The 57671-nt window shown below is 40.4% G+C and carries 49 protein-coding genes, 1 other RNA gene and 4 pseudogenes (2 of these 54 cut by a window edge); 23 read left to right on the top strand and 31 right to left on the bottom strand.

Going from position 1 to position 57671, the window contains the following annotated elements; all coding sequences use genetic code 11:
• The 4 genes from H6G68_RS11995 to H6G68_RS11980 all read right to left on the bottom strand — a co-directional run.
• On the bottom strand, positions 1-2015 hold the 5' portion of the coding sequence (locus H6G68_RS11995) for an acetate and sugar kinases/Hsc70/actin family protein (protein WP_190906850.1). It extends 1411 nt beyond the left edge of the window; 2015 of the gene's 3426 nt are visible here — the first part of the coding sequence; its start codon is at positions 2013-2015; its stop codon lies beyond the left edge, outside the window.
• A gap of 69 nt (positions 2016-2084) precedes the next feature.
• On the bottom strand, positions 2085-4643 hold the full coding sequence (locus H6G68_RS11990) for a dynamin family protein (RefSeq protein ID WP_190906849.1): 2559 nt from the start codon (positions 4641-4643) through the stop codon (positions 2085-2087).
• Positions 4644-4800: 157 nt separating this feature from the next.
• Positions 4801-10191 (bottom strand): trifunctional serine/threonine-protein kinase/ATP-binding protein/sensor histidine kinase, encoded by a 5391-nt coding sequence (locus tag H6G68_RS11985; RefSeq protein WP_190906848.1) that lies wholly within the window; start codon positions 10189-10191, stop codon positions 4801-4803.
• A 379-nt stretch (positions 10192-10570) separates the two neighbouring features.
• Positions 10571-11539 (bottom strand): putative 2-dehydropantoate 2-reductase, encoded by a 969-nt coding sequence (locus tag H6G68_RS11980; protein ID WP_190906847.1) that lies wholly within the window; start codon positions 11537-11539, stop codon positions 10571-10573.
• 120 nt (positions 11540-11659) lie between these two features.
• Here H6G68_RS11980 and H6G68_RS11975 point away from each other — a divergent pair, with 120 nt between their 5' ends.
• Both H6G68_RS11975 and H6G68_RS11970 read left to right on the top strand, forming a co-directional pair.
• Positions 11660-12061, top strand: coding sequence for a fasciclin domain-containing protein (locus tag H6G68_RS11975; RefSeq protein WP_071187329.1), 402 nt, complete (start codon positions 11660-11662; stop codon positions 12059-12061).
• Positions 12062-12231: 170 nt separating this feature from the next.
• Positions 12232-12561 (top strand): hypothetical protein, encoded by a 330-nt coding sequence (locus H6G68_RS11970; RefSeq protein ID WP_190906846.1) that lies wholly within the window; start codon positions 12232-12234, stop codon positions 12559-12561.
• A gap of 169 nt (positions 12562-12730) precedes the next feature.
• On the opposite strand, the gene H6G68_RS11965 is transcribed toward H6G68_RS11970, so the two are convergent.
• The 5 genes from H6G68_RS11965 to H6G68_RS11945 form a co-directional block, all read right to left on the bottom strand.
• Positions 12731-12937, bottom strand: a complete 207-nt coding sequence (locus H6G68_RS11965; protein ID WP_190906845.1) for a hypothetical protein — start codon at positions 12935-12937, stop codon at positions 12731-12733.
• Positions 12938-13398: 461 nt separating this feature from the next.
• Positions 13399-14076, bottom strand: coding sequence for an HAD family hydrolase (locus tag H6G68_RS11960; RefSeq protein WP_190906844.1), 678 nt, complete (start codon positions 14074-14076; stop codon positions 13399-13401).
• Between the two features lie 82 nt (positions 14077-14158).
• Entirely contained in the window at positions 14159-15244 is a 1086-nt protein-coding gene (hppD, locus tag H6G68_RS11955; RefSeq protein WP_190906843.1) for a 4-hydroxyphenylpyruvate dioxygenase, read from the bottom strand.
• Positions 15245-15336: 92 nt separating this feature from the next.
• Complete coding sequence (locus tag H6G68_RS11950; RefSeq protein ID WP_190906862.1) at positions 15337-16041, bottom strand: SDR family oxidoreductase; 705 nt, start codon at positions 16039-16041, stop codon at positions 15337-15339.
• Between the two features lie 341 nt (positions 16042-16382).
• Complete coding sequence (locus H6G68_RS11945) at positions 16383-18038, bottom strand: NYN domain-containing protein (RefSeq protein ID WP_190906842.1); 1656 nt, start codon at positions 18036-18038, stop codon at positions 16383-16385.
• A gap of 660 nt (positions 18039-18698) precedes the next feature.
• Between H6G68_RS11945 and H6G68_RS11940 the strand changes: the two genes are divergently transcribed.
• The 6 genes and pseudogenes from H6G68_RS11940 to H6G68_RS26890 form a co-directional block, all read left to right on the top strand.
• Positions 18699-19601 (top strand): alpha/beta fold hydrolase, encoded by a 903-nt coding sequence (locus H6G68_RS11940; protein ID WP_190906841.1) that lies wholly within the window; start codon positions 18699-18701, stop codon positions 19599-19601.
• Positions 19601-20002, top strand: coding sequence for a ribosomal maturation YjgA family protein (locus H6G68_RS11935; RefSeq protein WP_190906840.1), 402 nt, complete (start codon positions 19601-19603; stop codon positions 20000-20002). The genes H6G68_RS11940 and H6G68_RS11935 overlap by 1 nt, the downstream gene beginning before the upstream one ends.
• A 387-nt stretch (positions 20003-20389) precedes the next feature.
• Complete coding sequence (locus H6G68_RS11930; protein ID WP_127056617.1) at positions 20390-20605, top strand: DUF2997 domain-containing protein; 216 nt, start codon at positions 20390-20392, stop codon at positions 20603-20605.
• Positions 20606-20644: 39 nt separating this feature from the next.
• Positions 20645-21028 carry a DUF1257 domain-containing protein gene (locus H6G68_RS11925; protein WP_016949366.1) on the top strand — a complete coding sequence of 128 codons (384 nt, stop codon included), beginning with the start codon at positions 20645-20647 and terminating at the stop codon, positions 21026-21028.
• A 2-nt stretch (positions 21029-21030) separates the two neighbouring features.
• Positions 21031-21483 (top strand): ferredoxin, encoded by a 453-nt coding sequence (locus H6G68_RS11920; RefSeq protein WP_190906839.1) that lies wholly within the window; start codon positions 21031-21033, stop codon positions 21481-21483.
• 219 nt (positions 21484-21702) lie between these two features.
• A pseudogene (locus H6G68_RS26890) lies at positions 21703-22080 on the top strand (hypothetical protein); the annotation flags it as partial.
• Between the two features lie 88 nt (positions 22081-22168).
• Here H6G68_RS26890 and H6G68_RS11910 read toward each other — a convergent pair.
• The 4 genes from H6G68_RS11910 to H6G68_RS11895 form a co-directional block, all read right to left on the bottom strand.
• Positions 22169-22453 (bottom strand): YiaA/YiaB family inner membrane protein, encoded by a 285-nt coding sequence (locus H6G68_RS11910; RefSeq protein WP_127056622.1) that lies wholly within the window; start codon positions 22451-22453, stop codon positions 22169-22171.
• Between the two features lie 388 nt (positions 22454-22841).
• Entirely contained in the window at positions 22842-24455 is a 1614-nt protein-coding gene (locus H6G68_RS11905) for a DUF4335 domain-containing protein (RefSeq protein ID WP_190906838.1), read from the bottom strand.
• A 73-nt stretch (positions 24456-24528) separates the two neighbouring features.
• The gene (locus H6G68_RS11900) at positions 24529-25137 is read right to left on the bottom strand and encodes a DUF3038 domain-containing protein (protein ID WP_190906837.1); all 609 of its coding nucleotides are present in this window, start codon (positions 25135-25137) and stop codon (positions 24529-24531) included.
• Positions 25138-25413: 276 nt separating this feature from the next.
• Complete coding sequence (locus H6G68_RS11895; RefSeq protein ID WP_190906836.1) at positions 25414-27888, bottom strand: endonuclease MutS2; 2475 nt, start codon at positions 27886-27888, stop codon at positions 25414-25416.
• A gap of 162 nt (positions 27889-28050) precedes the next feature.
• Between H6G68_RS11895 and H6G68_RS11890 the strand changes: the two genes are divergently transcribed.
• Both H6G68_RS11890 and H6G68_RS11885 read left to right on the top strand, forming a co-directional pair.
• On the top strand, positions 28051-28917 hold the full coding sequence (locus tag H6G68_RS11890) for a MerR family transcriptional regulator (RefSeq protein WP_339327856.1): 867 nt from the start codon (positions 28051-28053) through the stop codon (positions 28915-28917).
• A 66-nt stretch (positions 28918-28983) separates the two neighbouring features.
• Complete coding sequence (locus H6G68_RS11885; protein ID WP_190906834.1) at positions 28984-29706, top strand: DUF4386 family protein; 723 nt, start codon at positions 28984-28986, stop codon at positions 29704-29706.
• 56 nt (positions 29707-29762) lie between these two features.
• Here the strand turns inward: H6G68_RS11885 and H6G68_RS11880 are convergent, their stop codons facing one another.
• Both H6G68_RS11880 and fabG read right to left on the bottom strand, forming a co-directional pair.
• Positions 29763-30059 carry a DUF2288 domain-containing protein gene (locus H6G68_RS11880; RefSeq protein ID WP_190906833.1) on the bottom strand — a complete coding sequence of 99 codons (297 nt, stop codon included), beginning with the start codon at positions 30057-30059 and terminating at the stop codon, positions 29763-29765.
• Between the two features lie 501 nt (positions 30060-30560).
• Positions 30561-31304: a 3-oxoacyl-[acyl-carrier-protein] reductase gene (fabG, locus tag H6G68_RS11875; protein WP_190906832.1), complete on the bottom strand. Its 744-nt coding sequence runs from the start codon at positions 31302-31304 to the stop codon at positions 30561-30563.
• A 295-nt stretch (positions 31305-31599) separates the two neighbouring features.
• On the opposite strand from fabG, the gene trxA reads away from it, so the two are divergent.
• A complete protein-coding gene (trxA, locus tag H6G68_RS11870; protein WP_127056632.1) occupies positions 31600-31917 on the top strand; it encodes a thioredoxin in 318 nt (105 codons plus the stop codon).
• A gap of 52 nt (positions 31918-31969) precedes the next feature.
• On the opposite strand, the gene prmA is transcribed toward trxA, so the two are convergent.
• A complete protein-coding gene (gene prmA / locus H6G68_RS11865; RefSeq protein WP_190906831.1) occupies positions 31970-32890 on the bottom strand; it encodes a 50S ribosomal protein L11 methyltransferase in 921 nt (306 codons plus the stop codon).
• Positions 32891-33038: 148 nt separating this feature from the next.
• Positions 33039-34619 (bottom strand): phosphoglycerate dehydrogenase, encoded by a 1581-nt coding sequence (gene serA / locus H6G68_RS11860; RefSeq protein WP_190715297.1) that lies wholly within the window; start codon positions 34617-34619, stop codon positions 33039-33041.
• 327 nt (positions 34620-34946) lie between these two features.
• Here serA and H6G68_RS11855 point away from each other — a divergent pair, with 327 nt between their 5' ends.
• Entirely contained in the window at positions 34947-35624 is a 678-nt protein-coding gene (locus H6G68_RS11855; RefSeq protein WP_190906830.1) for a Uma2 family endonuclease, read from the top strand.
• A 194-nt stretch (positions 35625-35818) separates the two neighbouring features.
• Here the strand turns inward: H6G68_RS11855 and panB are convergent, their stop codons facing one another.
• The 6 genes and pseudogenes from panB to H6G68_RS27900 form a co-directional block, all read right to left on the bottom strand.
• Entirely contained in the window at positions 35819-36589 is a 771-nt protein-coding gene (gene panB, locus H6G68_RS11850; protein WP_190906829.1) for a 3-methyl-2-oxobutanoate hydroxymethyltransferase, read from the bottom strand.
• Positions 36590-36739: 150 nt separating this feature from the next.
• Positions 36740-37813, bottom strand: coding sequence for a ligand-binding sensor domain-containing protein (locus H6G68_RS11845; protein ID WP_199332575.1), 1074 nt, complete (start codon positions 37811-37813; stop codon positions 36740-36742).
• A 347-nt stretch (positions 37814-38160) separates the two neighbouring features.
• On the bottom strand, positions 38161-39216 hold the full coding sequence (locus tag H6G68_RS11840; RefSeq protein WP_190906827.1) for an ATP-binding protein: 1056 nt from the start codon (positions 39214-39216) through the stop codon (positions 38161-38163).
• 3 nt (positions 39217-39219) lie between these two features.
• Entirely contained in the window at positions 39220-41322 is a 2103-nt protein-coding gene (locus H6G68_RS11835; RefSeq protein WP_190906826.1) for a beta-propeller domain-containing protein, read from the bottom strand.
• 173 nt (positions 41323-41495) lie between these two features.
• Positions 41496-41873: a hypothetical protein gene (locus H6G68_RS27165; RefSeq protein ID WP_242045238.1), complete on the bottom strand. Its 378-nt coding sequence runs from the start codon at positions 41871-41873 to the stop codon at positions 41496-41498.
• A 15-nt stretch (positions 41874-41888) separates the two neighbouring features.
• Positions 41889-42119 (bottom strand): annotated as a pseudogene (locus H6G68_RS27900) (hypothetical protein).
• A gap of 985 nt (positions 42120-43104) precedes the next feature.
• Here H6G68_RS27900 and H6G68_RS11825 point away from each other — a divergent pair.
• From H6G68_RS11825 to H6G68_RS11810, 4 genes and pseudogenes are all read left to right on the top strand, one after another.
• Positions 43105-44535, top strand: coding sequence for a form I ribulose bisphosphate carboxylase large subunit (locus H6G68_RS11825; protein ID WP_190906825.1), 1431 nt, complete (start codon positions 43105-43107; stop codon positions 44533-44535).
• Between the two features lie 84 nt (positions 44536-44619).
• Positions 44620-45049, top strand: a pseudogene (rcbX, locus tag H6G68_RS11820) (RuBisCO chaperone RbcX).
• Between the two features lie 45 nt (positions 45050-45094).
• Positions 45095-45424 carry a ribulose bisphosphate carboxylase small subunit gene (locus H6G68_RS11815; protein WP_127056638.1) on the top strand — a complete coding sequence of 110 codons (330 nt, stop codon included), beginning with the start codon at positions 45095-45097 and terminating at the stop codon, positions 45422-45424.
• 175 nt (positions 45425-45599) lie between these two features.
• Positions 45600-46220, top strand: coding sequence for a GDSL-type esterase/lipase family protein (locus H6G68_RS11810; protein WP_190906824.1), 621 nt, complete (start codon positions 45600-45602; stop codon positions 46218-46220).
• Between the two features lie 69 nt (positions 46221-46289).
• Here H6G68_RS11810 and H6G68_RS11805 read toward each other — a convergent pair whose 3' ends face one another.
• A complete protein-coding gene (locus H6G68_RS11805) occupies positions 46290-46628 on the bottom strand; it encodes a hypothetical protein (protein WP_190906823.1) in 339 nt (112 codons plus the stop codon).
• A 70-nt stretch (positions 46629-46698) separates the two neighbouring features.
• A complete protein-coding gene (locus H6G68_RS11800; RefSeq protein WP_242045237.1) occupies positions 46699-47220 on the bottom strand; it encodes a GNAT family N-acetyltransferase in 522 nt (173 codons plus the stop codon).
• Between the two features lie 119 nt (positions 47221-47339).
• On the opposite strand from H6G68_RS11800, the gene H6G68_RS11795 reads away from it, so the two are divergent.
• Positions 47340-48569 carry a RuBisCO small subunit-like domain-containing protein gene (locus tag H6G68_RS11795; RefSeq protein WP_190906822.1) on the top strand — a complete coding sequence of 410 codons (1230 nt, stop codon included), beginning with the start codon at positions 47340-47342 and terminating at the stop codon, positions 48567-48569.
• A 66-nt stretch (positions 48570-48635) separates the two neighbouring features.
• On the opposite strand, the gene H6G68_RS11790 is transcribed toward H6G68_RS11795, so the two are convergent.
• On the bottom strand, positions 48636-49442 hold the full coding sequence (locus tag H6G68_RS11790; protein ID WP_190906821.1) for a glycoside hydrolase family protein: 807 nt from the start codon (positions 49440-49442) through the stop codon (positions 48636-48638).
• A 444-nt stretch (positions 49443-49886) separates the two neighbouring features.
• Here H6G68_RS11790 and H6G68_RS11785 point away from each other — a divergent pair, with 444 nt between their 5' ends.
• The 5 genes from H6G68_RS11785 (at position 49887) to queF (ending at position 51734) form a co-directional block, all read left to right on the top strand.
• On the top strand, positions 49887-50153 hold the full coding sequence (locus H6G68_RS11785) for a YciI family protein (protein ID WP_127056644.1): 267 nt from the start codon (positions 49887-49889) through the stop codon (positions 50151-50153).
• A 37-nt stretch (positions 50154-50190) separates the two neighbouring features.
• Positions 50191-50287: signal recognition particle sRNA small type (ffs, locus tag H6G68_RS11780), an RNA gene on the top strand.
• Between the two features lie 25 nt (positions 50288-50312).
• Entirely contained in the window at positions 50313-50696 is a 384-nt protein-coding gene (locus H6G68_RS11775; RefSeq protein ID WP_190906820.1) for a phasin family protein, read from the top strand.
• 152 nt (positions 50697-50848) lie between these two features.
• Positions 50849-51253 carry a hypothetical protein gene (locus tag H6G68_RS11770; RefSeq protein WP_190906819.1) on the top strand — a complete coding sequence of 135 codons (405 nt, stop codon included), beginning with the start codon at positions 50849-50851 and terminating at the stop codon, positions 51251-51253.
• A 70-nt stretch (positions 51254-51323) separates the two neighbouring features.
• Positions 51324-51734 (top strand): preQ(1) synthase, encoded by a 411-nt coding sequence (queF, locus tag H6G68_RS11765; protein ID WP_190715266.1) that lies wholly within the window; start codon positions 51324-51326, stop codon positions 51732-51734.
• Between the two features lie 87 nt (positions 51735-51821).
• Here the strand turns inward: queF and H6G68_RS27160 are convergent.
• From H6G68_RS27160 to H6G68_RS11745, 5 genes and pseudogenes are all read right to left on the bottom strand, one after another.
• Positions 51822-51998 (bottom strand): annotated as a pseudogene (locus H6G68_RS27160) (type II toxin-antitoxin system HicB family antitoxin); the annotation flags it as partial.
• A gap of 45 nt (positions 51999-52043) precedes the next feature.
• Positions 52044-52745, bottom strand: a complete 702-nt coding sequence (locus H6G68_RS11760) for a serine/threonine-protein kinase (RefSeq protein WP_190906818.1) — start codon at positions 52743-52745, stop codon at positions 52044-52046.
• An 80-nt stretch (positions 52746-52825) separates the two neighbouring features.
• Entirely contained in the window at positions 52826-54205 is a 1380-nt protein-coding gene (locus tag H6G68_RS11755) for a cytochrome c biogenesis protein (RefSeq protein ID WP_190906817.1), read from the bottom strand.
• Between the two features lie 3 nt (positions 54206-54208).
• A complete protein-coding gene (locus H6G68_RS11750; RefSeq protein ID WP_190906816.1) occupies positions 54209-54949 on the bottom strand; it encodes a cytochrome c biogenesis protein CcdA in 741 nt (246 codons plus the stop codon).
• Positions 54950-55452: 503 nt separating this feature from the next.
• The gene (locus tag H6G68_RS11745; RefSeq protein ID WP_190906815.1) at positions 55453-56367 is read right to left on the bottom strand and encodes an AAA family ATPase; all 915 of its coding nucleotides are present in this window, start codon (positions 56365-56367) and stop codon (positions 55453-55455) included.
• A gap of 410 nt (positions 56368-56777) precedes the next feature.
• On the opposite strand from H6G68_RS11745, the gene nifJ reads away from it, so the two are divergent.
• Positions 56778-57671, top strand: the 5' end (the start) of a protein-coding gene (gene nifJ / locus H6G68_RS11740; protein WP_190906814.1) for a pyruvate:ferredoxin (flavodoxin) oxidoreductase. 2694 nt of this gene lie beyond the right edge of the window; only the first 894 of its 3588 coding nucleotides appear in the window; the start codon lies at positions 56778-56780; its stop codon lies off the right edge, out of view.

Below are 57671 nucleotides of genomic sequence, written 5' to 3'. Positions count from 1 at the left end.
GGTGGTTTTTGTCCCAATTTGAGTTTAGCCGCTTCGGCATGATCCCAAAGTGTGTAAAATGTTTGTAGGCGTTGGGGTGCTTGTTGCCAACGGGTAGGTAATACTTTTTCGGCTGTATCTAAAGCATCTTTAAACGCAACATCACCTTCGGGATTTTCTTTATCTACACATTTCAATAAACTGCCACTTTTAAAGTTACCTTCTTCTAAAAAGCGTTCATTTAATTCGGAGTTAATTAAGTCATCTAATTTATCGCTTTCGATGTCTCCATTAGTTAATGCTGTTAAAAGAAAATCAGCTATAGCTATTTTTAAAAGGCGGAAAATCCGCAAAGTAATTAATTCACCACCTAATTGTAAATGCCCTGAAGAACCTAATAATTTAGGAGTCAGTTTATAGTAACGTCCGCCTAAACCTCGGTCTTCATTATCAGCAAAAAATGGAGTTTTGTCTTCTAATGTTAGTTCAATCAAAGCTAAATCTGTCGTCCCACCGCCAATATCCAAAACTAAAACATTTTGTGACCATTTATTGCCATTTTGGCGACAGCGAGTTTTAAAAGATTCAATCCCAATATTTAAATTTCCCCCAAATTCTCGCCATAAAAAGAATATGGCTACAGAAACAGCTTCATCATAGGCTGTTTGCACATCATCAATTCCCAATTGTTCCACCAGTTGTTTAACTTCTTTGCGAACTACTGGAGGTGCTACTGTCGGGTATGTGACAACTGCTGTTAATAAATCTCCCTCAGAAAATCTGCGTCTAGCGCGTTGGCGATAATCTTCAGTTAATTCGATCAAATGCGCCCAAGCTGCTTGAATTAGTTGATTAACTTGAATATTTTCTTCTTCCCCATCAATGATTACTGGGAAAGTGCGATTTTGACCAAAGTAGCGTTTGGGGGAGTGGTGAAATCTGCTAATAATTTCTTTAACAGAAGTAGTTGTACCTTGCGGGTTTGTCTTTGACGCACCGTATGCGATCGCTTTTTTTCTATTATCTCTGGCTTCTCTACCCATTCCCAACTTTAATGGCGCTAGTTGCAATACTTCCATTTCACTGGGAATTTCTGTATCTCGTCTGTCAATATCTAAAACTATAGGAATTAAATTCTGTGATTCTAAAGTCGGAACACGGAAGACTTCATGATAGATTTGATAAAGTTTTTTGCTGACAGCACGGCGAAATCTGTCACTGTTTCCTAAACATAATTCGATTTGGCGAATAGCTTCTAAAAATTGCTCTTTGTTATCACTTTCAAAAACTTCACTTAACTGTTCTGGTTCAATTTCTAAATTTTTGCTAATATTAGCAATAAACTTTTCCCATTCACCCACACTCACCTCAGGTAAAGCAGAAACCGCAGGAGAATTTAACCATTCTGCTAAACGTTGACGTAATCGGAGTTCTTGTTCTCGTGGTAAAATTTCCGCAATGGGAACTTCAATGGGATCAAAAAGTGTAACTGTAGAGTTAGAAGTCCCAAAATCTAAAGCAAACCAACCAGGAAATCTTTTTTGTGATTTTTCGTTCAATTTTTCGCTCAATTGCTGACTTAATTTATTCAGATAAGTATCTAATTCAAAAGGGTTCATGGGCGTATCCATTGCTATTGTTTGAAAATCTGGTGAAAACCAAAGATTACAGGAAACACTCAGATGCTTGCGGATAGATAAAATTGGATTTCCTGTAGCATTAGAATCAAAATACTCAACAATTACCTGTAAAGTACAGTTTACTACTTCTGTGATAGGTTCCTCTAACTGATAGGGATATTGACCTAGTTGACATAAGTTAGAGATTTTTTTAGGTGTAGCCGAGTTAAAGTGTTTGTATTTTTGTTGAATTTCTGCTGCTAGTTTCGTTGGCGTACCTCTGACGGTGCAGATAATACGAGAAATATGCGGGATATTGCTATTAGTTGCCACAATTTGAATAGCAGGTAAATCCAAACTTTTATTGTCTTTAACACGCAGTTGATAACGAGGTGGAAGGCTAATTTCCACAGGCATTATGTAGGTTCCTTATTGGTCATTGGTCATTAGTTATTAGGAAAATTATCTCTTCTGTAATCCTGTCTATTAAAGATACTCATAGGTATCACTTTCCTTTATTTCGGCAATACCAGAAAGAATCTGTAACCAAGTGGGAATTGCTAATTCTGGAGGTGCATCTCCTGCTGCAATATATCGGAGTAATTCTTCTTTTTTAGATAGATTTTGTAAACTGGGAATAATTTGATCCAAAATCCCTTCTAATTCTGCATTAACTTGCTGATTTACTTCACTGACATATTGGACAAGATGAAGACTGGCGCTGGCTGTGATTTCATCTCGCAGACGTAAAACAAACATTTGATGATTAGCAGAACGAGGTGAATTTTGGTTTTTCTCTGGAGACCAATCAAAAATTTGCCCAATGTTGTGTTTCTCATCTCGTCGCGCTAGGGGAAACATCATCTCTGGTGATATGGCTTTATCTTGGCTGTTGATTTCTAAGATAATTGCTTCTTTCCATTGACTAGGATCGCATCCTAAGAGAAGTTTATAAAATAAGTCTGCTGCTTCTACTCCAAACCTTTCTTCAATAACTGGTTCGATTTCTGGGTTGAGAATTGCCTGTAAATTTTCCCGTTCTAAAACTACTTGACTGGCTAATTTACTTAATAAGTCTACCACTGCCTGACGAATGCGATCGCGGGCAAAATCTTCCAGTTCTTTAATGGTCTTTTCAAATTCTGGATAAAAGTCGTCACTCTTTGTAGGTAAGGAATTATTAATCCTATTTCCTCTGTCAAATAATTTCCCCGCCGCACCTTTAGATTCTGCTAAAGCAATTTTCCCATTTTGGGATTTATTAAATAGTAAAGTCCACTGACTCCAATTGAGAATTCGATAAGTCAATTCGTCTTTAATGACATCACTGACAACAACTCCCCGCCGATCTTTGAGTGGTTCTTTACCCAAATCTTTTTGAAAGTTTCTGTAAGCTTTATCTAAACTTTCAATTCCTAACCGTAATTCAACTAAAGCCGGATTATCAACTGTGGGGATACCTTGTTCATGAATTTCTTCAATGATATCTTTTAGCTGTTCCTGTTGCTGACGGACTACATCAGCCGCCCTCCGAGTATCTTCATATAATTGCTTTAAACCATGTGTGGCAACATGATTTTGAATCAATTCTCGCAGTTTACTAATACCACCATCTTGGGCAAAATAACCTAACTGTCTACCTAGAGTATTCCGCGTCTCATTTGTTAACAACCGTTCGCTTAATTTACCCCATTTTTGTTGTATTCGCTTCGACCGTTCTAGATAATCAGGATAATCTAAGTTAGCAATAAATTCTTCCGAACCTGCTTTAACTGTTGTCGAACGTTTTGCTAGTTCAGCTAATCCTAACAATGGGGATAATAAAACGATGCGGTCTTTTTGGCTAGTAAAAGCTTCCGCCCCATCAATAATAGTTTGTAAAACTTTCAATTTTTGGAAAACTATATCTGTCTGCAAAGGTTGAGAATTGGGATGATCTTCAATTAAAAAATCAAGTATTCTTTCGCCACCTTCACTATCCAGAGGTAATTGGTCAAAACGTCCTACACCAACAAGAATTAAATCTTTTAAATCTTGTCCTGGCCGTTGCTGCTGCATCATCGTGAAGATTTTATTAGCGCGATCGCTTCCCGGTGATTTACCATTGAGCAACACTAGAATCGTCTGTACCTGCGCCAATTCCCGCAGTGACAAAAAAGTATCTCTTGCACCGGAATTTGCCGCCCCTAAGCCGGGAAAATCTAACAGCACAAATTCCTCAGCACCATTTACATCCCATATTTCCTGTGATATTTTCACTTCAATATCAACACGGCGAATGAGGAGAAAGCTATTTTGTAATAATTGCGTTTGTAGTCTTTGGGGCGCACTTGGTAAACGGATATGGGCTGGAGGTAAATCCTCAAATTTGAGAGTTTGGATAGCCATGGGCATTTCCGTTAGTTGTAATCCCTCATGGGCTGTAGCAGCATCAATGTGATAATGACTACCACATAAAGCCTCACCATAAGCTTGATAAGCCCGGAGAAATAACACTAATTCTCGCAGCAAATAGCGTAACTCTAAATTACTTGAGCTTTTCCATGCTTCCTCACACCAGATAGAAATATCTTTGCCTGTTTTGATTTTGGAAACTTGTAACGGTGGAAGTCCGGCGGCGGTAGCGCGGCGGTTTGCTTCCCCCAACATGAAGTGTAAACACTCATTTACCCCTTCATGAGATAAATACTCCACCGTGTAATTATCTATTTTGGTGGTAACAAAGCCATCTTGGGGCTGAATATGAATGGCAGTGACATTCCCAGTTGTGGGATTTTCGCTGACCGGTAAAGCATCTGCATAACCAATCAGACTACCTAGCAGTAAACTTTTACCGCTACTGAATTCCCCCATAACGCCGATTTTAACGGGTGAGGTAGCAAGTTCTACAGTTTTCTGTGCAGCCTCCCGCAGGCGCATTAAACAATCATCGAGGCTAGTAGGAACCCAATCTTCTTGTTGGGAAGGACGTTGGGGTACTGAGTCAATTTTCCTGAGGATAAATTCACCGTACTCTTTAAACCGGGCCAGCTTGTCTGGTTCCATAGAGTAGAAGTCTGCCTTAGTTCATTTTCTGTGAGGGTTATAACACAAAAAATGTAAATCACCACTCTTCTTGCAACAATCTGAACTCATTTACCGGAAAAAAAAGCTGGATTTACAGGAATTTTATGGACATATGGTTTGCAAAATCTCCAAAAAGTTAACCCGGAATTCCAGCCTGAATGGGTAAGGTAATGACAAATTCAGATCCCTCACCGAGTGTAGAATTCACAAAAAGCGAACCGTTGTGTTTTTCCACTATAATTTGCCGCGCGATCGCCAAACCCAGTCCCGTACCTTTACTTACTCCTTTAGTTGTAAATAGATGCTCAAAAACTTTATTTTTTACTTCTTCACTCATACCTTTACCATTGTCCATAATTGATATCTGCACATGGCGATCGACCACCGTAGTTGTAATCGTAATGAGGTTGGGGTGAGCTTTTAATTCAGTAAAACTCCGCCCCTGACTAGACTCTTCTAAGGCATCGATCGCATTCGCCAGAATATTCATAAATACTTGATTCAACTGTCCCGGAAAACAATTAATCAGGGGCAAGTTTCCATAATTAGTAACTACTTCAATAGCGGGATGTTGCTCATTAGCCTTAAGTCGATGGCGTAAAATAAGAACAGTACTATCAATACCTTCATGGATATCAAAAAACTGTTTTCGATCAGTATCAGATCGAGAGAAAGTCCGCAAACTCTTACTGATAAACTTAATGCGATCGCACCCCGTTTGCATCGATTCCAGCATCTTTGGTAAATCTTCAATTAGATAATCGAGATCAATTTCCTCGGCTTTCTCGACAACTTCTCTCCCCGGCTCAGGAAACTTTTCTTGATAGAGATGCACATAATCAATTAAATCCTGCAAACTATGATTTGCCTCATTCAGATTTCCCGCAATAAAACCAATGGGATTATTAATTTCATGAGCCACCCCAGCAACCAGATTCCCTAGGGCTGACATTTTCTCACTTTGAATAATTTGTAATTGAGCCTGTTGCAAGTCAGTTAGGGTTTGCTGGACTTGCGAATAAAGACGGGCATTTTCTAGGGAGATGGCGGCTTGGGTACAGAGAAAGTTGAGGATCAGGAGGCGATCGCTAGTAAACACACCACTGGTACAGCGATTCTTGAGATACAAAATCCCCACCAAATGTCCTTGATTGAGAATGGGTAAACACAGGACACTTTTCGGCTGGTCTAGTCTCAAATAATCATCGATTATAGGTAAATTGGTTTCTAGATCGTCAAGCACCACGACTTGTTGAGTATTTTTGACATATTGAATCAGTTTGATAGGGAGATTGGGGTTATTTTCTAGGGGGTCGGAGTAGAGGTCGGTGGCGGTGGGGGTAGCGATCGCCCGCACTTCCCAGACTTGATTTTCATTGGGTAAGATTAAAGCACAGCAATCGCCGCCAGAGTTTTGCAAAATAACTTGGGTGAGTTGGTGGAGCAGTTCATTGAGTTGAATCGTTCCGGCAAGGCTTTGGGAGGCTTTGAGAATGGCGGCAAAGTCGAGAGCGCTGTTGACTCTGGTGCTAGAAGAATGACTGGAAATAGTAGATGAATGGAGTGAAACCTGGAGATCACCTATACTTGCCAAGGTTTCCAGCACGTTGATCGGTTGGACGGCAGATTCAAGAATGGGGCGCAATAAGTGAGGATAGCGGGTTTTTAGATCATCAATCTTGGCTTTGGCTCCCCATTTGGCATAACAATAGTAGGCTTCTTGCATATAAACAGCCGCAATTTTCTCCTTGCCCCAGTCAAGATAAAACTTGGCAGCAAGTTCGTTGGCTAAACCTTCTTCTTGGATATATTCGTTGGCTTTGGCTCCAGAAATTGCGCGATCGTACCAATCTGCTGCCTTATACTTTTGATTGAATACCCGATATTGTTCTGCTTCTACTAAGTCGTATTTGTGTTGAAAGTTCATTGGGGCGTGGTTAGCACGATGTTGGAGTTTGGCTTGGTTTGCCGCAATGCGATCGCCCAACCCAGTTTTATCTGTAGCTTCAGGATACTCAGCGATTGCTGTGAGCGAATCGTAGAAGTAAAAAACAAATTCGGAAAATAAACCTGCTCCGCCTGCTGTCAAGGTTTGACGGGCTTGTGCCGCATCCTCACTTGCCTGCACTGTTTCATCAAATAGATAGGAAACAGTTAACCGACCTACCCAATAGAAATGTAAACCAGTTAAGTCATTGGCGATCGTGAATGAATGATGTAGCTGTTTCCCTTGGGTCGCTAATTCTGCCTTGCTTTGGCTACCTTGTAAGCGTTGAATCGGCAGTAAAGCTGTATAACTGTAATTTAGATGAACGGTTAAATTGTGCTGTGATAGGATCGCTAGATAAGGTTTAGTATCTACAATTAGTGACGTTAAGTTCTTGCCCATGTGATAAGAATATTGGCAAATTCCATAGGTATTATGACCAAGAAATTCTAAATCGCCGACCTCTAAAGCGGTCTGAAAACCTTCTATATATATGGGCAGTGAGTCACGTAAGTAAGATTTGCAATGAACAATAAAGATTGCGAAGCCATTCAGGACTTTTGTTTGTATTAATCGGGCATTGAGTTTTGCCGCCAGTTGTAGGGATAACTGACCAAAATTATAAGCCGCATCCAAGTCTCCTAACAAATTGATCGATAAGGTGCCATAACAATTGTAGGCAAGGGCAGACAGGGCAGTGTTTCCCTTGTTAATCGATAGTTTTACTTGGGTCAGAATTATAAAAGGAAATAGCAAAGGAGCCGAAACATAAGTCGTGACGGTAATACTTGCCAGCAACTCCATTATCGCCAAGGTTTCTGCCTCCGTCATCACTGGCAAATTGAGTAAATCTTGGGTCGTTCTGCCGGTAAGTAATTTTGTAACTTCTTGGATAGCTGGGGCGATATATTCGGGTGTTGGCTGTTCGGGAAGCTGAATATTAAACATCGCTAAAGCAGTGCGAGCGATGGCGATCGCTTCTTGATACCGTCCCTGAGTAGTATAAGCCTGAATCTGTATTGTGTAGGCTTTAACAGATTTAGTCGGTTGGAGGTTCTGCGATAAAATCACCCCTATCCATTCCTCCATCTGGTCAGAGTTACCACACAAATAAGCCGCTTCTGCTGCGCCTTCATGTAATGCTAGGGTTAGGTGTGGTTCGGTTTGCCAACTTTCGTCAGACAGCAATGTTAAACCCGTCTGGAAATAGGTGAGGGCTGGTTCATTAGCAGTTGAGGCTTTGGCTTTGCTACCAGCAATTAAATTCAGTTGAGCGAGATTCTTTTTTTCCTGTGGGTCGAGGATGAGATTAATTACCCGATTCCAGTGGTTGACAATCTCAAAAATATTGGCTTCTAGTTCCGTTTCTGGGGTGCTTTGGTGCAGCAGTCGAGCGATCGCTAGATGAGTAATTTGTTTTTGGTCATCGGGAATCAAAGAATAGGCGGCTTGCTGGACGCGATCATGCAAGAATTGATAATTGAGGCTCTGGGACAGATTCGATCGCTCAACCTCGACATCGCCTAGATAGAATTTATAAACCTCACTTTGAGGGAGAATCAATCCTTCTTGCAGAGCTTTCCACAAAGCCGTTGCCACTTCAGTTTGCGACTGCTCCAAGACGATCGCCAAAGTCTGCAAATCAAACTCTGCCCCAATACAAGCTGCTAATTTCAAAATGTTTTGCGTAGTGTCTGGCAGCTTTTGCAACTGCAAAGCCATAAATTCCACCACATCATCCGTCAGTGCTGCCTCCCGCACTCGAACAATATTGCACTGCCAATACCCCGCATTGATATCAAAAGTAATCAGCTTTTCTTGATGCAAAGCCTTGAGAAACTGGGTAGCAAAAAAAGGATTTCCTTGGGTTTTTTGCATCACCAATTCCGTCAAGGGTTGTGCCAAAGCCTCGGCACAATTAAGTGTATCCGCCACCAGATGATTTAGGCTAGATTGGCTCAAGGGTTCTAACGTGATTGTATTCACCATGTCTCCCGCTTTGCTGACCGTATCCAATGTCAACATCAAGGGATGTGCTGCAAACACTTCATTATCCCGATAAGCTCCCAGCAATAACAAATAGCCTGTAGTCGATTCAGCCATCAACACTTGAATCAAGTTCAATGAGGCTGAATCCGCCCACTGCAAATCATCCAAAAACATCACTAAGGGATGCTCGATCGTTGTGAAGATTTGAATAAACTTTTGGAACAGCAGATTAAATCGATTCTGAGCCGCAGTTCCTGACAATTCAATCGCTGGAGGCTGAACTCCAATAATTCTTTCTAGTTCAGGAATTACCTCAATGATCACCTGAGCGCTATCTCCCAAAGCTGCCAAAATCTGACTTTTCCAGAGTTGCAATTGGGTATCACTTTCACTCAACAAATGTGCCATTAAACTGCGAAATGCTTGCACAAATGCACTGAAGGGAATATTCCGTTGAAATTGGTCATATTTCCCTTTGATAAAATAGCCGCGTTGACGAACAATCGGTTTATGAACTTCGTTGACAACCGCAGTTTTCCCAATTCCCGAAAACCCGGCTACCAACATCATTTCTGTTGCACCAAGGCTAACTCTTTCAAATGCTTGGAGTAAGGTTGATACTTCAGCTTCTCGTCCATAGAGTTTATCAGGGATGATGAAGCGATCGCTAATATCTCGTTGCCCAATCTCAAAATATTCTATATTGTCTGTAGTTATCAATTGCTGCAAACAAATCTCTAAATCATGCTGCAAACCCAACATATTTTGATAGCGATCTTCAGCATTCTTTGCCATCAACTTATGAATTATTTCTGATAAAACTAACGGAATATTGACATTGATACGATGGGCTAAAGGTGCCATTTGGGCAATATGACAATGCACCAACTCCATCGGTTCCTTTGAGGGAAATGGTAAAACACCCGTTAGTAATTCATAAAAAGTCACCCCCAGAGCATAATAATCACTCCGATAGTCAATCCCCCGGTTCATCCTCCCAGTTTGTTCTGGGGAAATATAAGCAAGGGTTCCTTCTAAGACATTTGGGTTAATTAGAGTTTGGGTTTCTCTAGGCAATAAAGAGGCAATACTAAAATCGATTAATTTGACTTGCTTAGTTTCAGGATTAATTAAGATATTTGCAGGTTTAATATCTTTGTGAATAATTCGCTCCTGATAAAGAATATCTAGAGTCTTGCAGAGGGCGATCGCTATTTCCAAAAACTCCATTAAAGATTCGACCCTTCCCCCCACTACCCACTCTTGAAGAGAAATCCCTCCAAAATCTTCCATCACCAGCGCATAACCGTTCTGATAGGCTTGGAGGCTATAGGTTTGGATAATTAGGGGGGAGTTGAGATTTTTAGCAATGGTGTACTGATTGCGAAATGACAAGAGTTCGCCAAAAGTTGGATAAGGATTTTTCAGCAGTTTAATCACCACTGGTAAGGAGTCAGTCTCTCTAACCCCTCGATAAACCAGGGTTCTTAAACCATTGTATAGTTCTTCAGTGATGCTATAACCGGGAATACTGACAAGAGTGCTAACCATGCTGCTCAATTTTTAATTGTGTGGGCAGGGAGGGAAGAAGTATATAAACGTGTAATGAGTGTTATAGGCGTAAGCTGCGCCAACAAAAATCAAATAGTAGTTCTATATAATCTATTACAAATAGATAATTGATTACTATACTTAAATACACTTAAACGCCAAACACCCAGGATAGGCATCCGCCCATGCAGTAGCAGAAGCTACTAGTAATTCGTGACCTGAATCCAGGTAAAATTGCATTCGGAATGTCATATCCAAGTGTAGCCGCTCTTGACCACATGGGTTTTGCCTGTATAGCCGCGATTTATAATCGCCCAGACAAGTATGAATTTAGGCTTTTCAAACATCTTCATTACGGCATAACCTGCATTCGGCACTATTACGTTGGCGGTAGCTTGCCGTAGGCACTATTACGAATTATTCTCGTATCCAAAAACTTCAATTGTTGATATAAACAGCGAATTTGCGGTAAATTTACACCAGCAGTTTCGGCTTTTCGTAATGGGTTGCCAAAAATTGCTTCTACTTCTAAAGGACGACTTTCATCAAAATCAATTTTCATGCTGGTGCGATAGGGCTTCATCTTGATAGTGTAAGAAAGCATTGTTTGAATAAAGCTTTCAGGAACTACACGCCCTGTACTTTTCGCCCCTAATGCTACTTCAGACATCAACTGTTCAACTAACTGACGAGTGTGAACATCTGCCATTAATTCATCAGTTCTAGCGTTGAGAATTACAGATAATCCGTTGTAGGGAATATTCCAAACTAGTTTTTTCCAACGTCCTAATAGTAAATCTTCTGCTAGTTCCATTGATATCCCCGCATTTTGAAAATCCTCAGCAATTTGCTGCATTTTTTCTGTAATTCCTGTGGGATTATAGTTAGATGTATATTCACCCAAGGTAATTTGTCCGTAGTCTAAATGGCGAATATGTCCAGGGGCAACTTTGTTGGAACAAAGAAAACATAACCCACCAATAATTCTCACATTTCCGACAATTTGAGCAATTTCTTCTTCTATACCCAGTCCATTCTGCAATACCAACACCACTCCATCATCCTTGATAATTGGTGGTAATATGTGCGGTAGCAAGTGGTTTTGTGTCGTTTTTAGCGCTACTATTACTACATCACAGCTAGGCATTTTTTCTACGTCACTGTAGGCAAGAACTTGGGGGAGCGTAAAGTCACCGTCTTTAGACTCTATGACTAAACCATGTTGACTTACCTCTAAGTAATCGCTTTTGAGCAAAAAGTGGACTTCATTACCTGCTTTTTGCAGTTTAGCGCCATAAAACCCGCCTAATGCACCAGTTCCCAAAATTGCGTATGTACGATTACCCATTTCATCTATAAAAAAATCTTAAGAAAATCATCAGGGGATATTGTACCAGGATTTTTTTTAATAAAAGTTAAATATGATTTACTATTCTTTAGAACCTTTGGCAGATACGAGGTGACATCAATGGCGGATATTGTTGATATTGCAGTTAGTAATGATTCGTTTAAAACTTTGGTGGCAGCTGTCCAAGCTGCTGGTTTAGTGGAAACATTAAAAAGTCCTGGTCCATTCACTGTGTTTGCACCAACTGATGATGCTTTTGCTAAGTTACCCCCAGGCACAATTACAACTTTATTACAAAATATTCCTCAGTTAGCACGGATTTTAACCTATCATGTGGTTCCCGGAAAGCTGACCAAGGCTGATTTAGCGAAATTGGGTACGGTTACTTCTGTGGAAGGTTCCCCGATTAAAATTAATTGTGATGATGGTTTTGAAGTGAAAAATGCCACAGTTTTAGCAGCCGATATTGCCGCTGATAATGGTGTAATTCATGTTATCGATACTGTAATTTTGATGGGTTAATTCAGCAATGGTGGGCATTGTCCACCATATCTGTTATAAATTTTAGTCTGGTGAATTCTTTAAAATATGTAAAAAAAAGATGTGAGTAATCACTTTCATGATACTATAGGTGTAGTTAAATAAATAAAAGTTAAAATTAATAATAAGCTAATCTTACCTACCACAAATTAATGCTTGATTTCCAAACTTTAGCTGAATTTTCTCGCACAAACTGTGCAGGTATTTGTTCATTCCTTGTTCCTGCGAACGTACTCGCCACATTGTTAACACTTATCCTCACATTCATAAACCGCCCCACAGTTCAAATCTGGCAAGCTGTAGGATTTGCCAGTATGTTTGCTTTCATCATGATTATGCACGTTTACACTTGGTTTATCATTGGCGTGGTGATGTTACCAACTTATATTTTACTGGGTCTAGCAGTTACTTGTTTATTGACTAATGTAGCTGCAATTCTGTGGCGGATAAATTCTCAACAATTAATTTATCGCTGGAAGTAGGAATTTTACGAATCGGCAAGAGCAAAGCACTTCGTAAAGAAGAACGCCAAGAAATGCAATTTATTGAGTAAGTAGTACCTAAAAAAGGTGGAAGAGTAATTAAAATTACTCTTCCTGTTGATATGATTAGCTGTTAACTAACGGCTATTCTTTTTAATTGATGAGTTACTTACCACCAAGATTGAGATTTATAGTTGCTGTAGTTGTTGTATGAGCCACTGTGGGATTTGTGTTTGTGGTGATAATGGCAAGAGTGATGACCACCTCCAACAACAGATTGCAATTCCTGAGTAGCTAGTTCATCCAAAAAGCCGGCAGCATCATCAAATAGTTCATAACCAGCAGGAAGCAGTTTAGAAATTTGGATATTAGCCATGAGAATTCCTCCTTATATTTGTATGTGAGTTTTTTGCAACTCATTAGTAAGATTAGACTTGATTTCAACTAATCTTATTTATCATGATTCCAAATAAAATCTCGTAAATCAAGACTTTGATATCAATCACATAGACATAATTAATAGAGTTTTTTCTAGAAATTATTCCTAATATTCAACCTACTACAGCGTTTTTGGAATTAACAATTAACAATTAAAAAGCATATTTTACAAGCTTTTGAGTTGAATCTCACTGGTTAGTTATTTTCGCCACCCTGCACTATTAATTTATTTGATCAGCAATAAGTACAAAAGTGCAAATAATTTACCGACTTAACGGCTTGAATTCTGTCTAATATCATGTTCGGCTAAGTAGGATGGTGTAAATAATTCAAGGTTTGTAGAGAAAACTAAAGTCCTTGAATAAGGGCTTTAGCCCTTACTACCAGCTAACTCTAATACTAAGAGAGAATTAAATCTACAGTGGCGCTCAAATTCTGAACTATTAAGTCTGGTTCGTAAAGTTCTAATTGGCTGCGATCGCGGATTCCACTTTCTACACCCATTACTTTAATACCATGTCTTTTCGCAGCGGTGATGTCGGCTTCTGTATCACCTACCATCCAAGTATCAGTAGCAGGAGGAAGTTCCGCTAATGCTTTGGCCATTAGTAGAGGTTTATCTTCAACATCACGGGTTTTTACATAGTCGTTACTGAGACAATAACGGCGATTTTCTGGAAAAAATCTACCTAAATTATATTTATTGAAAGCGTAGTCCAGTTCCCGCACCCGACGCATCGTCATCACTACCAAATCAATGCCTGCTTCTTGAACTTTGGTGAGGGCTGCTTCGGCTCCAGGTACGAGGGTATCATACTCAAAATAAGGCTCTGTGTGTACTGTTTGCTTGCGGAGAAGGGAAAATTGTTGTGCCTGTTCTGCGTCTAAACCTGATTTTAAAGCTATTTGCTTTTCGGGGGTGTGCGATCGCTTGAGTTGCCAAAATTCGGCTTTGGAAAGTTCTGTCACTACTTGATCAGCATATCGGGTTTTGTCTAAGCACAATTGATAAACACGATAGTACCGCTCAGAAACATCCATAATCGGTCCGTCGAAATCAGTAATTAGTCTCAGCATTAGTAAATAATGGGAATTTTTATGAACATTATCTCAGTGATTGGTAATTGGGAAAAAGGTAATTGAATAACCAGTCCCCAGTCTACTGACTGACAAATCCGCGTTTAATTTGTTCGCTTTCAATGGCTTCAAATAAAGCACGAAAGTTACCTTCGCCAAAACCTTGCGCTTGGGAACGGCGTTCAATAAACTCAAAGAAAAAAGTCGGCTCAGAAAAAATCGGCTGGGTGAAAATTTGCAATAGTAAAGCCCCTAAAGGAGCATTTTGTTGACAATCTACCAAAATTTCTTGTTGTGCGATCGCTTGCAGTTCTGAGGGTGAGAGTGGAACCTCTAAACGCTCTTGTAGCTTAGAGTAATAGGTTTGGGGGACAGAGAGAAAAGATAAACCAGCCGCACGAAAACGAGCGATCGCACTCACAAGATTAGGCGTGCGTAAAGCAATATGTTGAATTCCCGCCCCCCTGTTCACATTTAAAAACTCCTGAATTTGCGAATTAGGTGAAGCCGGCTCATTAATCGGTAACTGTACGCCACCGTTGGCAGAAATCATCACCTGACTCGACAAAGCAGAGCGATTGGTTTGAATTTTAAAACTTTGTTGGGGTTGAAAATCGAGAATATTTTCATACCAACTCACAGCAGCTTGTAAATTGCCGACTTCCACATTCAGAACTACATGATCAATAGCCGTAAAAACGTTGGGTGATTGAGGATTGGGGATTGCTAGAAGATTTCTCTCCCCATCCTCTGCTTTTACGTCCTGTCTTTCCATCAAAGTATGCGTCAACCCACCCCAAGCCGCAATTTTGGCGAATTTGAAGGACACCTCATTTTGGACAGGTTGCAAGACTTTAGCACCGTTGGCAGAAGCTCTTGCCATCACAGTTTCCACATCTGTCACCAGAAAAGCCACATCTGCCACACCAGGGGGGTGATGACGCAAAAACTCAGCTACCGGGCTGGTGAGTAACAATGGTGAAGACAGTAAAAAATAGACATTGCCATTTTTGACAACTTCCGTGCAAGTATGAAACGATTTCCCCCGATTAACAAGAGTAGGGAAAATTGAACTCACTACCGATTGAAACCCCAGATACTTGACAAACCAATCTCGCCACCATTGGGCATCTTCTACATAAAAGTGAACGTGATCAATTTGGAGCATAATCTCTGAAAATCCAGCGCAACAGCTTATATACAGTCAATTGTGCCTTTTATACTAGATTTTCATGTATTCCCTCAGCCAGAATGGTGAACTTAGAAAAATAGGTGACTATCCGGTTGAATATTAATTTCCATTGGTACAGCCTGAGGTTCGGCAGATAACGCATAAAAAATGGCATTAGCAGCAGTTTCGCAACTGAGCATTTTTTTTCGGTCTACCTTTAAACTCACATTGTCCCAGAAAGAAGAATCTATGCCACCAAAATAGAACAGGGTGAACTTGACTCCAAAACGCTTGAGTTCCTCGGCCATACACTTGCTAAAACCAACAACGCCAAACTTAGAAGCAGAATAAGCCGCAGCCATTGACATCGAATGCTTTCCTAGAATTCCCACCACATTACAGATATGACCAGACTTCCGTTTTTGCATCTCTTCAGCAGCAGCTTGAGTGGTGTAAAAACTGCCTTTTAAATTTAGATCCAGCATCCTATCTAAATCGGCTGGTTCTATACTGTTGTAAGGTTTGAGGATACCTGCACCAGCCGCATTTACCAAAACATCGATTTGACCAAACTGGGCAATAGTTGCTTGTATTAATGCCTTTACCTGTTGGGGTTGAGTAATGTCTGTGGGAACTGTCAACACTTCCCCTGATAACTCATTAGCCAAAGTTGCTAAATTCACTGCATCTCTAGCTGCTAGTACCAACGTAGCCCCCGTGGGCGCAAGTTTACGAGTTAAGGCTGAACCAATACCGCCCGTAGCACCGACAATGACAACGACTTTATCCTGCATCACAATATTTACATTTCTTTACAAACTATTGTTTTTTAGTATAGCAACCGCCAAGGTGCTTAGGACATTAACTGTAGTGCGAACGTACCTCAACCCAACCTACAAATCAAGACTTTTTTCGATTTGGACAAGGTGTTGCTTATATAGCAACAGACAGGGCGGTTAGGACACCAACTGATTATAAAATCTAGACACCAAAAGACTCTTCAGACTGTCACCTGTCCCCTGTCACCTGCTATATAAGCTAATAATCAAATCATTCAAATTGCATCCCCGCGTCCCCGCGTCTCCCCTTCTCCCCATCTCCCCTTCTCCGTGTCCCCGCGTGGGTGGGCTGGGGTTTAACGTATAGCGACTTCACATTTTCTGTCTGTTTGCTTTAGCTGCAAAGAACTGCAAGACTGTAAAAACTTCATATAAGTAGTATTTATTTTTAATTCTTTGATTTGCTCAGTGATGGTTTTACCATGTTCCTGATTAAATTTAGTGCCTAAAATACTAATATCAATGTATTTTGTCGGATGATTTTTTGTTAATTCTTCCAGCAGTTTTGTGAGTGCTGCCTCCAAATCTGCTTGAGAATTTATACTAGGTAAAAAATTAGACTGACTATTACTGTTATTAGATACACTTATTTCCCATTTTACTCCTTTTTGCCTGAGTTGGAAAGAACTACAAGACCGCAAAAATTGTACATAACTACCACTAATTTGTAATTCTTTCAGTTGTTTAGTAATGGAAATACCATATTCCCGATTAAATTTACTGCCTAAAATACTAACATCAACATAGCCATTAGCTGATTCATGAGCAGATTCTTTAATTAATGTTTCTAGAATCCTGTTCAGTGCTTTTTCTAAATCAGCTTGGGAATCAATACTCCTGATTAGACCGTTGTGATTATTTAATGTATTTTCGGCTTCATCATCCACAAGCTCAATTAGATTTTTATCAAAAACCGTCACATAAAAATCAGATGAATCATCAACTTTATGAACTACAAAATCAGCCGGATAACGAGTGAAGATATCTTTGGGTTTTTTACCAGGGAGATGAGTAGTAATCACTTGACTCATATTGATTTTGTGTTTGGTGTTCAGCAACTGAAATACCTTAGAAACCTTTACCCATTGATTCCCCGTAGATTCTTTTTCATCGTTAATTAAGGCTTTGAGAATCTGAATTAATGAAGGGATTTCTGGTAAAGGTTTAACACAATGGGTTTTAGTTTCTCCTGTAGAGCTATTAAATAAATTGATATTTTCTCCATGCTGACTAACTTGATATACTATTAGTCCATGTTGCTGTAAATTGTTGCATAAATTAGTCATCACTTTATCTGATGAGCAAACCAAAACTTCTTTTGCATTGGGGTAACGTTCATGAATTGAGGAGCCAAAGGCAATCATTTTTCCATCGGCATTGTCTCTACCAGCAGGAACATGAATCAAATCATAACCGCGTTCATGTAATTCTGCATCTAGCTTGCCGCGATTACTCCAATTAGCAAAGGCAATTTTTACTTGAATTGGACAATTACAAATTGTTGTGAAAAACTTTTCTGTATTGCTATTAATTTGTAAATTTTCGGCATCTAAAAGTAAAACGGCTATTCCTACAGGCTGTAAAGATGGGGCAAATGTAGAATGTAATGATCCGTTGAACGCAGATGTTACAGGATTGAGTTGCCGAATCTTGGCAATTAGTTCTAATAAGATAGGTGAATTAAAGGCTTCAGTAACAACAATGGCTTTCAGGTATAATTGCAACTTGTGCAACAACTCTTCCCAACCTTGAGTTTGGCTGAGTAACGCCGTAAACTTTGCACTCAAAGCCGATTGATTAGAATTACTTTGCCACTGAACTTTTCTATACTTTTCCAGTAATAATTCTGGCTGCTGTTGTTGTATAGCAATGATTGCTTGGCAGACATGAGCGGCAATTTGGGTTAACAAGGCAGAATCATAGGTAGTCAGCGATCGCTCATTATTTGGCATGGCTCATACATTAGAGTAAGGCATCCTGGCGGAAATCACCATTAAAGCTGGTAATTTATATCGTGTCTGCTTTAATACTTATACTATCGGTCAGCCTGGTAATAGGTGATGGGTAACTGGTCACGAAGAGGAAAAGGGGCAGGGGGCAGGGGGCAAGGGGGAAGACCGGGACGGAGCTTGGACTCTGCCCCGTATAAGCGTCCTAGAAGGACGGGGCTTGTACCCATGTTCCGCTCCGCTCCACCCAGAGGGAAAGGGCTTGTTCCCCCCGCTAGAAAGCTCCCTTTCCCCCTGCTTCTTCCGGTCATGAAAATATAATTATTACCAATTACATATTACCGATTACCCATAAATGTTTTATAAGTCATTGACCAGACAAGATATTACTCATTTTAGATCGAGTGCAGAAACTAACTGACATCAGTAAAATTCCTTAACCAATATTTAACTGTGCATATTCCAGCCCCAGATAACTTTTACCACAATAAAGGTATCTAATTCACCAAATTCGGGAATATAAATTACCCAAAAATCGTAGGGTGGGTATGGCTACGCCACGCAGGCTATAGGACAGTAGTCCGTAACCCACCATAAATTTAGGAGATAATGGTGGGTTAGGTTACGCGATCGCTATATTTAGCTTTTAGATTAATTAGAATTATGATCCAGTACATTAAAACCTCCCGTCTCAACATCGCCTATCACAGTTATGGTGCAAGTGATGCACCAACTATAATTCTTTTACACGGCTGGCCTGATGATGCACTGACTTGGAATGCAATTGTTCCTGCATTAGTAAATGAAAACTACCGCTGTATCACACCATTTCTGAGAGGTTGCGGTTTGACACAGTTTCTTGATACTCAGACCCTACGTAGTGGACAACTTGCAGCCTTGGGACAAGACCTAATTGAGTTCATTGAAGCGGCAAAAATCGGGTCTGTACATTTGGTAGGTCATGACTGGGGCGCACGCATTGCCTACAATATAGCGGCTCTACGCCCCGACCTGGTACATACTCTCACCACATTGTCAGTTGGTTATGGAACTAATAATCCTCAACAGACACTATCCTTTGAACAGGTGCAACAATACTGGTATCAATGGTTTTTTGCTACAGAACGGGGACGTGCCACCTTAGCAGCAGATAGACGGGGCTTTACACGCCAGCTATGGCATTTGTGGTGTCCTACGTGGCATTTTAGTGAGGCTGAGTTTGAGACTACTGCACAATCATTTGATAACCCAGACTGGATAGATATTACTATTGACTCATACCGCAGTCGTTGGGGCAATTCTGCTAATGACCCTGATTACGATACTATTCACCAGCAACTGATGTCTGCACCTAAAATTTATGTGCCAACAACGGTACTTCACGGTGGTGCTGATGGTGCAACTTTACCAGAAACTAGTGCCAACAAAGAACAGTTCTTTGAAAAAGATTACCAGCGATTTGTGATACCAGGAGTTGGGCATTTTATCCAACGGGAAGCCGCCCAGACTATAATTGAAGCCATACTTACCCGCGTACAGAGTATAGCTAGTACCTACCAGAAATAATGCCACTACTTACAAATATTCGCAGGCGTTCCATTCTTTCTCTGGCTATGATTCTCCCCATTGGACTTTTATACAGTCACTATCGCTATTCTATTTGGTGGTTGAACCAAGAGGTAGGAGGGATTTTCTATGAGATATTTTGGTGCTTGTTCGCCTTTGTGTTTATTCCCACTCGCCGAGCAGTTTGGCAAATCCCTATATGGGTATTTATAATTACTTGCTTATTGGAATTTATGCAATTGTGGCATCCACCATTTCTAAATTGGGTGCGTTCATTTTGGTGGGGAAAAATGTTAATCGGCACTGCCTTCACTTGGGCTGATTTTCCCTATTATTTTATTGGCAGTGGGTTAGGATGGCTGTGGTTGCGGCTGATAGTTCGGGGAGTAAAGCTAAAATAAATCGTTTTACCGATAACTTTGCTTCTTAGCGATAGTTTTATGCCAATGGTAATGATAACTTATTTCAATAAGCTTTACTATTTTTTTATCTTCTCCTTTATGTCTCTATTGGCTGCAATCCTGATTTTGAAGAGTTTTTACAGATAGCAGTCCTCAGTGATATTGACCTTGACTAATTCATCAGGTTAAGGGAAACTTACTAATAACTGATGTGCCTACTGATAAAAATAATAATTTTTGTAAAGATTCTGAGATATATATTTTGAAAGATGGAACATTAGTTAACAAATGGCAAGTTTGTATCTAATCTGTTCCTGCCGCTAGATTTTGAGCAACTTTACTAAAGCAGTAAAGTTCAAGAGTACTATCGAGGTTGGCTTTCACAGCATGGAGACATTAGAATTCATAATTTATCCAGACGGTCGGGTACAAGAGAAAGTCACTGGTATTGTTGGGGCTTCTTGTGCTGAAGTAACGGCGGCCATAGAGGCGCAGCTGGGACAAGTACTGAATCAGGAGCCAACCTCAGAATTTTTCGCCACCAATAATAATGTGCAGGAATCTGGTGTAGCGAATACGCAAACCGCGTTTAGCGAATGGTAAATTTTCCAACTAGTTTATTGTCATTCATTCACAACCACCATGTCACACTTTAGCCAAATCAAAACTCAAATCCGTAACCTTGAATCCTTGAAAGACGCGCTCACTGACTTGGGTATAGACTGGAAGCCCGGCCCACAGGAAGTACGCGGTTATCGTGGCCAAACCCATCCTGCTGAAGTTTCCATTGAGCAGGAAAATGGTTACGATATCGGTTTCAGATGGAATGGCAAAGAATATGAATTGGTAGCTGATTTGCAATATTGGCAGCAAAACTTGTCTGTAGATGGATTTTTGCGCCAAGTAACCCAACGTTATGCTTACCAAGCAGTGGTAAAAGAAACTGCGCGGGTCGGTTTTCAAGTGACCGAACAACAAAAAAATGAAGATGGTTCGATTCGCTTAGTTGTACAGCGCTGGAGTTAATCATGTCTGATTTGCCGCAGTCACCAGAAGCAGAAAATAATCGTTCCGGTTTAGAGCCAGAATTAGGGGGTTTTTTACGAGACGAGTTTGAACGTTCTGGTTTAGAGCCGGAACTAGGGGGTGTGCTGCGGCAAAAAGGCGTTTATGTAGATGAAATTACCTGCATTGGTTGTAAGCATTGCGCCCATGTTGCCCGTAATACCTTTTATATTGAACCAGATTATGGGCGATCGCGCGTAGTTCGCCAAGATGGGGATGCAGAAGAGGTAGTTCAAGAGGCTATAGACACCTGTCCAGTTGATTGTATTCACTGGGTTGATTACACAGAACTGAAAAACCTAGAAGAAGACCGCAAGTTTCAAGTCATTCCTGTAGTTGGGTATCCAGTGGAACACGCTGTAGCAGCTACAGAAAAACGCCGAAAGAAGCAAAAGTTAAAAAACAAACAACCATAAAATTCAAATATCAAGCAATTAACATTTTATGAGGCTGGTGCTATTACCAGCCTTTTTTTTCTCGTTCCCATACTCTGTATGGGAATGAATTCCAGGAAGACTCTGGCTTCCGTTTTAGTCGAGTCAGAGACTCTATCAAAGCATTCCCAGTCTGGAGACTGGGAACGAGATAAACATTCAGAAGCTCTTCATCACTATTAGCTATAGATCACGATCACAGTGGTTGATATGGTAGAGGAAGATCTGGAACAAAAAAACCAGATTTACCAAAAGTACATATATACAGTTCATATCCTGAAACAACAATTTCAAACATTACGTGAAGCCAAAGCTCACTTTAATCTTAAAGTTAATAGTTGGGAATCACTTGCTAACAAATTAAATGAGTCATCTTTTCAAAATCATATATCTGAGAATGAAGTTAAATCAGAATCAGATTTAAGAATTACAGATATGAGAAAAGTGGAACAAAGACCAAAAACTAATGGAGAAATTACTATTAGTTTACAACCTGATGTAGCAGAAATGTTTCTTACAGAGGAAGCAGTAAACGAAGCTTTGCGTTTTTTGATTAGAATTACGAATAAAAATCTTTGATGAAGAAGATATAACAAACAGGGTTGATAACTCAAGTCTGGTGGGCATTGCCCACCCTACTATACTCGAATCTAAAATTGTTATGCTTTCATTTAAGAATGAGAGGATCATGCTGTGAAAGTAACTTTTCAACTTTAGCCTCATCAATTCTAGAAGTTAGCCTTCTGGATTCGTGCAAGTCTCTAGTAGTTTTTGCCAAGGTGAAAGTTGAACCTACAGAAAAAGCTAAACCCATACCCATAAAGCCTTTTACCCAATTATCTACAGGTAAATTGACAATGCCAAAACCTGTCATAGAAATAGACATAATAAAAGCTGCCCAGGTTTGAATAATCCAAGCATTGCTGTCTTTTTGTGGGCTAAATGTTTGCATATCTTCCCCCCTAACTAAGTACTATAAGCACAATTTTATGAAGTGGTCGAAACAGTGGTAATAGTAACTGACCAGTTCCGCAACTGTACTTAATCACTGGAGTTGAAAATTCATCAAATTAAGCAAATGCTGCTGAAAATTTTGTACCAGTTTGGCAAGTGGCATAAAAATTATAGAATTCGTAAACAGGGAACAGGGAACAGGGAATAAATAGGCAGGGTGCAGGGGGCAGGGGGCAGGGTGCAGGGTGCAGGGGGCAGGGGGCAGGGTGCAGTAGATAGATCATTATTTCTCCCCGTCTCCCCATCTCCCCATCTCCGCGTCCCACTGTCTCCGCGTCTTCCCCTCCCCGCGTCCCCGCGTCTCCCCATCTCCCGTGCCTGCCTTCTCATGGTGTTTCTGGAAAAGTTTGCACCTTACCATCGGGACTGAGGACTACTCGAAGTCTGACATTTTGCCCTGATTTATTAGTAGAAACAAAGGCTTTACCAATTTCTGGAATACCAGTGGTGTTTACGTATTCTCTCGCGGCTCGATTCAATGGCAAAATGCGTTCAATAGAGCCATCAATACCCAACATCAAACTATACTCTAGTGTTTGCGAAAATCCACTAGGTGGCTGCCAAGTCTTTTGCAGAAATTCTCTGGCTTCTGCCACTTGAGGGATATCAAACAAGGTAGTATTGGAAGTTCCTTCTGTAGGTAAGGGAGTTTTAGTTACATTTCGCAATTTGGCGACCACATCAGCATCACTGGTGACAGCAGGAGTGGTATCGGGGGAATTAATTCCTCTATCTAGCTGCTGTGAGTCTAGTGGAGAAGTTATTTGGGGAGAAGATATTTGGGGAGAAGTTTGACTCAGAGAGTCATTGGGTATGGAAGCCAGAGACTGAGGGATTGTGGAGATACTACGGCTATTTCTAGTAGGTAAAATTTCACGGGTGGGGAGAGTAATTCCATTTTGGTTAATCACTCCTGTAGAAGGGTTTGATTGAAAATTGGGTGTTGTTGGTAATGGAATCTGGAGATTGGCCGAAAGGGCTGGTTTTGTGGTTTGCTCCCTCGTCAGTCCATTTTTCGGCAATGTTTTAGCTGTGGACGGGATAGTTGAATTGGGGAAAGAGAGAGGGGCTGGGTCCGCAATGGAATTAGGAAGTGGAGGAATGGAATCTGAATTGGGTATTTGTAACGAAGTACTACTAGCAGGAGGAGAAGGCAAATTACCAAGGGGAGCTAGTCCTGGTTGGGGAGTGGTTAAGTTAATAGAGGGAGAGGGTGCGATCGCTACTTCAGATGGTGAAGTTGTTGTTTTAGCGGTTTGCTCTTGCTTTTGGCGAGTGCTGTTGGCATATTGCCAGGTTAAAGGAGTTAAACCCAAAGCTAGTACCATCATTGCTGCCACAGGTGTCCAAGCTGGCCAAACCAAACTGGGAACAGAACTCTCACTATTAAGATTTGGTAGTGCAATGACATCAGCTGAGTATTCATCTAAAGCTGTTGCCAAATCAAATAGTTGCAATAGAGTGAGTTGAATTACTGGCCCTGATGTTGAGTTAGCAAGAGAACCGAGAAATAGTTTATGAGTTAAATTGCCACTAGATTCTAGGTAAATTGTTGCTTCTAGAATCCCCATGCTAGATGAGTTTACGGTCTTGGGTGACGATGGAGTGGGAGGAACATCGTTTAATTTTGGCTCGTCGGGTGTTGTATTAGAGTGTTGCGGTTCTAAGAAACTCAGACAAAAGCTATCTGCTGATTTTTGTAGGAGTTGTTGAACGTAGGTTGTGACGACATTACACAAAACTTCTAGTTGATCTCGCTCGCCCTGAATTGGCACTTTGCGGTCGTCTGGTAGTCCTGGATCATCAAAGTGGAGTTCAAAACGTATTTGTTTGAGAACAGTTTGACCCATCCAACGAGATAAAGGTGAGCGTTGCGCCCAAATTTCTAGTGTGCAAGTAGGGGGCGTGTAGCGACGAATAACAGAATTTAAGCGGGACATAGCAAAAATTGCAATGGGGACAAAGGGGAATTTTGGATTTTGGATTAGTATTTTGAAATCTAAAATCTAAAATCTAAAATTGTTTTGTGGAACGGTCTATAAGTGATAGCCACAGGCGGCGGTGTCCACCAGGAGCGCTATAAAAAAGTAAATCTACGAGCAGTTTTAATGCTAAGTGGGTCAGCGAATCTGTAGAGATTTTTTCATCTTCTTCCATGCGTTCTTGATAGGTGTTGCAGAAAGTATCGATATAATCTCCCAGTAAGGCAATCTGATGAGGTTTCTGGTTGTTTACGGCTATTTGTTCTAATAGACCAACAGCACGGCGAATTAATTCTTGGTGCTGTTTGGCGAGGTAGCAGCTAATTAAAACTAGCGATCGCGCTTCTTCTACATCCAGATTTTTTCGACCTCCTTGACCTTTGCGTAAGGGATTCGACTGACGCAATCGCCATAAAGCTACACGATCTGGGACTTTTGACTCTAAATTTAGATTAATTGCCGCCGAAAGCATAGCCTCAGAACCAATACCAGTTAAAGTTTCTAGAGATAACAGCACCAAGTCTAACTGGGTTTTGATATTGTCCCATTGAACTGAATTGGCAACTGGAAAGTGGTTTAAATCCTCCCATTGGGAGTTTGGTGTGGCTGAATTGGCGGCCAAGTGCATAACTTTTAGCATAGGTGATCAGGCGAATAGAGGCTGTTGCTGTTACCCTTTTGGAAACAGACCCTGAAGCATAAAAGTTGGTTTCCCATAGTTAGCTTTGAATCAGTTTGGTAAACAGCAGTTTTCTTTGTTTTACTCTAAATGAAAATTTCTTTTCTCAATATGAGAAGTTAATGAGGATTGGTCATTGGTTATTGGTCATTGGTCATTGGTCATTGGTCATTGGTTATTGGGGAGAGTATGTATCTTTCCTCTGCTCCCTGTTCCCCGTTCCCTATTCCCTATTCCCTATTTGATATGAGCAATAGTGACACCACTGCCGCCATCAGCTTGTTCTGCTGGTTCATAGTGGCTAACTCTGGGGTGCTGTTGTAGAAAAGCGTGAACTCCTTGCTTGAGCTTACCAGTACCGTGTCCGTGAATAATCCAGAGAGATCCGTCAGCTTCAGAAATGGCTTTGTCTAAAATATATTCGCCATCAGCTACCCGTTTTCCGCGCAAATCTACGGTATTTTTGGAAGTGCGAATAGCTGGGACTGGTGCTGGTGGTGGGGTGACTACGGCTGGGGCTGGTTTGACTTTAACGATGGGTTCTGGTTTTTGCCCATCTAGAGATTCTACGTCTGGTAATTGCACCGTCATTTTCATGATTCCAAAGCGGACAGTTAACTCACCATCTGTATTAGGGGCGGTTAATACTTCGGCAGTTTGTCCTAATTTGGGAATACGGATGCGATCGCCTACTTTGGGCATAAACCCAGGTTTGGGTTTGGGTGGTGGTGCTGGTTGATATTTTTCGGTAATTTGATTTAACGCACTGGTCGCTTGCTGGGCATCTTGGGCTGTGGGTGTGCCTTTTTGCAAACGGCGAATTACTTGGGCAATTTCCCCTTTAGCTTGGGTAATTGCTTGTTGTACTGCTACTTCTTGAGAAGCACGTAAATCTTTTTCTCTCTCTTCTAAAGCTGTGGCTTTTTGAGAAACTTCTTTATATAAACGTTCGGCTTGGCGTAATAATTCTTGGGCTTCAGCGGCTTTGGTTTCTTGACGACGGCGTTGGGCTTCTAAACCGGCAATCACCTGATTCACTTCATCGCTGGCTTCTCCCACTTGGGTTTTAGCCTCTGCGACTACTTCCGGTTTTAGCCCTAAGCGTAAGGCAATAGTTAAAGCATTAGAGCGTCCAGGTATGCCCCACAACAGCCGATAAGTTGGCGAGAGAGTACTTTCGTCAAATTCTACGGAGGCGTTCTCAAATCGCTCATCTTCGTATTTCAGGGCTTTGAGTTCGCCGAAGTGGGTGGTGGCAATTGTGAGTTGGGCATGATTGGCGAGATATTGCAATAGAGCGATCGCTAATGCACTACCTTCTGCCGGATCTGTACCTGCACCCACTTCATCAAGTAGGACGAGGGATTGGTAATTGGTAATTGGTAATTTGTGATTGGTAATAGGTAATTGAGAAAAATCATCTCCCCCTGCTCCCTGCTCCCTGCCCCCTGCCTCTTCTCCTGACTCCTGACTCCCCAAAGCATTTAAAATCCGACTAATCCTGCGAATATGCCCTGAAAAAGTCGATAAACTTTGTTGTAAAGATTGTTCATCACCAATATCAGCTAAAACTTTGTCAAACCAAGGCATTTCCACAGGTTCGCGGGCGGGAACAAATAAACCCACTTTAGCCATTAATGCCGCTAATCCCAAGGTTTTCAAAGTTACCGTTTTCCCGCCTGTATTGGGGCCAGTAATTGTCACTACCCGAATATTGGGACTGATGAGTAAATCGACGGGAACGACTGGGTTTCCTTGTTCGTGCTGCTGTTGCCAAACTAACAACGGGTGACGCAGTTGTCGCAAGGTGATAATTTCCTGTTCATCCCGATTAATGAAGCGGGGAGGATTAGCACCTATCCAGAAACTGTAACGAGATTTAGCCGTTGCCAAATCTAAGGTTGTGACAATGGCTAATAACCTTTCTAAATCTGGCTTAACTGCGGCGACTTGTTCGGTTAAAGTGCGGCGAATTGATTCTTCTTCTGTTTGTTCTTTTCTGATAGTTTGGCGGAGTTGGTTCCCCATGGGGACGACGCTGTGAGGTTCAATATATAAAGTCGCGCCACTGGTGGAGGTGTCGTGAACAATACCGGGAATTGCGTCTTTTTGCGGTGCTTTGACTGGGATCACAAAGCGATCGCCCCGTTGAGTAATCAGTTGTTCCTGAACTGCACCCGATTTAGCTTGAATGATGTTTTGCAGTTTTTGGGTAATTTGACTGCGTATCCGCCGTAAATCAATGCGAATTTCCCCCATTTTTTGACTAGCGCGATCAGTGACTTGAGCGCGTTCATCAATACAGCGGTGAATTTCCTGTTCTAGTTCTGGGTAAGTCCGTAATTCGGAAACTAACTCAGTCAGGATGGGTAAATTATCCTGGTTATCAATGACACGCCGTAAGTTTCTTGTACCAGCGAGGGTAGTTGCGATCGCTAACAGTTCCTCACCTGATAAAATTCCTTGTAGTTCGGCTCGTTCTAAAGAATCACCAATATCTTGAATACCCTCAAAAGACAAACCAGGGGAAAGATGACTTTCCAGTTGGTAGACTTCTTTAGTTTGAGCTAACAACTGTTGGCTTTCTGTTTGGGTTTCCGGGATGGGCAAGTTACGCGAAACTATAGCCCCTAACTTGGTTGCCGCAAAAGTGGAAAGGTGCTGGCAGAGGCGTTGCCATTCTAATAGTTCTAGGGTTTCAGATTGAATCAAGGTTTCAACGTCTAATCTGAAATTATCGTAACAATTCTCGCCCCCAGAAAGCGAAATCTTCAAAGAAGAAATTTTTTGCTACCGGAGGTAACACAGAATCCTACACGGAGATAATCTGAATATATGGTGTCACAATTTTGTTAGAGATTTGGGAACAAACCTGTGTTCAAGATTGGAGATTTTTCACGGCTAGGACAGGTGTCTGTACGTATGCTTCGCCACTATGATGACCTGGGTTTGCTCAAACCGGCTCATGTCGATCAATTTACAGATTATCGCTATTACACAATCGAGCAGTTGCCCCGACTTAATCGCATCTTGGCTCTTAAGGACTTGGGGCTACCTCTAGAGCAAATTGCTGATTTACTTCAGCAAGATTTGCCATTAGAACAATTACAACAATTGCTGCAATCAAAACAAGCAGATCTGCATCAACAGATTCAAGACGTTCAAGCGCGGCTGAATCGCCTCTCTGCCCGGTTACGCCAACTTGATCAAGAGGGGCAGCCCTCAGCCTATGACGTAATTGTGAAATCTGTACCAACTTGCTACATTGCCTCTGCCCGTCATATTGTGCCATCTGTGGCTGAGATGCCTAAATGTCGTGGGATGCTGATTCAACAGCTTTACACCTGGCTGAGGCAACAAAACATCGTGTCAATTGGATATGAGATTGTGCTGTATCACATCTCGGAGTACACCGAAACAGATATTGATATGGAGTTTGCGATCACTATTACTGAACCCATCAAACCAACTTGGGATACAGCACAAGCGGTGATTACTGTTCGTCAACTGCCCACGAACGCTCAAGTTGCCAGTGTTTTTCATAGTGGCATGATTCAAGACATTACACAGGCGATCGCAGCTCTCTTTACCTGGATTGGCACCAACGGTTACACCAGCAGCGGAGCAATTCGAGAAATTCATTTATTTGGACCGGAAACTGTGCGAGTGCGGGATCAACCAGTAGTAGTTGAATTACAAATTCCGATCGCACCGTTTGAAGATATTTGTATGCCCTCTTGACTCTCACACAGTGAGAGACTCTACAGTTGGCACGATACATTCATTCACCCATTAGGGGTAAACATCGTGTCAGAACAACACTTCCTGTCTAAAAAATCTCTGCATGGCATCACAGGCTGGGTGCTAATTTTTGAAAGTCTGTTGCTCTTTGTACCCCTCATTATTTTGGGAAGTGCGATCAACTGGCCCCAAAGTTTGGGCAATTCAGCGGATGTGATGCTGCCGCTTCTAGTTCAAAAGGCCGCAGCTGTCAGGTTAGGCTACCTAGTCTATCTGGCTTACTCCATTATTTTTTGGGTAGTTGCCCTACTGACAGTTCTGGTTCTGAGTAGTGGAGAGTCCGATTTAATCTGGCTTCACGTTGCCGCCGGGTTCGGCTTGGCTTCGACGATTGCCCGTTGTCTGGGCATCATTCGTTGGCTAGTGGCAATGCCTGCTTTGGCAACACTGTACACCAATGTCACAACATCTAACCCAACCCGCGAATCAATCGCTGTAGTTTACCACTTTCTCAATGACTATGCTGGGTCAGTGGGTGAAGTACTGGGGGTCAGCTTATTTGCAGCGCTGTGGCTAGGGATCGTGTCTTTGACTATTCTGCAAACCAGGGTGTTACCCCGATGGTTAGGATTCTTTGGGCTGCTGTCGGCAACGCTGTTAGCCATTCAATTAGCCGAGTTATTTGGCGTAGATCTAGGTGCGTTTATTACTGTATCAGTAAGCGTTTTACAACTGTGGTTTTTAGCGATGGGAATTGTGCTGTTGCGATACTCCTCTTTTAAGTCCTGACTCCTGAATTCTGCTCTATTTTCTTGATTCCCACTTTGATGTTTGATGAAAGTGGGTTAGACAGTGGCTATTTCTTGCACTAAAACATAAGGTTCGATGATGAGAGCATTAAATCGTTTAGTGCGGTTAAGATTCCACTCTCCCACTTGATCTACTGAAGGTTTGGCAATCAATTGCTCACTTATCCAGTGTTGCACAGAAGGAATATCATCACCTGCGATCGCAACTCCCACATCTAATAAGTCTAACCCATCTGTTACCACAATCACCGCATCCCTCTGCACATGGGGAATTAGCCAATCCCATTCTGCTTCATCAAGGTTTTTTTGTAATTCTGCTCTTAAATCCGACATAAATCTACGATTTTTGTTTTTATAATTTTGATTTTACATGATTTATCAATTTGATCAAAATAATTTGGCTGCAAACTGTAAAAATGATATTTGACATTTTATTCAAAAATCATATTACAGCAGTCTTCATGTATTTAGATCACACTCTTGATTCCTCTTTGCGCCTCTGCGCTACGCCAGTTGCTGCCTCTTTCAGAGGAGCTACGCTAACAAGTCGGCAGAGCCGCCCAACGCACTGGCTCCTCTGCGTGAGACAAAAAAATGTGGTTCATTTACCCGAAAATCGCTGTAACTAAATAATAAATATTAAATAACTAATAACAACTAAATTAGCCCTTTTACCTGATAACAAAAAAACGGCTTTCATTCCCTTCTTAAAAGCGAGAATATGAAAGCCGATTAATATAAATTCACTGAATTAAAGCTACAAATACAAATGAATCTCTCCATCTCCGCGTCCCCGCGTCTCCCCATTTGTATGAACTTTAAAGTGAAACAGTATTATGCCATCACCATGCCGCCATCAACATTAAAGACTTGTCCAGTAATGTAGGCTGCCGCCGGATCGGCTGCTAGGAACCTCACCATACCAGCAATTTCTTCTGGTTGACCAAAACGCCCTAGAGGGATGTATTGCAGGATGCCTTCGGCTTTAATATCGCTGGTCATATCGGTGGTGATGAACCCAGGGGCAACTGCGTTGACTGTGATTCCACGGGAAGCTAGTTCTTTAGCAACAGTTTTGGTAAAGCCAATCACACCTGCTTTGGCGGCGCTGTAGTTGGCTTGTCCAGGGTTGCCCATTTGTCCGGCAACGGAGGCAATGTTGATAATTCTGCCTGAACGTTGCTTGAGCATGATTTTACTGATGGCTTTAGTACATAAGAAAACACCTGTAAGATTAAGGTCAATCACCGATTGCCAATCTTCTAGTTTCATCCGCAAGAGTAGTGTATCGCGGGTAATGCCTGCATTATTGACCAGGATATCTACTCGGTTAAACTTATCTATAGTTGTGTTCACTAGTGTCTCTACTTGTTCTGCTTGAGAAACATCAGCTTGCAGGGCGATAGCTTCTCCTCCGGCTGCTGTAATTTCTGCTACTAGGCTTTCAGCAGCGGCGCTAGAATTGGCATAGTTGACAACGACTTTTGCATTTTCGGATGCTAGTTGTAAAGCGATCGCTCTACCAATTCCTCTTGATGCTCCGGTAACAATTGCAACTTGATCTTTTAATAGAGTCATTCAATGTTCCTCAATCTTTCAAATACCGCGCTAATTATCTTATGGTGATTTGGGGAACATCTGATACCGTTTTACTTTAAGGTTGATACAAATGGACAGACCCAGGGACATAGTGACGCAGTGACGCGGAGATTCATTTGTAGTTTTAATTAAGTCTTGGGTTATTTAATATAATCTGGGGCAAATTAGCGAATATTGCCTAAATTAACAATTTTCCTAAAAAACAATTAAATTACACCGATTCTATATTGTAAGAATTACCATTAAAACAAACAATTAAAAATTGGCGCGTGTCATGACAACTAAAAAGCAATTTAACAGCTTTGAAGAAATGCTGTCTGGTTCTGATGTACCTGTCTTGGTTGATTTTTATGCTGACTGGTGTGGCCCCTGTAAACTAATGGCACCAATATTAGAACAAGTCAATGCTCAACTAAAAGACCGTTTACGGATTATTAAGATTGACACTGAAAAGTATACAGAATTGGCAAGTCAATATAATATATTAGCCTTACCAACTCTGGTACTCTTTAAGAAAGGTCAGCCAGTGGATAGGATTGAAGGTGTAATGCAAGCACCACAGTTAGTCCAACATCTTCAATCCTTGATTTAACAAATATTCAGTTATCAGTTGCCAGTATGTTTACTGTTGACTGATAACTGGTTCATGAACGTCTGGCATTCAAGCAACACCACTCTTTTCTTTTCCACAGAGTAGCAACAACCCAGCCATTTTGCTCTAAAGCATCGGCAACGGCTTTAGATTGCTCCAGTAAAATACCACTGAAAATACCCCAAGTAGTGGCTTTAGTGATAGCTTTCATTTCGGGAAGTAACTCAATAATCACATCAGCTAAAATATTGCAGACAATACCATCAACTGGTTGACTAATCAGTTTTGTCAAAATGTCTACACTCCCCAGGGTTGGGATCAAGCATTCTGGATTAATATCATTGAGGGCGCGATTGCTCAAGGTTGATTGTACTGCTAAAGGATCAGTATCGACTGCATAAGCTTTTTCTACTCCTAGTAGTACTGCGCCAATAGAAAGAATACCGGAACCACAACCAATATCCGCAATTACCAGGGGTTGTTTTTGGTCAGACTTAGCAAGAAAAGCTTCAGGAACTTCACTAAGACGCATTTCTAGAGATTCTAAACATAACTGCGTTGTGGCATGATTTCCTGTACCAAATGCCACACCTGGGTCAAGACGAATTACCAAACGTTCTAATGATTCAGGTAGTGGTAGCCATGCGGGGTTAATCAGGAAGCGATCGCCTATTTCCTGCGGTTGCCAATATTGTTTCCAGCTACTAGCCCAATCTTCCTCATCAATCAAATTCCAGTGCAGCAGCGGAGATGCTAATCCTATGCATAAAGCATCTTGGCGCAACCATAGTGACAGTGCCGACAAATCCAGTAGCTGTGCTTGAAAGTGTGGCAAGTAAGCCTTGACTAGTGAGGAATTGCCTTTGCTTTCACTGGCTGTACCACGACAACCAAAACCTTCCAGTCGCCAAAAGATAGAATCTTCTAGGTCTGGATCACATAAAATTTTTAATTCCCACCAGGTGTTTGCCATATTTTAGTGCTGAGTCCTGAGTGCTGAGTTATGAGTTTGAGAGAGTGATGAATTATGAGTTATGAGTTAAGAGTGATTCAGTTAAGTAGTGATACTCTGGCTCTTCACTTTTGTCTTCACTCAGCACTCGTTACTCAGCACTCAGCACTTATAAAGTTACTGTATACGCATCTCGAATCCCAGGTACTTTGGTAATTTCATCCAAAATCCCATCGGGTAAGGGATCATCAATACTCAAAGCCATGACAGCATCACCACGGACGATTTTTCGCCCTACCTGCATACTGGCAATATTGACATTAAAGCTGCCAAGCAGGGAACCAAGTTTCCCAATAATTCCTGGCATATCGCGGTGTAGGGTAAACAGCATATATTTGGTAGGTGGGACGTTAATGGGGAAACCGTCAACGTCAGTCAGGTGGATTTCTTTATCACCTAACAAAGCACCAGTGACTGAATGAGTACCTAAAGTCCCTGTAGCTTCCAGATGTAGCGAGCCGGCATAGTCTCGCACCGAGGCATCACGGGTTTCAATAACTCTAATGCCACGTTCTTTGGCTTCTATGCTGGCATTGACATAGTTTACCCGTTCCCGTAGGGCTTGATAAAGTAGTCCTTTTAGGGCTGCTACCACCAAAGGCTGACTCTTATTTGTTGCCAGTTCTCCTTGCAAGGTAACATTAAGTGTTTCCACCCGTCCACCGGCTAGTTGTCCTACCAAGTTACCCAAGGTTTCGGCCAACTGCATATAGGGCTTGAGTTCTTCCAAGATATCGGGGCTGAGTCCGGGAATGTTGACGGCCGAACGGGCTGGTAGTCCTAGAAGCACATCCCGAATTTGTTCAGCTACGTCTATGGCTACGTTTACTTGGGCTTCGCTGGTGGATGCGCCTAAGTGGGGAGTGAGGATCAGGTCTTTTCCGAGCGATCGCAATTCTGATTCCCCTAGAGGTTCGGACTCGAACACATCTAAAGCTGCACCACCAATTTTACCCTCTTTAATTGCTGCTGCCAAAGCTGCTTCATCAATGATGCCACCACGAGCGCAGTTAATAATTCTCGCAGTCGGTTTCATCTTCGCCAAAGTTGCAGCGTTGATTAAATGGGTAGTTTCTGGGGTTTTGGGGATGTGTAGTGTGATATAGTCCGCTTGCTGAAACAGCAAATCTAAATCCACCAACTGACAGCCCAGTTGTTCAGCCCGTTCTGTAGAAATAAAGGGATCATAAGCTAACAGTTTCATTCCCATAGCTCTAGCTACAGACGCAACATGAGAGCCAATTTTACCTAAGCCGACAACGCCTAGGGTTTTTTTGTATACTTCTGCACCTACAAAAGTTTTACGATCCCACTCACCGCGTTTGACTGAAGCATTTGCATCTGGGATATGACGGGATAAAGATAACATCATCGCTAGGGCGTGTTCAGCAGCAGCAATGGTGTTTCCTTCAGGAGAGTTAACAACTACAATACCTTTGCGGGTTGCAGCAGGAACATCGACATTATCTACACCCACACCAGCACGGCCAATAATTTTTAATTGTGTGCCAGCTTCAATAATTTCTTGAGTGACGCGGGTTCCAGAACGGATCATCAGCGCGTCATACTCACCAATAATTTCTATCAATTCTGCTGGTTTAAGACCTGTCTTGACATCAACCGTAGCAACTTGGGAAAGAATGTCAATACCAGCCTGGTCAATAGGATCGGAGACAAGAACCTTGGACATGATTACTTCATTTAAATTTACAGGTTTAGCTGCACAAGACTTTTAAGTTTAGTCTTTATCTGTGACAATTCTGCAAAAAATTATGCGTGTCTATATCAAATGAGCTTTTATCGAAAAAATCCTCTTACACGGAGACGGTTAGCTTCCAAGGGTCTGAGTCCCCCACCCGGAATCCCCCTGTCTCTTCTTCCATCAGATCTCATCTTGATAGTATCAGAGCTTTTATCGAGTCAGCAGCGGACTGTCAATATTGTTTTGGTTGGTTTTAAGTGTCGCTTAAACAGACATACAATTCTATAATTGTTGTGAGTGTTGGGGAAAGTAGTCATGTTAAATTTCAACCTACCAAGGTACTTACCCTCTGCTGAAGAATTACCCGACTCTGATGAAACACCTGTGGATAACGAACTGCAAGAATTAATTCCAGGATTGCTGAAAGCGATACTGCTGACACTTTGGGCAGAACGCATGGACTGGTTTTTCGGAGTGAATATGGGTATCTATTATCACCCAGATGAACTGCCGATTGTACCAGATGGGTTTCTTAGTTTGGGGGTAGAACGCTGTTACGATGAGGAACTACGCCCTAGTTATGTGTTGTGGGATGAAAACGTTGTCCCGATTTTGGTGCTAGAAGTAGTTTCCCCAAATTACCGTAAGGAATACAGCATTAAATTGGATGAATATGCCGCTTTAGGAGTGCTGTACTATGTGATTTATTCTTCCCGTCGTCGTCGCCAACCTAGGTTGGAAGTTCATAAGTTGGTCAATGGTAGGTATGAGTTACAGGAAAGCAGTCCTGTTTGGCTACCAGAAATCGGCTTAGGAATTGGTTGTGAACGAGGCAATTATGGCGGGATAACGAGGGAATGGTTGTATTGGTATGACGAATCAGGAAGACGTTATCTGACACCCCAAGAACAGATTCACGAAGTACAAAACCACGTCATCAAGCTGGAGGATAAATTGCGTGAGTTAGGAATAGATCCAGAAAGTTTAAGGTGACGCGGGGACGCGGAGATGGGGAGATGGGGAGATGGGGAGATGGGGAGATGGGGAGATGGGGAGACATGAAGACGCGGAGATGGGGAGATGGGGAGATGGGGAGAGTATTTATCTTTCTTCTTCCTGCCCCCTGCCCCCTGCCCCCTGCCCCCTGCCCCCTGAACCCTGAACCCTGTCCCCTGCCCCCTGCTAGATTATGGAAATTGCCGATCGCGCACTTCCACCGAATAGTTCTGGACAGCTTTGGTAATTGTTTCTCGTAGATTTGTATAAACTTTGGCAAATGGTGGCTGCTTTTCTGAAAGTCCTAAAATATCGGCAGTCACTAAAACTTGACCATCACAATCTGAACCTGCGCCAATGCCAATAGTGGGAATACGGAGTTTTTGAGTGATTTGTAATGCTAGATGGGCGGGGATATGTTCTAATACTATTGAAAATACACCAGCTTGTTCGAGAGCGATCGCTTCATTTAAAATTCTCTCTCCTGCTTCCGGGCTTTTTCCCTGTTGTCGCAAACCCAGTTGATGTACTGATTGGGGTGTCAAACCCACATGACCCATCACGGGAATACCCGCTTGTACCAACCGCTCTATAGTCTCTACCATTGCGGGATAACCACCCTCTAATTTTACAGCCTGCGCTCCAGTTTCTTTCAGCACCCGTCCGGCTGATTGCATTGCTTGTTGAATACTTTCTTGATAAGTCAAAAATGGTAAATCTACAACGACTAAAGCATTTTTCACACCACGACGGACAGCTTTAGCATGGTGGATCATTTCTTCTAAAGTAACTGGCAGAGTGGTTTCATAACCAAGCACGACTGCCAAAGAATCTCCTACCAGGATTAAGTCTACACCAGTTGCGTCGAGGAGTTGAGCGATCGCATAATCCCAGGCAGTCAACGCGACAATCGAACGTCCCTGCTGTTTCCATTGAATTAATTGCTGGGTAGTAACTGCCATAAATAATTTTAAATTTTAGATTTTAGATTTTAGATTTTGGATTTTGGATTTTGGATTTTGGATTTTGGATTTTGGATTGGGTCATGGGTAAGAGTTTTTTACCAATCACCAATCACCAATTACCAATCACCAATCACCAATTACCAACCCCTACTTTACAGACCGACCAAAACCGAAATGAGGTCGAGCCTGATCCATTTTAGGCATTAACCAAGCCAGTCCCTCGCTGGTTCCCACCCACAATTTATTGCCCATATCAGGTGCAAGGGTCAGCACCCGACTAGAAGGAAGTCCAGCAACTCGATCTAACAAAGCTCCTGTATTTGGATTTAATCTTAACAACCCATTGGTAGTCCCAACCCAAACGCTACCATCTTGAGCAAAGCGAATTGAAGTCACATTTCTTCCCCGCAAAGGAGTTACAGACCTCAGCACAATCCCATTTTTAGGGTTAATTACTAATAAATTATTAGGCATTCCCGCCCAGATTAACCCTTCAGGACTGATAGCTAAAGTTTGCACAGTTGATCCTGGTAAACTGCCGATTCGCTTCATAATCAAACCACTAGCAGTATTTACCCGCACTAATCCATCCAAAGTCCCAACCCAAAGTTGACCCTCAGCATCTAGAGTCATAGCATTGGCGCTAACACCAGGTAAATTTTTAACTGTTGTCATCACCAAACCTTGGTCAGGACTAATTAGAACTAAACCACTATCAGTTCCCGTCCACAAATAACCGCGTTTATCAATTAATAGCGATAACACCCGCTTGGAAGGTAGTAATAAATTTTGGGCTGTAATTTCATTAGTGCGCGGATCTACCCGTGTCAACCCTTCATAATTTCCCACCCACAAACGACCGACTTTATCTTGAGCTAAAGAACCAATAGCAATATTTGGTAAACTAATGCGAGCAATAATATTACCTGTATTCGGGTCAATGCGCGATAAACCTCGCCAAGAACCTACCCAAAGATTACCAGCAAAATCTCCTAGTAAGTTACTAACACGATAATCAGTTTCTACTTCCCTTTCTAGCACGTCCCGCTCATTGGGTAAGGGATCTATACGCTTTGGGGGTGGTGCGGCTGGATAAGTGGAGGTAGAATTAGGTTGATTGAGACTGGGATTTGTGTCTGTATTACTACTATTATCAAGCTTTTGGGCTGTAGCTGGTGTTACCATGCTTGGTAAAGCTATTAATCCCAGCAAGGCGGACATTATCAATAAATTAGTATGCTTGTGAGATAAAGTCACGGTGATATTCCTTTTGATAGAAGTATCCAATTAATAACTTAAAGTAACCTAAAAAGTCTTTGGCGTAGATAGGAAAAATAATATACATCTCCAGAAAAGTAGAGATGTTCCATGGAACGTCTCTACAAGGGTTCAAGGAAACGCATATTTAATTTTCACTGCTATGTCTAATGGCTTAGGGATTTGCACAGAAATATAATACCAGCTATTGTAAGTTTGCACGCGCCTAGTTAAATATACTAAGATTTGCAAGTTTATTTGATACTAATTAATCATGTTCATTTGATTTAAAAGTGATTTAAAAGGCTATTTTAATCTCTAAATGCAAAAGATTGTTGCTTCAACCAATCACGAAAACTAAGATGATAAAGACTATAATTAATCTCTTCTCCTATTTTCTCTAAATGTAAAAATTCTCGCCATTTATCTAAAATGACTTTGATGTCATATTCATCTTCATCTAATCTTTCTGTTATAGTTTCTATAGAAATTGATTGTTCTTGAATTAAGATATTTAACACCTGTAAAGCCATTGTTTGCTGGTGACTGGTTGTTAAATTCATTTTTTCTAAATGATTTTGATAATAAATTTGTAAATTTTCAGGATAACTATTTTCATTAATAGCTGTCAAGATTTCGCTAATATACATAAAATTAGTTTCATCTTGATTAATTTGTGTTAATTGATGATTAATATTTTGAGAAAGTAAATAATTAATATATTCCTGAATATCAGCGCGATTTTGTTCAGGGTAATTTGATAAATCTAAAGATTGAGATGGAGTTTCAATTAATAAACCAGATTTATCGGATAAAAAGGGACGACGAGTAAGGATAAAATAAACTTTTTCTGGCAAATAACGAGGTAAATAGAATAGATTTGAACCTCTTGGTTGATTATTAATATCAATTCTGTCACAACCATCAATAGTAATAATTAACCGTTTTTCAGTATTTAATTTATCGCTGATTTGTTGCAGTAATAAGCATAAAAAACCACTGTTTTCAGTGGTAGAATCAGAAAAATTAGCGGTTACATTTTTAGTGCCTTGATGTTGGGCAATTTCTATTAATTGAGTACAGATATTTGTCAGAAATTCCTCAGCGCGATTTTTACCCGCAATTTCCACATTGTAATAAACAATTCCCGGATTTTGGCTGACATAATGGGCAAGAATAGCACTTTTACCAATACCCGGTTCACCGATAATAGTAAAATAGCCCCGGTCATATTGATTAAGAAAGTTGTTGATAGCAGCAAAGATAAATTCACGACCGACAAAGTTGTGATTTTTGGCGTTAATGATTTGCTGAAATTTTGGAGGATATCTGGGGATATTGATTGTATTTTGGATGCTTTTATTCATTTTTTACTCTCCTTCTAACCGCAGAAAATGAACCCGTCCTGATTCTTCTCCTGCTACAATTGTGAATCCATCTGGAGAAACAGCACAACAATTGATATAACCATCACCAGTAAAAGTAGAGATTTCCACTCCAGTTTTCAAATCCCACATCTTTAGAGTATTGTCACTAGAACCAGAAACAGCTTTTTTCCCATCAGGGGAAATGGCTACTGCATTTACTCCACCATTATGACCAGCTAGGGTAGATATTTCCTTTCCTGTTTCTAAATCCCACAATTTTAACGTATTATCATCAGAACCAGAAACCGCTTTTTTCCCATCAGGTGTAATCGCTACCGTTTTGACTCGCATACTATGACCAAAGAGGGTAAAAATTTCCTGATTTGTTTCTAAATTCCATACTTTTAAGGTATTATCCCAAGAACCAGAAACGGCTGTTTTGCCATCGGGGGTAATTGCTACTGCTCGTACCGAGTAGTCATGACCTCTCAGGGTAGAGAGTTCCTTTCCTGTGTCCAAATCCCACACCTTCAGGGTGTTGTCATAAGAACCAGAAACGGCTTTTTTGCCATCGGGGGCGATCGCTACTGCTCCTACCCAGGAGTTATGACCTGTCAGGGTAGAGATTTCTATTCTTGTGTCCAGATCCCACACCTTCAGGGTGTTGTCATCAGAACCAGAAACGGCTGTTTTGGCATCGGGGGTAATTGCTACTGCTCGTACCAGGTTGTTATGACCTGTCAGGTTAGAGATTTCCTTTCCTGTCTCCAAATCCCACACCTTCAGGGTATGGTCATAAGAACCAGAAACGGCTGTTTTGCCATCGGGGGTAATTGCTACTGCTCGTACTTGGCTGTTATGACCTGTCAGGGTAGAGATTTCCTTTCCTGTCTCCAAATCCCACACCTTCAGGGTGTTGTCATCAGAAGCAGAAACGGCTGTTTTGCCATCGGGGGTAATTGCTACTGCTCGTACTTGGCTGTTATGACCTGTCAGGGTAGAGAGTTCCTTTCCTGTCTCCAAATCCCACACCTTCAGGGTGTTGTCATAAGAACCAGAAACGGCTTTTTTGCCATCGGGGGCGATCGCTACTGCTCCTACCCAGGAGTTATGACCTGTCAGGGTAGAGAGTTCCTTTCCTGTCTCCAAATCCCACACCTTTAGGGTGTTGTCATAAGAACCAGAAACGGCTGTTTTGCCATCGGGGGCGATCGCTACTGCTCCTACCCAGGAGTTATGACCTGTCAGGGTAGACAGTTCCCTTCCTGTCTCCAAATCCCACACATTCAGAGTGTCAGCACAAGCAGAAACGGCTGTTTTGCCATCGGGGGTGATTGCTACTGCTCGGTACGAGCCGTTATGACCAGCCAAAGTAGAGAGTTCCTTTCCTGTCTCTAAATCCCACACCTTCAAGGTTGTGTCAGCACAAGCAGAAACGGCTGTTTTGCCATCGGGGGCGATCGCTACTGCTCCTACCCAGGAGTTATGACCTGTCAGGGTAGACAGTTCCCTTCCTGTCTCCAAATCCCACACCTTCAGGGTGTTATCGCTAGAACCAGAAAGGGCTTTTTTGCCATCGGGGGTAATTGCTACTGCTCCTACCCAGGAGTTATGACCTGTCAGGGTACGCAGTAAAACGCCGCCAGGAGTTGTTAAACTGGCTGTAGTGGGACGCAATCGGGGACTTTCACTTTTAGTTGCTGCTGCGTCTTTTAATATGTTCTGAATATCTGAATTTTCAAAACCCTGTAATCTTCCCCATAATTGACTTACTAGCTGGTTTTTATCTTCATTCAAAATATGGGCTGATAGCTCTAACGCACGTTGAATTAATTTCAGGGTTTTGAGTTGTTCCGGTTCTAGTCTTTCATCCTCTTCTAAATTCTCCAATATTTCAGTATCTTCAATTAGGTAATAATCCCTAATTAGGACTTCTACTCCAAATTTATGATTTTCAGTTTTCAAAGAAATAAAATCAAAATCTGTGAGAGTTTGATAATATTTTTCAGAGTTCCCCGCTTTTAGTTGTTGTTCTGGGAATTGACCTAAAAACAAACTTTGAAATTCTGTTGGTTTTGATGCTAATTTAGTAGCGATATTTCCCATTTATTTTATCTCCTTTATATATTTAACTCAAGTTGCTAGTTATCTAATTGAGATTGATAATTGATGATGAAATTCCTGGTTTCATCCTGTACATCCTTTAATCCTGGACATCCTGATTCTGACAACAATCATGGTGCGTTACGCTATAATTAACGCACCCTACATCTCCCCATTTATTGCATCTCCTTGAGCATATAATCAGCCATACTCTTATTAACTTCTCTAAACAGTTTCCTTCCTTTAACTAGTTTGTCTTGATTTTTAAGAAATTCTAAAAAACTGCGATGATAAATACTATAGTAAGTTTTTTGTTCTTCTACATTTTCTTTCGGTGTGACATACTCAACCCAATCATCTAAAACATCTTTGACATCATATTCATCTTCATCCAGAATATCTGCAATCAGATTTATAGATATGGGTTCACCTCTTTCTACCAAGATATAAAGTATTTTTACTTTCTTTTCATTGGCTTCTTTATCCATGCTCATCCGTGTCCAATGAGTTGTATAATAGTCTTGTAGACCTTGGGGTAAACCCATTAATAGCATTAATTATCTGCATTTTTAGTTCGCTATTTTGATGATGAAGAAACTTTTTGTATGCTCTACAAACTGAAAGGGAGCATTATTACTGTAAGCATCCCAAAAATAATCTTTAATTACTTTTTCTCTAAACAGGTTTAAAATTGCTTATGGTTTAAATACACCATACTTTACAAAAGCGTAAACATAAACAGTATCAACATCATCAGAAATTTGGGTAGGATGGAGTTTTAGTTCTTGTAAAACTTTGATAACAGCTTCATTTATTGGAGCGTTTTACCAAAATTTACGATAGTTACTGGTGACTATAATAACAATCCTGATTATGGGAAAATGCAAAAGACTTATCTATAGCTAAATTTTATACTCAATAAATATTCATAAGTTAACGGCTTTTCTGGCGTTCACACACACTTAAGATTGATAATTGCATACTGCTTTTCTATTATCGGTCTTGCGAATTTTAGATAATTAATGGCAAAATATTTACTGTATAAGCTTTCCAGCTTTTTATCTGTCGCCATTATTTTTTGTATTGGTATTGTATATTACAATATTTTATAATCAAACTCTTATTCTCTGACCGCTTTACACTGAGCTATATACATTTGTAAATCATTCTTAACAAAATGTTTAAATCTTTATGTAATAACAAATTTAAATAGATAAGTAGGCAAATTTTGAAAAATAACTTATTGAATTATTGATATATTGTGGGGTAAGCTACAAATTCACTGATGTGCAACGTCTTCTCCCTTGCCCATCCCATGACTAAACCTGTCTTAAGTGAAATTGCCTGATGATGAATCTTTACCCTCTTTGGGTAAAGGTATCAGACTAAAAAAAAGACAATTGCAGTAAACCAGCTGTATACACTGGAATGCAACGGTTTTTCAGGCAAAAATTCCTCAGACGGCTTGTAAAGCCAAAAAGTTGATCTTGAATTAAGTGGGTTTAGTAGGGTATGCAAACTCAAGATGAAAAGATTTTGTATTCCTGGGACGAAAAATAACAGCGTCAAATAGTGCGTCTGAAAAATATGGTAAAAAATTTGTTGCGGTAAATTGCTACTGTAACCAGGTTAGTGCAGCAGTAATACTGCTACCATAGAGCCGTATCGCCCCTAACTATAAGCAAAACTTATAAATTCATTAAGAATGAAGAAAGAGTAGGGATGAGAAGAAGTTGCACATAACGTGATTTGATAGTAAAAAGAGAGACTTGTTGGAAGGAAAATATGTCTTACGCTCAAACGAAAACTCAGGCTAAGTCTGGGTATCAAGCTGGGGTTAAAGATTACAGACTAACTTATTACACACCTGATTACACTCCTAAAGATACAGACCTTTTAGCAGCATTCCGGATGACTCCCCAACCCGGAGTTCCTCCTGAAGAAGCTGGTGCGGCTGTAGCTGCTGAGTCTTCCACTGGTACTTGGACAACAGTTTGGACAGACTTGTTGACCGACCTAGATCGCTACAAAGGTCGTTGTTACGATATCGAACCAGTTCCCGGTGAAGACAACCAGTACATCTGTTACGTTGCTTATCCTCTGGATTTGTTTGAAGAAGGTTCTGTAACCAACGTATTGACCTCTATCGTCGGTAACGTATTTGGTTTCAAAGCTTTGCGGGCGCTACGTTTAGAAGACATTCGTTTCCCTGTAGCTTACATCAAGACTTTCCAAGGACCACCTCACGGTATTCAAGTTGAACGCGACAAGTTGAACAAATACGGTCGTCCTCTGTTGGGTTGTACAATTAAGCCCAAACTAGGTCTTTCCGCTAAGAACTACGGACGCGCTGTATACGAGTGTTTACGTGGTGGTTTGGACTTCACCAAAGACGACGAAAACATCAACTCCGCACCATTCCAAAGATGGCGCGATCGCTTCTTGTTCGTAGCTGAAGCTATCAACAAAGCACAAGCAGAAACCGGCGAAATCAAGGGTCACTACCTGAACGTTACCGCTCCCACCTGCGAACAAATGTTGCAACGGGCTGAGTACGCTAAAGAACTCAAAATGCCCATCATCATGCACGACTACCTGACAGCAGGTTTCACAGCTAACACCACATTGGCTCGTTGGTGTCGTGATAACGGTATTCTGTTGCACATTCACCGTGCTATGCACGCTGTAATTGACCGTCAGAAGAACCACGGTATCCACTTCCGCGTATTGGCTAAAGCTCTTCGCTTGTCTGGTGGTGATCACATCCACACCGGTACAGTAGTTGGTAAGTTGGAAGGTGAACGTGGAATCACAATGGGCTTCGTTGACCTATTGCGTGAAAACTATATTGAGCAAGACAAGTCTCGCGGTATTTACTTTACCCAAGACTGGGCTTCTCTACCTGGTGTAATGGCAGTTGCTTCTGGTGGTATCCACGTATGGCATATGCCCGCGTTGGTAGAAATCTTTGGTGATGACTCCGTACTACAATTCGGTGGTGGTACTTTGGGACACCCCTGGGGTAACGCTCCTGGTGCTACCGCTAACCGCGTAGCTTTAGAAGCAGTTGTTCAAGCTCGTAACGAAGGCCGTAACTTGGCTCGTGAAGGTAACGATATTATCCGCGAAGCTGCTAAGTGGTCTCCTGAATTGGCTGTTGCTTGCGAACTGTGGAAAGAAATTAAGTTCGAGTTTGAAGCAATGGATACCGTCTGATGATTTAGGATTTGGGATTTTGGATTTGGGATTCATTAAAAATTCCCAATCTAAAATCTAAAATCTATAGGGCTGGGGTCAAGCATGGATCTAAAGCAAATTGCGAAAGACACAGCCAAAACTCTTCAAAGCTACCTGACTTATCAGGCGCTAAGGACGGTATTGGCACAGCTAGGCGAAACAAATCCTCCTTTAGCACATTGGTTGCAAAACTTTTCCGCTGGCAAAATCCAAGACGGAGAAGCGTATATTGAGGAACTGTTTCTGGAAAAGTCAGATTTGGCTTTGCGGATTATGACTGTCAGGGAACACATAGCGGCGGAAGTGGCAGATTTCTTACCAGAAATGGTTTGTACTGGCATTCAGCAAGCCAATATGGAACAGCGTCGCCAGCATCTCGAACGCATTACGCAACTAAATTTATCAAGTCCCAGCCCGGAAATACCAAAGACAGACAATATCTGATAGCCTGCGTGGCGTAGCCATTCCTAATTTGGATAATTTATCCGGTTAGTTCGGTCAAAGAAATAGTAAAAATAGCCCCCACTTATCAAAAGTTATGCAAACTTTACCAAAAGAGCGTCGTTACGAAACCCTTTCTTATCTTCCCCCTCTGTCTGACGCGCAAATTGCCAAGCAAGTTCAATACATTCTGACTCAAGGCTTTATTCCCGCAATTGAATTCAACGAAACTTCTGAACCAACAGAACTTTATTGGACAATGTGGAAGTTGCCTTTGTTCGGTGCTAAGTCTACTCAAGAAGTATTGAGTGAAGTTCAAGGTTGCCGTTCTCAGTATAGTAACTGCTACATTCGTGTTGTCGGTTTTGACAACATTAAGCAGTGTCAAGTTATGAGCTTCCTTGTTCACAAACCCAGCAGATACTAAATTCTGATTTGGTTTCAATAATTTATTTTTTGGAGAGGTAGAGTTTTCTATCTCTCTTTTTTTTAAACGCAGAGGAACACGAAGGTTTTTTTTTAGTTTTTGATAGAATTGTAGGTAGGTTGAGTAGTACAGATAAAGCTATTAGTTGGTTAATTAATTAACTCAAAAAAGTTTTATGTCTTTAAAATCTCCACTCCCAGAAGTCAGAATGTGTTTTGTTGGTGAATCATTTGTTAATGGTACAGGTGATACTGAATGTCTGGGTTGGACAGGGAGAATATGTGTTAATGCTAATAAAAAAGGTTATGACATTACTTACTATAATTTAGGAGTCAGGCGAGAAACGAGTACAGAATTAAAAAATCGTTGGTTGAGAGAAGTTTCTTATCGCTTATCCCAAGAGTATGATAGCAGAGTTGTATTTTGTTTTGGGGTGAATGACACAACTATGGAAAATGATAAAATTCGTGTTTCTCTAACAGAATCGATTGTCAATATTCACAGTATTTTAAGTGAAGCTCAACAACTATATCCTATTTTAGTGGTTAGTCCGCCACCCATTGGTGATGAGGAACAAAATCAAAGAATTTCTGATTTATCCCAGGAATTTTCTTTATTGTGTCAGGGTTTAAATATACCGTATTTGGATGTTTTTTCTAAATTAATTAATTCTAAGATTTGGTTAGAAGAAGTAAAAAATAATGATGGCGCTCATCCTAGAACCGCAGGTTATACAGAATTTGCTCAAATTGTAGAAAATTGGGATGCTTGGTTAAATTGGTTTCCTATAAATTAATCAATAATTTAAAGTTAGCTTTGACTTAATCTATAGATATTACTATCAAGGTTATCATTAATTTTTTGATCACATTAACCATACAATTAATAATATAAACCCAAGTAGTAAGGCAAGGATGCCAAACATAATATAAAACAAACTTATTAACCTGGCAAAAAATGGAGGAGCATCAAACTCATATATAAAAGCTAGACTCACACGCATTTGACCAGTTATGAGGGGAATAATCCCTTGAGTAAACAGTAAAAATGGGCTGGAAGTAACTAACAATATTGCTACCAGGTAAGAAGTCCAACTCTTAATTGGTTCTATATAAAGAGAAGCAATTAAAAAAATTGCTACAATACAAGTAAGGGATGCAGATACTTCACCAATTTGATTAAGTCTTCTTAGATATTTTTTCATAACGGCTTTGTAGAACAGATACAAAAATTGTATACAATAAGGATACTTGGTTAAATTGGTTTTCTATTTTCTAAAGATCATAGCCCATGATATAATCATCCATTACAAAGCCATTGCCAAATTCTTTCACCTGACTATCAATAATTCTAAAACCAAATCGAGAATAAGCTTTAATTCCTTTTTCATTCCTTTTATTGACATTGAGAATAATTTGTTTAAAGTTCATTTGTTGCGCTTTTTGGTATACATGAGATAACATGATTTGACCATAACCAAATCCATGTAATGATGGTAATAAATAACATTTATGTAATTTTAAATAACTAATATGATCTATTGTTTCTGAACCATAAGATAAATAACCAACTAATTCACAATTATGTAAGACCTGATCATAAAATATCCCTTGATTATAAATTTCATTTTCAATTACTCCTATTCCATACATTTTATCTAGCATATACTCGATTTGTTCATTGCTGATTATTGTAGAATAATGGGTATACCAAATTTTTTGACTGACTTTTCTCAGTTCTTCTAAATCAGAATCTAATAACTTGGTAATTTTAATTGATGAATTATTCATAGTCATAATCAGATTTTAATTAAAATTAAATGTAAGGATTGCCAAATTTAATTTACCATTTAATTGACTATGGTTACCAAAAAAATCTATGATGATCTCAATAAATCATAACTGGAGATAATTCTATGAGTTATTATATTGCTCCTAGCTTTCTTGATAAACTTGCAGTTCATATTACCAAAAACTTTTTAAACATTCCCGGTATTCGAGTTCCCCTGATTTTAGGAATTCATGGCCGCAAAGGGGAGGGAAAATCCTTTCAATGCGAGTTAGTCTTTGAAAAAATGGGTATCGAGGTGACTTTGATATCTGGGGGAGAATTAGAAAGTCCAGATGCTGGAGATCCGGCGCGGTTGATTCGGTTGCGTTATCGGGAAACAGCCGAATTAATCAAAGTACGGGGGAAAATGTGCGTATTAATGATTAATGATTTAGATGCAGGTGCGGGACGTTTTGACGAAGGGACTCAATATACAGTAAATACCCAGTTGGTAAATGCCACACTGATGAATATTGCTGATAATCCCACAGATGTACAGTTACCGGGAAGTTATGACTCCAATCCTTTATGTCGTGTTCCGATTATTGTCACCGGCAATGATTTTTCTACCCTTTACGCACCATTAATTCGTGATGGGAGAATGGATAAATTCTACTGGGAACCTAACCGCGATGATAAGGTGGGAATTGTCGGGGGAATTTTTGCGCCTGATGGACTTTCACAAAGAGAAATTGAACAATTAGTTGATACTTTTCCTCATCAATCTATTGACTTTTTTAGCGCCTTGCGTTCCCGAATTTATGATGAACAAATCCGCGAGTTTATTCATAAAATCGGTTTTGAAAATGTCTCTTTACGAGTTGTGAACAGTTTAGAAGGACCTCCAGCATTTAAAAAGCCAGATTTTACTCTCTCTCATTTAATTGAGTCTGGTAAATTTATGGTGGGTGAACAAAAACGGGTGGAAACTTCTCATTTAGTTGATGAATATAATCGCTTAAATCGAGGAAAAGGTTATCAAGCAGCTTCTCCTTCTCCTGTTGCGGAAATTCCAGTTAGTAAACCTGTGGTTAATCAATCTACCCATTTAACGTTAGAAACTCAAGAACAAGTTCGCCAAATTTTAGCTCAAGGTTGCAAAATTGGAATTGAACACGTTGATGAACGGCGTTTTCGCACAGGTTCTTGGCAAAGTTGTGGTTCTCTCAATATTGATGCACATTCCGATGCTATTTCTATGTTAGAATCTTGTTTGGCTGAATATAGTGGTGAATATGTCCGCTTAGTAGGTGTTGATCCGCAAGCAAAGCGCAGAGTAGTAGAAACGATTATTCAGCGTCCGAATGGAAAGTAATTAATTAAGATTTTTTAATGTAGAGACGTTCCGCCAGAACGTCTCTACAGGGATGGAATTTAAGATTTAGCTAACTGGAGTTAAAAAGAGTTTAGCTTCTGCCTGTCTTCTCCTTCTTAAACCTGCTTCTACATTAGTTCCAGGATTCCTATATTTTAGAAAAGTTTCTTCAATTTCATCCCATTTTTTATCTCTCAAGACTCTAGTCATGCTTTGGAAGTTGGAACCACCATAGAAGTTAGCACCCAAGTTATAACCAAAGCTTAATAAAGCTCCTTGTTGATTGACGTTTAATTCGTTCCAAACAGGAATTTTTAATAGGGGTGGTAGGTACTTTGTATCTAACTGAAAAATTAAAATTTCCTCTGCTTCTGCTTTGGTAATTGTTTCACCCAGTTTCCATTCACTACCATCTTTTTTGCGAGTAGTTCCCCAACCAATGGTGATGGGTTTACCTCCAGACAGAGGATCGGGATAAGCTTTTAGAAATAATCCTTCAAATTCTTTAATGAGAGCAACTCCAGGAAGAGGTACTTTTCCAGATGAACCACCATAAAGACTTTTGAAATCGATATTTAGACTTTGTTCCTGAACTAGGGCTTGTTCTGGGGTTTTGTTTGGGGTGGCGATGAAGTTATCAAGAGATTGATTTAAAGCATCCTGAGTTTTTTTTCCTACTATTCCATCTGCTATTAAACCCTTTTGTTGTTGAAATTTTTGTACTGCTGCGACAGTTTTATTACCAAAATCACCATCTATTAGACCGGGATTAAGTTTAAGGTCTGTTAAGATTATTTGCAACTGCTGAACTTTTTGTCCTTTCGAGCCTTTTCTGAGAATTTCATTGTTATTGAGAATCAATTTGCTGGCCATAACGCTATCCTTTTTCTAAGACAATTGTGAGAATGTTTTTGAGTTTAGTTATGAATGTCTAAAATACTCCTTTGTCAACTTTGATTGTTTGCGTTTACTTTGAGAGGATGTTGAGAAAAGCATAAAATTTACCCAAAAATCTCTCTCCTTGTAGGTCTTACGAGTCAAGCTAATTTATATTTTTATTCAGATCGGCTTGTTTAGTTTTTATGTTGGGAGTAGGTAGGAAATAGTGACAGCTTTTTTTGTTTTCTTAACCGCAAAAAGGTTAAGACATAAAAACTGACTCGGTTGACGCTTTTGACATCAAAAAGTATAAAACCAATCTTGGTAGCTACATTTATACTGTGTAAAAAATTAATAATGATAATGCAAGTAGATGAAAATCAGAAATAAAATAACGAATTATGATAAGTTATTGCCAATCTAAAATCCAAAATTAATATGCCTTGGTTTGTAAAGATTGAAGCAGGTAGAGTAGATAAACCCACCTTTGATCAATATGTACCCGCCCACACAGCCTATGTACAAGACTTGATAGACAAAGGACACAAAGCCAAAACAGGCTATTGGGCGCAACGGGGAGGCGGGATGATGCTGTTTGAGGCGGCATCAATGGATGAAGCACAGGCGATAGTTGCTGGTGATCCCTTGGTACAGAACGGTTGTGTGAGTTATCAGCTTTACGAATGGCGAATTGTTATGGAATGACACACAATTACTGACTTTTGATGTTATGATAATAAAAGACCTGGATCTATGCGACTTCAACGCCCAAATCTTGTCAGGACCGGAAGGTAGCAGCAATACGGGATGCTTGTGGTAGGCGTAGTCTCCGGGTCGCCCCATTTTTAGGAGCGCTCTACAGCAATGCCTGGTTTTGGAGATATTGTTCAAAAAGCTTTTTACCTCGGTGTTGGCTTGGCTTCTTACGCCGGCGAGAAAGCGGGGGGGAAATTAGCCGAACTGCGATCGCAAGTCCAAAAACTGGCTGATGAAATGGTGGCTAAGGGCGAAATGAATACCGAAGAAGCTCGTCGTTTCGTTGAAGATATGATGAAGCAAGCCCAGCAGCCCCAAACATCCAATACACAGCCTGAAAACACAGCCTCTTCTGAACCTCGTCGCATCGAAATTTTGGAGGTAGATGAAGAACCAACTGTGAAACAACCAGCAACCGAAAATGTTGATCATTTACGGGATCAAGTGCTAGAACTGCAAAAACAGCTAGAAAGATTGAAACATGATCAGTAAAAGCTACTTTTTATTTTGATCATCAGCACAGTCGGTGGGTTGGAAATGGCGCGATACTTAAAGCTGGCTTCATGTGCGTTAATTTATATTGAAGCACTTCAAGCCGGATTGAATGAAGCGCCCTATTTTTAGGTAGTAAGGGCGTTAAGTTTATGGAACCGTGGCAGAAAGATTTAATTGATATCATCGAAACTGTGGCTGATGAAGTAGAGCGCTTCTTCCTAGGAATGAATGACATGGTTGATGCCTTTTTTGAGCTAACAGAAGAAATTACTGAGCAAGTCAACAATAACCTTGCTGCTGAAATTGACCAGTATTTACAGGAATTGGCTGAACCGCTTCTGGAAATTTACTGGGAAATGGAAGACGTAGTAGCCGATGTAGATCCGGGGTTTCCTTATGCAGTTGAAGCTACAACAGAACATCATTCTGCTTGCATAGGTTGTACCAATTATCATGGACAAGTGTATGGCGGTAATTTGTTAGTTTGTGCTATGCACCCCCACGGTTGCGATGATGTAAGATGTCCAGACTGGGAAAAGAGTACTGAGTACTGAGTACCGAGTTATGAGTAATGAGTGTTAAGTTAGTAGTTATGAATCGCTGCGTTTTTCCAATAATAATTTTATGAGTAATTCTCTACCTGAGACTGTAACCCCAGCTAGTCAAGAAATGAAGTATGGCGAACGCGAGATTGAGGAAGGAAAACTAATTACATTTCCTAACCCGCGTGTGGGTCGGCGCTATAATATTGATATTAGTTTGCCGGAATTTACCTGTAAATGTCCATTTTCCGGTTATCCTGATTTTGCAACCATATATATTTCCTACATACCTGATGAACGGGTGGTAGAGTTGAAGGCGCTGAAACTCTATATTAACAGTTATCGCGATCGCTATATTTCTCACGAAGAATCAGCTAATCAAATTTTAGATGATTTTGTTGCGGCTTGTGACCCCTTGGAAGTAACGGTAAAGACAGATTTTACTCCTAGAGGGAATGTGCATACTGTTGTGGAAGTAAGACATCAAAAATAAGTTTTTTAACGTAGGTTTGTAGTGAGGACTTAAGTCCTTACTACGAACGTTTTAGATATTTTTTTCTGTATTACTAACCATATCGGCTCAATACATATTAGGTTCAGGTAAAGTTTCACCATCAGCTTCATAAGAAATGATTAAAGATGCTAATACTTCTTTCTCATTAGCAACAGCTTCTTCATAAGTTTCTCCATGAGTGCGCCATTTTTGACCAGGAAAATCTGGTAAGCTTACTAAAAAACAATCATTTTTTTCTGACCATACTTAAACCAACCACAGTTTTAGTAGGAAACATTACCCACCCCATTAATTTTTCAGAGATTTGCGACGAATTAATTTGTTAATGAATTTAAACACATTACCTGCAAAAGAACTTACAAAGCGGTAGGTTTTGCGAACCGTATTTAAAAGTGAATAAGGTACTCGTAACCGCAAAGGATATAAAATAGGCAAATATAAGCAATAATAAGCCTTTTTCAAATTATCCCATTTTGAGCAGCGTTCCTGGTGCAGAAAATCAGAAATATCCACAACTAAACCTCTTCCCTCAAACATCATCACATTCTTTCCATGAACATCATGAGGGAAAAGTCCACGAGTCCGCGCATAGTCCAAAGCATTATCAATATCTTTGATAACCTGGGGAGGAATACGCAAACCCCTGTGAAGACAGTCATAAAGGGTAACACCATATAATCTTTTTAAGACTAACAAGCCTTCTTGAGCATAAAAACACTCAGAAAAAGCCGGGTGGTAACCAAGACGACGGTAAACTTCTAGTTCCTCCTCAAACCCAGGACGACCGGTTGCGTAAACTTTAACTACCAAGTCTGGGTATTCAGGGTGATAAACTACTGCTGCATAGTTTCCTGTACCTAGAAGTTGCCAAGGGGGGGGAAGATGGCGCACTTGTGCTGGGTTGTGAGGATGGACACTTTCCACAATTAACTGGGGTATCAGTTCTTGGTGGATACTTGCAATCAGTGGCTGAATATTGGATTTATCCATAGGATATACGCACCATTTTGAGTGGTATCACATGAATAAAATACACCACTCAATTGCTATTATGCCCCATGAAGAAAAAATTATTTTTTTCCTGGGTCACTAAGTTGATCTAAAATTCCTAAAACTTCTTGTTCAAATGCCACTTGGGCGCGGTTGGTTTTACCACCTACATAGAGAATATTACCTTTTTGTAATGCCCAAATTTGGGAATGGGAAAAATAACTCATGACCACACCTAGCATTAGCAAACCAAATCCTGCATAAACAATGGGAATACCAGGATCGTATTTAATTTGTAACCCTGTGCTACCAATAACATCAAGAATTTTCAAGTTTATCCCATTCACAGGTATGGACATTCCCGCACGAACGGTATTAATTAATTTGCCTTTAGCATCATAAATTAAAACCATTCCTTGCAAATCTTTTGCTAGTAGGGAAACACCTTCACTTAAATCAGGTTTAGTTGGTATCCAAGTACCCCAAAGTCTGCCTTTACCTTTGGTGTCTAATTGCGCCATTGGTAATTGAAAAATCGGACTTTTATTTAATCTCACACGGACACTAGAAATTCCCCAATCTGTTTGATAAAAAACTACGCCATGATAACGCAGTGGTTTGTTGACATAAATCTTCTCATGGTCAACTTCTTTCTCCTCGTTATTCAAGACAGACAGATCAGAATAAAATTGGTCAATTCCCCCCGTAGGTGTGTAATCAATCCAAAAGCGATTTACCCGCACTGACCAATCTTTTAATACATCTTGAGATGACCAAGGGCCAGCATCAATAAGATTTTTTACCTGGAATGTATCGCCACTAGAAATCATTTCCTGAGCCATAAATCCGGTCATTGCACCCCAAATTCCACCCAGCAAAATGGCAACGATACCAATATGGACAATAATGGGACCAATGCGTCCAATTATGCCTTTGCGGGCGTAGAGCATATCATCTTTTTCTGGATTTTTATCTTGAAATATTTTATAACGGTTTTTTTCTAAAATTGGCGTAAGTGACTGTAAAGGAACAGTCTCTAATTCTGCGCTCAAAGCTAATTTTTTAAAGTTGCGGATTTCTTCGTAATATTTCCACTTTTGAGCAGCTTTTAGGGCTGGTAATTGCCGGGTGAAAGTACAAGCTGTTAAGCTAGTTCCAAATAATACTAATAAAGCCAAAAACCACCAGGTTCGATATACATGATCTAACCCAACTACTTGAATGACTTTCCAAGTCAAAAAACCAAATAAAGCCGGATGTTCGGGATAATTAGATTGGTAAAATGCAGGTGATTGTCCCTGTTCAATGACAGTACCACTAATGCTAAATAAGGCAATTACTAATAATAGGATAATTGCCAAACGTAAATCAGTTAATACAGGCAAAATCTCCCGCCGGATAAATCGCCCAGGTATTAACCACCAACTTAATTCTGTGGATGTTGTATTATCTAAGGTCATTGTCTAGAAACTGCCAATAGGAATGCGAGAAAGTAAGGAAAAAACACCAAAGCCTACTAATAATGCACCGCTGACAGGATTTATCCAACCTGACCAACGGCGCAATTCTAATATTTTTTTAATGGAAGCAGTAAATGTACCTGCTAAAATTAATGGTGCCACATATCCGGCTGTGTAAGAAAGTAGTAAAACAGCACCTAAAATTAAATCTTGGGTATTAGCAACCCAACCTAATAAACTGGCTAAAACTGGTGTGCTACAGGGTGAAGCGACTAACCCAAATGTTAACCCAATCGAGTATGAACGCACTCCAGGAGGTAAATCTTGGGAAATCCAATTTGTTTCCTTCAAAGATGGAAATTGTAGGGGTAGAGCTTCTAATAAGTTCAGTCCCATAATAATAGCAAGAATGCTCACAATAATTGGTAAACCAATTCCTATTTGCCCGTAGACTTTTCCAACTAAACCTGCTATGATTCCCATCCCTGCAAGTGTAGTGGCTAATCCCAAGGCAAACCAAGTAGATTGGGCTGCTGCTTGTAAGCGGGTTTTGGCTTCATAACCGCCGATATAGCCAATGGTAATGGGCAGCATAGACAGCATACAGGGCGTAAGGCTGGTGAGCAAGCCAGCGGCAAAAATAATGGCAATGCTGACGACGCTAAGGTGGGTGAGTTGGTTTGCAACAAGGCTGTTTGCGAACTGTTCAAGTTGATAAATTTGTGTTTGCAGAGTCTCCAGCATGATTGTTGTTAAAGGGGAAATGCTTACTCTGTTTGCATTTTAGCGTATTTTAGTTTGTTGTTTATCGGTTGGACTGACTGTGTGGAAAATCGACATCAATATTTAAAGATAATTTTTTCTAATATATTTAGGTTCAAAAATTGTTCTATCTGACAGTTTTCGCAATATTTAAAGCTAATTCTCAATATTGTTGAGAATATTATCAATAATTTGACGAGATTTGGTGATTACAGGATTGATATTTTAGCTGTTCTGTGTTTATAATGTTTTTGAGTATAATCAAAGGGTGTGTTATTACCTTAATTAAACATATAACCTCTGGGATAGCATTTCCAGTCTCCAGACTGGAAACGAGAAAATTGCTTCATGGGCGTTGCTGATTAAGAGTATGATTTTGTTTCACGCAGAGGCGCAGAGTCACAGAGAGTAAGAGTTTGAAATCATTGATTTTTCAATTTCATACTTCAGTTCAGCAATGCCGCTTCATGAATAATTTAGGATAGCTAAATATCCTCCCAGGTAATATTCATCATCATTTCCTTATTGACTTCGGCTATTTTAACTAATCTGTTAGCTTGTCTTTCTATTGTTTTCTCAAAGATATTCCTGACAAGTCTACCATTTCCAAAACTATTATTTTTTTCAGAATATAACTTTGTGAAGTGTTTCAGAAGTTTTTCTTTACCTCTTGGGGTTATTCTATAATGCTGTTGCTTACATATTTCCTCGAAAATATTTAATAGTTCTTCCGGTTTATAGTCATCAAAATAAAAATATCTATTAAATCTCGATTGTAAACCAGGATTAGCATCAATAAATCTTGACATTTCATCACTATAGCCGGCGACAATAACAACCAATCTATCTCGATAGTCTTCCATTCTTTTTAATAAAGTATCTATCGCTTCTTGTCCAAAATCTTTTCCTGAACCTGCTGGTGCGAGTGCGTAAGCTTCATCAATAAATAAAACTCCATCTAATGCTGACTTTACAACTTCATCTACTTTTAAAGCTGTTTGTCCCACATAACCTGCAACCAAACCTGATCTATCAGTTTCCACAAGATGACCTTGGGAAAGTATTCCTAATTCTTTGTATATTTCACCCATTAAACGTGCAACTGTTGTTTTACCAGTTCCCGGAGGTCCACAAAATACTGAATGCAGGGAAATAGAAATATTTGGTAAACCTTGTTCCTTTCGCATTTGCTGAACTTTCAAAAAATTGATAAAAGTGTTGATGTCATTTTTAACATTTTCCATCCCTACAAGATGATTAAGCTTTTTTATGACATGATCTAACCCTTGAGATTTAGAATCATGATTACCTGTACTATTAACCTTCTTACTTCCAGAGATATTTAACTCTCTCTTCATGCGTTGTAGTTCAGCTTCAATATCAGGATCTCGATAAGTCATAACTTATATTATTTGGGTGTAAATGCCGAAAAACCTAACTTAATTATACTTTTAACACTTAAAATATTCCCAACAACCCTCTCAAAAAACCTCAGCGCTTACCTCTGTGAACCTCTGCGTTAAAAAACCTCCCGCACCTCCACCCCATGACAATCATCAAACCTTGATAAATCAAAGATGATCAATATTGAGTACAACATTAATATTAATATAGATAGGATATTTAGTACCTGCTAAAATTCAAAAGATTGGCTAGAAGTCGAAATAATTCATAATTAATAATTCGCAATTAATAAAAATGTAAGAAATATCACAAATTAACTTCCTGACTCTAGCTATTTTCAATGCTTATATTTTTGGTTTCTCTGCATACAGTTTAAACAACCAGAAAAGACACAGGAAGAAAAATCATGAACAAATCTTTTGCCACAATTGATGGTAATGAAGCCGTTGCGCGTGTAGCTTACAAATTAAACGAAGTAATTGCCATTTATCCTATCACCCCATCTTCAAATATGGGTGAATGGGCTGATGCTTGGATGTCAGAAAATAAACCGAATCTTTGGGGTACTGTTCCCAATATCACCCAAATGCAAAGCGAAGGAGGGGCAATTGCTGCCGTACATGGGGCATTACAAACAGGTTCACTAAGTACAACTTTCACCGCTTCACAGGGATTATTATTAATGATTCCTAATTTATACAAAATTGCGGGAGAATTAACTAGTTTTGTACTTCATGTTTCCGCTCGTTCTTTAGCTACACACGCTTTATCTATTTTCGGTGATCATAGTGATGTCATGGCTGCAAGGGCGACTGGTTTCGCTTTTTTGTGTTCAGCTTCCGTGCAGGAAAGTCATGATTTCGCATTGATTTCTCATGCGGCAACTTTAGCAGCGCGTGTGCCATTTATGCACTTTTTTGATGGGTTTAGAACATCCCATGAAGTACAGAAAGTTGAGTTATTATCAGATGAAGATTTACAATGTTTTATTCCTCAATCTTTAGTATCTGCACATCGTCAACGTTGCTTAACACCAGATAGGCCAGTATTACGAGGAACAGCCCAAAACCCCGATGTTTATTTCCAATCTCGTGAAGGTGCAAATCCTTATTACAATGCTTGTCCGGATATTGTCCAAAAGATTATGGATAAATTTGGGGAACGCACAGGTAGATATTACAAACTCTATGAATATTATGGCGCACCAGATGCAGAACGAGTAATTGTAATTATGGGTTCTGGTTGTGAAACTGTTCATGAAACCGTAGATTATCTCAACAACCAAGGGGAAAAAGTCGGA

Origin of the sequence: Anabaena catenula FACHB-362, assembly GCF_014698735.1 — a bacterium.
Taxonomy (GTDB): domain Bacteria; phylum Cyanobacteriota; class Cyanobacteriia; order Cyanobacteriales; family Nostocaceae; genus Anabaena; species Anabaena variabilis_A.
The sequence above is the reverse complement of the archived record's forward strand: the minus strand, read 5'-3'. Positions and strand labels throughout refer to the sequence as shown.

What these genes read in the sequence shown, in the direction of transcription:
- H6G68_RS11910 (WP_127056622.1), bottom strand. Translation starts at nt 22,453, where the DNA reads ATGCAAACATTTAGCCCACAAAAAGACAGCAATGCTTGGATTATTCAA.
- H6G68_RS11760 (WP_190906818.1), bottom strand. Translation starts at nt 52,745, where the DNA reads ATGGATAAATCCAATATTCAGCCACTGATTGCAAGTATCCACCAAGAA.
- H6G68_RS11825 (WP_190906825.1), top strand. Translation starts at nt 43,105, where the DNA reads ATGTCTTACGCTCAAACGAAAACTCAGGCTAAGTCTGGGTATCAAGCT.
- H6G68_RS11785 (WP_127056644.1), top strand. Translation starts at nt 49,887, where the DNA reads ATGCCTTGGTTTGTAAAGATTGAAGCAGGTAGAGTAGATAAACCCACC.
- H6G68_RS11965 (WP_190906845.1), bottom strand. Translation starts at nt 12,937, where the DNA reads ATGGCTAATATCCAAATTTCTAAACTGCTTCCTGCTGGTTATGAACTA.
- H6G68_RS11855 (WP_190906830.1), top strand. Translation starts at nt 34,947, where the DNA reads ATGTTAAATTTCAACCTACCAAGGTACTTACCCTCTGCTGAAGAATTA.
- H6G68_RS11970 (WP_190906846.1), top strand. Translation starts at nt 12,232, where the DNA reads ATGCTTGATTTCCAAACTTTAGCTGAATTTTCTCGCACAAACTGTGCA.
- H6G68_RS11935 (WP_190906840.1), top strand. Translation starts at nt 19,601, where the DNA reads ATGCCACTACTTACAAATATTCGCAGGCGTTCCATTCTTTCTCTGGCT.
- serA (WP_190715297.1), bottom strand. Translation starts at nt 34,619, where the DNA reads ATGTCCAAGGTTCTTGTCTCCGATCCTATTGACCAGGCTGGTATTGAC.
- H6G68_RS11880 (WP_190906833.1), bottom strand. Translation starts at nt 30,059, where the DNA reads ATGTCGGATTTAAGAGCAGAATTACAAAAAAACCTTGATGAAGCAGAA.
- H6G68_RS11945 (WP_190906842.1), bottom strand. Translation starts at nt 18,038, where the DNA reads ATGCCAAATAATGAGCGATCGCTGACTACCTATGATTCTGCCTTGTTA.
- H6G68_RS11925 (WP_016949366.1), top strand. Translation starts at nt 20,645, where the DNA reads ATGTCACACTTTAGCCAAATCAAAACTCAAATCCGTAACCTTGAATCC.
- H6G68_RS11845 (WP_199332575.1), bottom strand. Translation starts at nt 37,813, where the DNA reads ATGTCCGCCTTGCTGGGATTAATAGCTTTACCAAGCATGGTAACACCA.
- H6G68_RS11985 (WP_190906848.1), bottom strand. Translation starts at nt 10,191, where the DNA reads ATGGTTAGCACTCTTGTCAGTATTCCCGGTTATAGCATCACTGAAGAA.
- hppD (WP_190906843.1), bottom strand. Translation starts at nt 15,244, where the DNA reads ATGCTCCAAATTGATCACGTTCACTTTTATGTAGAAGATGCCCAATGG.
- H6G68_RS27165 (WP_242045238.1), bottom strand. Translation starts at nt 41,873, where the DNA reads ATGCTATTAATGGGTTTACCCCAAGGTCTACAAGACTATTATACAACT.
- H6G68_RS11795 (WP_190906822.1), top strand. Translation starts at nt 47,340, where the DNA reads ATGAGTTATTATATTGCTCCTAGCTTTCTTGATAAACTTGCAGTTCAT.
- H6G68_RS11770 (WP_190906819.1), top strand. Translation starts at nt 50,849, where the DNA reads ATGGAACCGTGGCAGAAAGATTTAATTGATATCATCGAAACTGTGGCT.
- H6G68_RS11745 (WP_190906815.1), bottom strand. Translation starts at nt 56,367, where the DNA reads ATGACTTATCGAGATCCTGATATTGAAGCTGAACTACAACGCATGAAG.
- H6G68_RS11900 (WP_190906837.1), bottom strand. Translation starts at nt 25,137, where the DNA reads ATGCTAAAAGTTATGCACTTGGCCGCCAATTCAGCCACACCAAACTCC.
- H6G68_RS11950 (WP_190906862.1), bottom strand. Translation starts at nt 16,041, where the DNA reads ATGCAGGATAAAGTCGTTGTCATTGTCGGTGCTACGGGCGGTATTGGT.
- trxA (WP_127056632.1), top strand. Translation starts at nt 31,600, where the DNA reads ATGACAACTAAAAAGCAATTTAACAGCTTTGAAGAAATGCTGTCTGGT.
- H6G68_RS11840 (WP_190906827.1), bottom strand. Translation starts at nt 39,216, where the DNA reads ATGAATAAAAGCATCCAAAATACAATCAATATCCCCAGATATCCTCCA.
- fabG (WP_190906832.1), bottom strand. Translation starts at nt 31,304, where the DNA reads ATGACTCTATTAAAAGATCAAGTTGCAATTGTTACCGGAGCATCAAGA.
- H6G68_RS11775 (WP_190906820.1), top strand. Translation starts at nt 50,313, where the DNA reads ATGCCTGGTTTTGGAGATATTGTTCAAAAAGCTTTTTACCTCGGTGTT.
- H6G68_RS11805 (WP_190906823.1), bottom strand. Translation starts at nt 46,628, where the DNA reads ATGAAAAAATATCTAAGAAGACTTAATCAAATTGGTGAAGTATCTGCA.
- H6G68_RS11815 (WP_127056638.1), top strand. Translation starts at nt 45,095, where the DNA reads ATGCAAACTTTACCAAAAGAGCGTCGTTACGAAACCCTTTCTTATCTT.
- H6G68_RS11940 (WP_190906841.1), top strand. Translation starts at nt 18,699, where the DNA reads ATGATCCAGTACATTAAAACCTCCCGTCTCAACATCGCCTATCACAGT.
- H6G68_RS11835 (WP_190906826.1), bottom strand. Translation starts at nt 41,322, where the DNA reads ATGGGAAATATCGCTACTAAATTAGCATCAAAACCAACAGAATTTCAA.
- H6G68_RS11750 (WP_190906816.1), bottom strand. Translation starts at nt 54,949, where the DNA reads ATGCTGGAGACTCTGCAAACACAAATTTATCAACTTGAACAGTTCGCA.
- H6G68_RS11810 (WP_190906824.1), top strand. Translation starts at nt 45,600, where the DNA reads ATGTCTTTAAAATCTCCACTCCCAGAAGTCAGAATGTGTTTTGTTGGT.
- queF (WP_190715266.1), top strand. Translation starts at nt 51,324, where the DNA reads ATGAGTAATTCTCTACCTGAGACTGTAACCCCAGCTAGTCAAGAAATG.
- H6G68_RS11905 (WP_190906838.1), bottom strand. Translation starts at nt 24,455, where the DNA reads ATGTCCCGCTTAAATTCTGTTATTCGTCGCTACACGCCCCCTACTTGC.
- H6G68_RS11960 (WP_190906844.1), bottom strand. Translation starts at nt 14,076, where the DNA reads ATGCTGAGACTAATTACTGATTTCGACGGACCGATTATGGATGTTTCT.
- H6G68_RS11930 (WP_127056617.1), top strand. Translation starts at nt 20,390, where the DNA reads ATGGAGACATTAGAATTCATAATTTATCCAGACGGTCGGGTACAAGAG.
- H6G68_RS11755 (WP_190906817.1), bottom strand. Translation starts at nt 54,205, where the DNA reads ATGACCTTAGATAATACAACATCCACAGAATTAAGTTGGTGGTTAATA.
- H6G68_RS11990 (WP_190906849.1), bottom strand. Translation starts at nt 4,643, where the DNA reads ATGGAACCAGACAAGCTGGCCCGGTTTAAAGAGTACGGTGAATTTATC.
- prmA (WP_190906831.1), bottom strand. Translation starts at nt 32,890, where the DNA reads ATGGCAAACACCTGGTGGGAATTAAAAATTTTATGTGATCCAGACCTA.
- H6G68_RS11980 (WP_190906847.1), bottom strand. Translation starts at nt 11,539, where the DNA reads ATGGGTAATCGTACATACGCAATTTTGGGAACTGGTGCATTAGGCGGG.
- H6G68_RS11975 (WP_071187329.1), top strand. Translation starts at nt 11,660, where the DNA reads ATGGCGGATATTGTTGATATTGCAGTTAGTAATGATTCGTTTAAAACT.
- H6G68_RS11800 (WP_242045237.1), bottom strand. Translation starts at nt 47,220, where the DNA reads ATGACTATGAATAATTCATCAATTAAAATTACCAAGTTATTAGATTCT.
- H6G68_RS11920 (WP_190906839.1), top strand. Translation starts at nt 21,031, where the DNA reads ATGTCTGATTTGCCGCAGTCACCAGAAGCAGAAAATAATCGTTCCGGT.
- panB (WP_190906829.1), bottom strand. Translation starts at nt 36,589, where the DNA reads ATGGCAGTTACTACCCAGCAATTAATTCAATGGAAACAGCAGGGACGT.
- H6G68_RS11790 (WP_190906821.1), bottom strand. Translation starts at nt 49,442, where the DNA reads ATGGCCAGCAAATTGATTCTCAATAACAATGAAATTCTCAGAAAAGGC.